Annotated in this window: 53 protein-coding genes and 4 pseudogenes (2 of these 57 only partly in view); 33 read left to right on the forward strand and 24 right to left on the reverse strand. The window is 71.0% G+C overall.

Features of this window, described 5'->3' with window-relative positions:
- On the forward strand, positions 1–258 hold the 3' portion of the coding sequence (locus OG730_RS37440) for an ATP-binding protein (RefSeq protein ID WP_327308443.1). Its footprint begins 135 nt before the window's first position; 258 of the gene's 393 nt are visible here — the last part of the coding sequence; its start codon lies beyond the left edge, outside the window; it ends in the stop codon at positions 256–258.
- 265 nt (positions 259–523) lie between these two features.
- Positions 524–1,930, forward strand: coding sequence for a mycothione reductase (locus tag OG730_RS37445; RefSeq protein WP_327308444.1), 1,407 nt, complete (start codon positions 524–526; stop codon positions 1,928–1,930).
- Positions 1,931–1,982: 52 nt separating this feature from the next.
- Here OG730_RS37445 and OG730_RS37450 read toward each other — a convergent pair whose 3' ends face one another.
- The gene (locus OG730_RS37450; protein ID WP_327308445.1) at positions 1,983–2,558 is read right to left on the reverse strand and encodes a hypothetical protein; all 576 of its coding nucleotides are present in this window, start codon (positions 2,556–2,558) and stop codon (positions 1,983–1,985) included.
- Position 2,559: 1 nt separating this feature from the next.
- Positions 2,560–3,102 carry a hypothetical protein gene (locus OG730_RS37455; RefSeq protein WP_327308446.1) on the reverse strand — a complete coding sequence of 181 codons (543 nt, stop codon included), beginning with the start codon at positions 3,100–3,102 and terminating at the stop codon, positions 2,560–2,562.
- Between the two features lie 305 nt (positions 3,103–3,407).
- On the opposite strand from OG730_RS37455, the gene OG730_RS37465 reads away from it, so the two are divergent.
- Positions 3,408–3,833, forward strand: coding sequence for a VOC family protein (locus OG730_RS37465; protein WP_327308447.1), 426 nt, complete (start codon positions 3,408–3,410; stop codon positions 3,831–3,833).
- A gap of 73 nt (positions 3,834–3,906) precedes the next feature.
- Here the strand turns inward: OG730_RS37465 and OG730_RS37470 are convergent, their stop codons facing one another.
- The 3 genes from OG730_RS37470 to OG730_RS37480 all read right to left on the reverse strand — a co-directional run bounded on the left by OG730_RS37470 (position 3,907) and on the right by OG730_RS37480 (position 6,529).
- Positions 3,907–4,266, reverse strand: a complete 360-nt coding sequence (locus OG730_RS37470) for a DUF952 domain-containing protein (RefSeq protein WP_327308448.1) — start codon at positions 4,264–4,266, stop codon at positions 3,907–3,909.
- A 338-nt stretch (positions 4,267–4,604) separates the two neighbouring features.
- Positions 4,605–5,414 carry a TauD/TfdA family dioxygenase gene (locus OG730_RS37475; protein WP_327308449.1) on the reverse strand — a complete coding sequence of 270 codons (810 nt, stop codon included), beginning with the start codon at positions 5,412–5,414 and terminating at the stop codon, positions 4,605–4,607.
- Complete coding sequence (locus tag OG730_RS37480; RefSeq protein WP_327308450.1) at positions 5,411–6,529, reverse strand: TauD/TfdA family dioxygenase; 1,119 nt, start codon at positions 6,527–6,529, stop codon at positions 5,411–5,413. Before OG730_RS37480 ends, OG730_RS37475 begins: the two co-directional genes overlap by 4 nt.
- 775 nt (positions 6,530–7,304) lie before the next feature.
- On the opposite strand from OG730_RS37480, the gene OG730_RS37485 reads away from it, so the two are divergent.
- On the forward strand, positions 7,305–11,504 hold the full coding sequence (locus OG730_RS37485; RefSeq protein ID WP_327308451.1) for an NB-ARC domain-containing protein: 4,200 nt from the start codon (positions 7,305–7,307) through the stop codon (positions 11,502–11,504).
- Between the two features lie 146 nt (positions 11,505–11,650).
- Here the strand turns inward: OG730_RS37485 and OG730_RS37490 are convergent, their stop codons facing one another.
- The 3 genes from OG730_RS37490 to OG730_RS37500 all read right to left on the reverse strand — a co-directional run bounded on the left by OG730_RS37490 (position 11,651) and on the right by OG730_RS37500 (position 14,784).
- Positions 11,651–13,075: a lamin tail domain-containing protein gene (locus OG730_RS37490; RefSeq protein WP_327308452.1), complete on the reverse strand. Its 1,425-nt coding sequence runs from the start codon at positions 13,073–13,075 to the stop codon at positions 11,651–11,653.
- Positions 13,076–13,353: 278 nt separating this feature from the next.
- Complete coding sequence (locus OG730_RS37495) at positions 13,354–14,133, reverse strand: hypothetical protein (protein ID WP_327308453.1); 780 nt, start codon at positions 14,131–14,133, stop codon at positions 13,354–13,356.
- Positions 14,134–14,313: 180 nt separating this feature from the next.
- Complete coding sequence (locus tag OG730_RS37500) at positions 14,314–14,784, reverse strand: hypothetical protein (RefSeq protein WP_327308454.1); 471 nt, start codon at positions 14,782–14,784, stop codon at positions 14,314–14,316.
- Between the two features lie 438 nt (positions 14,785–15,222).
- On the opposite strand from OG730_RS37500, the gene OG730_RS37505 reads away from it, so the two are divergent.
- From OG730_RS37505 to OG730_RS37515, 3 genes are all read left to right on the forward strand, one after another.
- On the forward strand, positions 15,223–16,260 hold the full coding sequence (locus OG730_RS37505) for a terpene synthase family protein (RefSeq protein ID WP_327308455.1): 1,038 nt from the start codon (positions 15,223–15,225) through the stop codon (positions 16,258–16,260).
- 14 nt (positions 16,261–16,274) lie between these two features.
- Positions 16,275–17,678 carry a cytochrome P450 gene (locus OG730_RS37510; RefSeq protein ID WP_327308456.1) on the forward strand — a complete coding sequence of 468 codons (1,404 nt, stop codon included), beginning with the start codon at positions 16,275–16,277 and terminating at the stop codon, positions 17,676–17,678.
- A gap of 69 nt (positions 17,679–17,747) precedes the next feature.
- A complete protein-coding gene (locus tag OG730_RS37515) occupies positions 17,748–20,660 on the forward strand; it encodes an ATP-binding protein (RefSeq protein ID WP_327308457.1) in 2,913 nt (970 codons plus the stop codon).
- Between the two features lie 33 nt (positions 20,661–20,693).
- Here the strand turns inward: OG730_RS37515 and OG730_RS37520 are convergent, their stop codons facing one another.
- A complete protein-coding gene (locus tag OG730_RS37520; protein ID WP_327308458.1) occupies positions 20,694–21,716 on the reverse strand; it encodes a DNA topoisomerase IB in 1,023 nt (340 codons plus the stop codon).
- Positions 21,717–21,724: 8 nt separating this feature from the next.
- On the reverse strand, positions 21,725–21,916 hold the full coding sequence (locus OG730_RS37525; RefSeq protein WP_327308459.1) for a hypothetical protein: 192 nt from the start codon (positions 21,914–21,916) through the stop codon (positions 21,725–21,727).
- Between the two features lie 233 nt (positions 21,917–22,149).
- Here OG730_RS37525 and OG730_RS37530 point away from each other — a divergent pair, with 233 nt between their 5' ends.
- Together OG730_RS37530 and OG730_RS37535 are read left to right on the forward strand one after the other, a co-directional pair.
- Positions 22,150–22,626, forward strand: a complete 477-nt coding sequence (locus tag OG730_RS37530) for an ATP-binding protein (protein ID WP_327308460.1) — start codon at positions 22,150–22,152, stop codon at positions 22,624–22,626.
- Between the two features lie 666 nt (positions 22,627–23,292).
- The gene (locus tag OG730_RS37535; protein WP_327308462.1) at positions 23,293–23,610 is read left to right on the forward strand and encodes an STAS domain-containing protein; all 318 of its coding nucleotides are present in this window, start codon (positions 23,293–23,295) and stop codon (positions 23,608–23,610) included.
- Between the two features lie 81 nt (positions 23,611–23,691).
- On the opposite strand, the gene OG730_RS37540 is transcribed toward OG730_RS37535, so the two are convergent.
- The 3 genes from OG730_RS37540 to OG730_RS37550 form a co-directional block, all read right to left on the reverse strand.
- Positions 23,692–24,186, reverse strand: a complete 495-nt coding sequence (locus OG730_RS37540) for a MarR family winged helix-turn-helix transcriptional regulator (RefSeq protein WP_327308463.1) — start codon at positions 24,184–24,186, stop codon at positions 23,692–23,694.
- Positions 24,183–24,713: an STAS domain-containing protein gene (locus OG730_RS37545; RefSeq protein ID WP_327308464.1), complete on the reverse strand. Its 531-nt coding sequence runs from the start codon at positions 24,711–24,713 to the stop codon at positions 24,183–24,185. Before OG730_RS37545 ends, OG730_RS37540 begins: the two co-directional genes overlap by 4 nt.
- A 71-nt stretch (positions 24,714–24,784) precedes the next feature.
- Positions 24,785–25,450 carry an HSP18 transcriptional regulator gene (locus OG730_RS37550; protein ID WP_327308465.1) on the reverse strand — a complete coding sequence of 222 codons (666 nt, stop codon included), beginning with the start codon at positions 25,448–25,450 and terminating at the stop codon, positions 24,785–24,787.
- A 155-nt stretch (positions 25,451–25,605) separates the two neighbouring features.
- Here OG730_RS37550 and OG730_RS37555 point away from each other — a divergent pair, with 155 nt between their 5' ends.
- From OG730_RS37555 to OG730_RS37590, 8 genes and pseudogenes are all read left to right on the forward strand, one after another.
- Entirely contained in the window at positions 25,606–26,040 is a 435-nt protein-coding gene (locus OG730_RS37555) for an Hsp20/alpha crystallin family protein (RefSeq protein ID WP_327308466.1), read from the forward strand.
- A 158-nt stretch (positions 26,041–26,198) separates the two neighbouring features.
- Positions 26,199–26,345, forward strand: a pseudogene (locus OG730_RS37560) (DUF2267 domain-containing protein); the annotation flags it as partial.
- Positions 26,346–26,397: 52 nt separating this feature from the next.
- Positions 26,398–26,847 carry a DUF2267 domain-containing protein gene (locus OG730_RS37565; protein WP_327308467.1) on the forward strand — a complete coding sequence of 150 codons (450 nt, stop codon included), beginning with the start codon at positions 26,398–26,400 and terminating at the stop codon, positions 26,845–26,847.
- 79 nt (positions 26,848–26,926) lie between these two features.
- Positions 26,927–27,313 carry a hypothetical protein gene (locus tag OG730_RS37570; protein WP_327308468.1) on the forward strand — a complete coding sequence of 129 codons (387 nt, stop codon included), beginning with the start codon at positions 26,927–26,929 and terminating at the stop codon, positions 27,311–27,313.
- 110 nt (positions 27,314–27,423) lie between these two features.
- Positions 27,424–28,470, forward strand: coding sequence for a YihY/virulence factor BrkB family protein (locus OG730_RS37575; protein WP_442815144.1), 1,047 nt, complete (start codon positions 27,424–27,426; stop codon positions 28,468–28,470).
- A 293-nt stretch (positions 28,471–28,763) separates the two neighbouring features.
- Positions 28,764–29,177 carry a phage holin family protein gene (locus OG730_RS37580; RefSeq protein ID WP_327308469.1) on the forward strand — a complete coding sequence of 138 codons (414 nt, stop codon included), beginning with the start codon at positions 28,764–28,766 and terminating at the stop codon, positions 29,175–29,177.
- Entirely contained in the window at positions 29,174–29,656 is a 483-nt protein-coding gene (locus OG730_RS37585) for a DUF3618 domain-containing protein (protein ID WP_327308470.1), read from the forward strand. Before OG730_RS37580 ends, OG730_RS37585 begins: the two co-directional genes overlap by 4 nt.
- Positions 29,653–29,919 carry a DUF4235 domain-containing protein gene (locus OG730_RS37590; RefSeq protein WP_327308471.1) on the forward strand — a complete coding sequence of 89 codons (267 nt, stop codon included), beginning with the start codon at positions 29,653–29,655 and terminating at the stop codon, positions 29,917–29,919. Before OG730_RS37585 ends, OG730_RS37590 begins: the two co-directional genes overlap by 4 nt.
- Positions 29,920–30,123: 204 nt before the next feature.
- Here the strand turns inward: OG730_RS37590 and OG730_RS37595 are convergent.
- The 3 genes and pseudogenes from OG730_RS37595 to OG730_RS37605 all read right to left on the reverse strand — a co-directional run.
- A pseudogene (locus OG730_RS37595) lies at positions 30,124–30,849 on the reverse strand (catalase-related domain-containing protein); the annotation flags it as partial.
- Positions 30,816–31,604 (reverse strand): annotated as a pseudogene (locus OG730_RS37600) (IS481 family transposase); the annotation flags it as partial. The pseudogenes OG730_RS37600 and OG730_RS37595, both read right to left, overlap by 34 nt.
- 105 nt (positions 31,605–31,709) lie before the next feature.
- Positions 31,710–32,324 (reverse strand): flavodoxin family protein, encoded by a 615-nt coding sequence (locus OG730_RS37605; RefSeq protein ID WP_327308472.1) that lies wholly within the window; start codon positions 32,322–32,324, stop codon positions 31,710–31,712.
- Positions 32,325–32,460: 136 nt separating this feature from the next.
- On the opposite strand from OG730_RS37605, the gene OG730_RS37610 reads away from it, so the two are divergent.
- The 4 genes from OG730_RS37610 to OG730_RS37625 all read left to right on the forward strand — a co-directional run bounded on the left by OG730_RS37610 (position 32,461) and on the right by OG730_RS37625 (position 34,412).
- A complete protein-coding gene (locus tag OG730_RS37610; RefSeq protein ID WP_327308473.1) occupies positions 32,461–32,949 on the forward strand; it encodes a hypothetical protein in 489 nt (162 codons plus the stop codon).
- A 168-nt stretch (positions 32,950–33,117) separates the two neighbouring features.
- Positions 33,118–33,300: a hydrophobic protein gene (locus tag OG730_RS37615; protein ID WP_327309577.1), complete on the forward strand. Its 183-nt coding sequence runs from the start codon at positions 33,118–33,120 to the stop codon at positions 33,298–33,300.
- 225 nt (positions 33,301–33,525) lie between these two features.
- A complete protein-coding gene (locus OG730_RS37620) occupies positions 33,526–33,879 on the forward strand; it encodes a PRC-barrel domain-containing protein (protein ID WP_327308474.1) in 354 nt (117 codons plus the stop codon).
- A 209-nt stretch (positions 33,880–34,088) separates the two neighbouring features.
- The gene (locus tag OG730_RS37625) at positions 34,089–34,412 is read left to right on the forward strand and encodes a plasmid stabilization protein (RefSeq protein WP_327308475.1); all 324 of its coding nucleotides are present in this window, start codon (positions 34,089–34,091) and stop codon (positions 34,410–34,412) included.
- A gap of 611 nt (positions 34,413–35,023) precedes the next feature.
- Here OG730_RS37625 and OG730_RS37630 read toward each other — a convergent pair.
- A complete protein-coding gene (locus OG730_RS37630; RefSeq protein ID WP_327308476.1) occupies positions 35,024–35,254 on the reverse strand; it encodes a DUF6480 family protein in 231 nt (76 codons plus the stop codon).
- Between the two features lie 419 nt (positions 35,255–35,673).
- Here OG730_RS37630 and OG730_RS37635 point away from each other — a divergent pair, with 419 nt between their 5' ends.
- Entirely contained in the window at positions 35,674–36,087 is a 414-nt protein-coding gene (locus OG730_RS37635) for a hypothetical protein (protein ID WP_327309632.1), read from the forward strand.
- A gap of 75 nt (positions 36,088–36,162) precedes the next feature.
- On the opposite strand, the pseudogene OG730_RS37640 reads toward OG730_RS37635, so the two are convergent.
- Both OG730_RS37640 and OG730_RS37645 read right to left on the reverse strand, forming a co-directional pair.
- Positions 36,163–36,471 (reverse strand): annotated as a pseudogene (locus tag OG730_RS37640) (HAD family hydrolase); the annotation flags it as partial.
- 302 nt (positions 36,472–36,773) lie between these two features.
- A complete protein-coding gene (locus tag OG730_RS37645; RefSeq protein ID WP_327308478.1) occupies positions 36,774–38,138 on the reverse strand; it encodes an NAD(P)/FAD-dependent oxidoreductase in 1,365 nt (454 codons plus the stop codon).
- 204 nt (positions 38,139–38,342) lie between these two features.
- On the opposite strand from OG730_RS37645, the gene OG730_RS37650 reads away from it, so the two are divergent.
- Positions 38,343–39,296 (forward strand): AraC family transcriptional regulator, encoded by a 954-nt coding sequence (locus OG730_RS37650; protein WP_327308479.1) that lies wholly within the window; start codon positions 38,343–38,345, stop codon positions 39,294–39,296.
- A gap of 15 nt (positions 39,297–39,311) precedes the next feature.
- Here the strand turns inward: OG730_RS37650 and OG730_RS37655 are convergent, their stop codons facing one another.
- Together OG730_RS37655 and OG730_RS37660 are read right to left on the reverse strand one after the other, a co-directional pair.
- Positions 39,312–39,689: an STAS domain-containing protein gene (locus tag OG730_RS37655; protein WP_327308480.1), complete on the reverse strand. Its 378-nt coding sequence runs from the start codon at positions 39,687–39,689 to the stop codon at positions 39,312–39,314.
- 173 nt (positions 39,690–39,862) lie between these two features.
- Positions 39,863–40,591 carry a VOC family protein gene (locus tag OG730_RS37660; RefSeq protein WP_327308481.1) on the reverse strand — a complete coding sequence of 243 codons (729 nt, stop codon included), beginning with the start codon at positions 40,589–40,591 and terminating at the stop codon, positions 39,863–39,865.
- Between the two features lie 289 nt (positions 40,592–40,880).
- Between OG730_RS37660 and OG730_RS37665 the strand changes: the two genes are divergently transcribed.
- The 4 genes from OG730_RS37665 (at position 40,881) to OG730_RS37680 (ending at position 45,356) form a co-directional block, all read left to right on the forward strand.
- Positions 40,881–41,552 carry a HemK2/MTQ2 family protein methyltransferase gene (locus tag OG730_RS37665; protein ID WP_442815236.1) on the forward strand — a complete coding sequence of 224 codons (672 nt, stop codon included), beginning with the start codon at positions 40,881–40,883 and terminating at the stop codon, positions 41,550–41,552.
- Positions 41,536–41,805, forward strand: coding sequence for a CDGSH iron-sulfur domain-containing protein (locus tag OG730_RS37670; RefSeq protein ID WP_327308483.1), 270 nt, complete (start codon positions 41,536–41,538; stop codon positions 41,803–41,805). Before OG730_RS37665 ends, OG730_RS37670 begins: the two co-directional genes overlap by 17 nt.
- Positions 41,805–42,860, forward strand: coding sequence for an iron-containing redox enzyme family protein (locus OG730_RS37675; protein ID WP_327308484.1), 1,056 nt, complete (start codon positions 41,805–41,807; stop codon positions 42,858–42,860). The genes OG730_RS37670 and OG730_RS37675 overlap by 1 nt, the downstream gene beginning before the upstream one ends.
- Before the next feature lie 90 nt (positions 42,861–42,950).
- Positions 42,951–45,356, forward strand: coding sequence for a phosphoketolase (locus OG730_RS37680; protein ID WP_327308485.1), 2,406 nt, complete (start codon positions 42,951–42,953; stop codon positions 45,354–45,356).
- A gap of 167 nt (positions 45,357–45,523) precedes the next feature.
- On the opposite strand, the gene OG730_RS37685 is transcribed toward OG730_RS37680, so the two are convergent.
- Entirely contained in the window at positions 45,524–46,618 is a 1,095-nt protein-coding gene (locus OG730_RS37685) for a carboxylate-amine ligase (protein ID WP_327308486.1), read from the reverse strand.
- A gap of 486 nt (positions 46,619–47,104) precedes the next feature.
- Here OG730_RS37685 and OG730_RS37690 point away from each other — a divergent pair, with 486 nt between their 5' ends.
- Entirely contained in the window at positions 47,105–47,458 is a 354-nt protein-coding gene (locus OG730_RS37690; protein ID WP_327308487.1) for a PRC-barrel domain-containing protein, read from the forward strand.
- Positions 47,459–47,525: 67 nt separating this feature from the next.
- Here OG730_RS37690 and OG730_RS37695 read toward each other — a convergent pair whose 3' ends face one another.
- Positions 47,526–48,665, reverse strand: coding sequence for a PucR family transcriptional regulator (locus OG730_RS37695; RefSeq protein WP_327308488.1), 1,140 nt, complete (start codon positions 48,663–48,665; stop codon positions 47,526–47,528).
- 131 nt (positions 48,666–48,796) lie between these two features.
- Between OG730_RS37695 and OG730_RS37700 the strand changes: the two genes are divergently transcribed.
- The 5 genes from OG730_RS37700 to OG730_RS37720 all read left to right on the forward strand — a co-directional run bounded on the left by OG730_RS37700 (position 48,797) and on the right by OG730_RS37720 (position 55,268).
- Positions 48,797–49,807: a ferredoxin reductase gene (locus tag OG730_RS37700; RefSeq protein ID WP_327309578.1), complete on the forward strand. Its 1,011-nt coding sequence runs from the start codon at positions 48,797–48,799 to the stop codon at positions 49,805–49,807.
- A gap of 7 nt (positions 49,808–49,814) precedes the next feature.
- Entirely contained in the window at positions 49,815–50,933 is a 1,119-nt protein-coding gene (locus OG730_RS37705; protein WP_327308489.1) for a fatty acid desaturase family protein, read from the forward strand.
- A 194-nt stretch (positions 50,934–51,127) separates the two neighbouring features.
- A complete protein-coding gene (locus tag OG730_RS37710) occupies positions 51,128–52,960 on the forward strand; it encodes a hypothetical protein (protein WP_327308490.1) in 1,833 nt (610 codons plus the stop codon).
- A gap of 351 nt (positions 52,961–53,311) precedes the next feature.
- Entirely contained in the window at positions 53,312–54,121 is an 810-nt protein-coding gene (locus tag OG730_RS37715) for a polysaccharide deacetylase family protein (RefSeq protein ID WP_327308491.1), read from the forward strand.
- Between the two features lie 421 nt (positions 54,122–54,542).
- Entirely contained in the window at positions 54,543–55,268 is a 726-nt protein-coding gene (locus tag OG730_RS37720; RefSeq protein ID WP_327308492.1) for a CAP domain-containing protein, read from the forward strand.
- Positions 55,269–55,369: 101 nt separating this feature from the next.
- On the opposite strand, the gene OG730_RS37725 is transcribed toward OG730_RS37720, so the two are convergent.
- Positions 55,370–56,196, reverse strand: the 3' portion of a protein-coding gene (locus OG730_RS37725; protein ID WP_327308493.1) for an AI-2E family transporter. Its footprint extends 277 nt past the window's final position; only the last 827 of its 1,104 coding nucleotides appear in the window; its start codon lies beyond the right edge, outside the window; it ends in the stop codon at positions 55,370–55,372.

Genomic DNA, 56,196 nt, shown 5'->3' on the forward strand with positions numbered 1-56,196 from the left:
GTCTCCGAGCTGGTCTCCAACGCGGACCGCCACGCCGACGGCGTCAGCGACTTCCGCGTCGTGCCTCTCGCGGGTTGTGTGGCTGTCGAAGTGTCGGACAGATCCTCGTCGTTCCCGCGCACGCCCGGGACACCCCTCGATGTACCGGGAGGGTTTGGCTGGCTGCTGGTCAACCGGATCGCCGATCGTACGGAGATCCGGCCCCGTGACGACGGCAAGACGATCGCGGCCTTCATCTCGCTCCCCGCCGCTCCCTGAACCACGCTCCGGCAGTCCTGGCCGGCACCGAAACGAGGTCCCCGGCGCGTCCTCGCCACGAAGGTCGCCGCTCCGCAGGGCGCGATCTTCGCCGTCGTCAGGGCGGCCCGTGCCTCGCCTTCGTGCGGAAACGGCTCCCCCTCTCCCGAGGGCGGAGCCGTTCCGCATCTCACACCCGGCGCGGCGTGCCGATCGACGTGAAATGCCGGGCGGAAACGGGCCGGCAGATGCTCACCCCGCGCCGGAGGGACCGTAGCCTGGCCCGATGCGTCAGCACGATCTTGTCGTCATCGGTGCGGGATCCGGGAACTCCGTCATCGACGATTCGTTCGCCGGTCTCGACGTGGCGATCGTCGAGGAGAAGTGGTTCGGCGGCACCTGCCTGAACGCGGGCTGCATCCCGAGCAAGATGTTCGCCTACGCCGCTCACGTGGCCCGAACCGTAGGCGAAGCCGGTACGTACGACGTGGACGCGGAGCTGCTCGGCGTGCGTTGGCGGGCGATGCGCGACCGGGTGTTCGCACGCCTTGACGACGAGCGCGAGGAGGGCCGCCGGGGGCGCCGGGAGTCGGACTTCGTCACCGTGTACGAGGGAACGGCGCGCTTCACCGGCCCCCGGACGTTGCGGGTCGACCTCGCGGACGGAGCCGTCGACATCGGCGCCCGGCAGATCGTCATCGCCGCCGGAGGCCGCCCGCTGGTACCCCCTGCGGTGCTCCATTCCTCCCTGCCGTACGAGACGTCCGACACCGTCATGCGGATCGAAGCCCCGCCCCGCCGCCTGGCCGTCATCGGCGGCGGCTACATCGCGGCCGAGCTCGCGGAGGTGTTCGCGGCGGCCGGCAGCTCCGTGGTCATCGTGGAGAAGGAGGACCGCCTGCTCGGCCCGCAGGACGAGACGGTCGCCGAACGGTTCACCGAACTCATGCGTTCCCGCTACGACCTCAGACTCGGCCGGGAAGTGACCGCGGTAGGCGGCCACCCGGGCGCCCTGAGGCTCACCCTGGACGACGCCTCGGTGATCGAGGCGGAGATGCTGCTGGTCGCCGCGGGCCGCGTGCCCAACAGCGACCGGCTGAACCTCGACGCCGCGGGCGTCGCCACCCACGACGACGGACGCATCGTCGTCGACGCGTACCAACGCACCGCGGCCGAAGGGGTCTTCGCGCTCGGTGACATCTGCACACCGGCACCCCTCAAGCACGTGGCCAATCGCGAGGCGCAGGTCGTCTCCCACAATCTCCGCCACCCGGACGCCCTGAGCACGGCCGATCACGAGCTGGTGCCGGCGGCCGTCTTCACCAGCCCCCAGATCGCCTCGATCGGCGCCACCGAGCAGGACTGCCGCGACCGGGGCATCGATCCCCTGGTGGGGGAGGCCAGGTACGCGGACATCGCCTACGGCTGGGCGATGGAGGACACCACCGGCTTCTGCAAGGTGCTCGCCGAACGCGGCACCGGCCGCCTGTTGGGCGCCCACCTCATGGGTCCCCAGGCCGCCACCCTCATCCAACCCCTCGTCCTGGCGATGACCCTCGGCATCGACGCGCCCACCCTGGCCAAGTCTCCGTACTGGATCCACCCGGCGCCCACCGAGCTCGTGGAGAAGGCCCTCCTCGATCTTGACCAAGGCCAGGAGGCCTCGCGCCGCTCCGCCCGCCCGCGGACGTGACCGGGGCCGGGCGCTCCCGCCCGGCCCCGGCCCGATGGCACGGTGCGGGTGCTCAGGTGTCGAGCAGCCGGTTGACCAGCGCGCGGTAGGCCTGCAGAGCCTGCCGGAGGTCCTCGGTGGCCACCTGCTCGCCGCTGTCCCATTGCTTCTCAAGCCCGCTCCGGTGAGCGGAAAGGGTTTCGGCGAACGCCTGCATGACCTCTGCCACCAGGGTGTCCGCCGATCGGACCGCTTCCTGCGGATCGTCCACGAACAGGCCCTGGATCTCGCCCCAACGCGCGCGATAGCCGTCGGCTTCGACGGTTCCCAGCAGCGGTTCCTCCTCGGTCCCGGCTGCGTGCACCGACTCCGTCGGATCGGGGTCCGGGGCGTCCCGCAGCACGTCCCGTTGAACGGGACCCGGCTCCTGCCCGGCTCCGTGCGTCCTTTCGAATTCCCCTCCGGGCCGGGAGCCCGGAACCTTGCCGGCATCACGGACCCGGCCCGCATCGCGCCGGCGCTGTTCGTCCACGGCCTCGTCCGGGGAGGGAAGCGCGTCCTCGTACCCGGCCGGCGCGGGGCGTGCGAGATCCTCCGCGGTCAGGACCGGGTCGGTCGCGCGCCCCGCCGTGTCGTCGTGCTTGCGCATGTCATCGGCTCCTCTGGTCGGCGAGCAGCTCCTCGAACACGGAGCGGTAATGGACCATCGCCCCGCGCAGCTCCTCTGTCGTCGCTTGTCCCGCATCGCTGCGCACCCTCGCCGCGTGCGCGGCCCGGTACTCCTCCAGCGTGCGGCCGTGCTCCACGGAGAGATCGCGCACTTGGTCCTCGTACCGCTCGGTGGGATAGCCGCGCTCACCCATCACCCGGGTGACCAGCTCGTCGGCCCCGGCCACGGATTCCTCGGGCCGGTCCACGAACCGCTGCTGCATTTCGGTCCACTCGTCCGCGTACTGCTGACGGCGGTCGGGGGAGAGCTCCTTGATGGCGAGCCGGCCGTGCCGCTGCTCACGGTCGCGCAGCTCTCGCTCGGCGGCCCGCTTGTCGCCCTGTTCCTCTACGGTGCGTTCGTACTCCGGCCCGAACCGCTCACGCAGGTGGCGTCGTCGGCCCAGCGCCCACACCAGTGTCGTGAGCGCGAGCATGACGATCACCGCCACGACGATGACGGCTATCAGCGCATTGGTTGACATCTTCTGCCTTCGTCCGGGGGCTCATCGTGTCTGTCGGCGCGGCTGCCCCGCCGGGTGGCGCGCAAACGAACTCAACGACGCCAGGGAGCCTCAACGACGCCAGGAGAACGTCCCGGACGAGCGGCGCGCCGAGCTCGGGGCGGCGTTCCTCAAGGAGCGGGAGCGGCAGCTCGCCACCGACTGCGGCAGCGTCGAGAACGTGCGTGCGACCGTACGGGGCTGAACGCGAGGCTCGGCGGCAACTCGCCTGCGGACATGGGCGGTGCGCGGCGCGTACGGGTGAGTACTCAGGGCACACGCAGGTCATGACGGTACTCAAGACCAGCGTTCTCGTCCTGGATTGCGCCGAGCCCGAACCCCTCGCCCGGTTCTACGCCGAACTGCTCGGAGCGGCCGCTGGTCCGGCGGCAGGGGACGGGGAACTGATCCTTGTCACCGGTGGCTCAGGCGTGGTTCTCGGGGTCCGGCGAGATCCGAACCACCTGCCGCCGAGCTGGCCGGCTCCGGAGGACTCCGAGCCGGCCCATCTGCGCATCCTGGTGGCGGCCGAGGACCTCGACGAAGCGGAGCGGGAGGCGGTGTCACTCGGCGCACGCCCGTTGTCCGCGGAGGAGAACGGCAGCCGGCTGGACGACCGCACGACGCTGCGGCGGTTCAGCGATCCGGCAGGGCATGCGTTCGTCCTGGCGGCCGTGCCCCGGGATTCGGTCGCCCATGGTGCCAGCCGGTGACGATACCCAGACGGGGCCCGGCGTTGCTCCCGTCGGCGTCGGGTCGACGCGTGGGCCGGATCGGCACCGGGGTTCACCAGACCGCCAGCCCCGTCGCGTCGCCCTCTTCGTTTCGCGCGATCTCCATCACTCCATCGACCGCTTCACGGTTGATGCGTCCGAACACGTGGGGAAACAGCGTGTCGGGTGCCACTCCCGGAGGCGGTGCGGGATCTGCGGCTTCCCACCTCACCAGCACGTCGAGCTTCTGCTCGTCAATGAGCAAGGCCATGAGTGGTCCTGGGGTCGCCCGATAGAAGGCGGTGGCGACGGCGAGGGTGGTGTCCTCGTCGGGGGAGCAGTGAACGAAGCCGTCGCTTGGGAGGGATGCGGGCGAGTACGCGCGATCGGGGGCGGCAAGCCAGTCATCGAGCGTGACCACGTGATAGATCATGGCTCAGTTATAGCGACGTGCGACCTGAGGTTCCGTCGGTTTGCTGCTTCCGGAGCATGAACTCGCTCATCGGCCCTGCGCAGAGCCGCACCGTCGCCGCACAGTTGAGGTGTTGGCATCAGGCGTGAGCGCTGCCCGTGGGCGCCGTGATGCTCGACCGCGTCAGTGCCGCCGGTTCCCTGACTGGTTGGGACCCGACCGATGGACTGGACACCGGCTTCCTGGTAGGGATCTTCCCCAACCGGCATCCTGCCCCGCACGATGGCTTTCCTGCGCAATCTTGTGATCGGCGTCTTCCGCCAGAAGGGCCGGACCAACATCGCCTCTGAGGCGCTCAGTTACGCAAGGGTGACGCTCCACAATTCGCGTGGGTTGTGGAACACCTCGCCTCGCGTGGTGGTCCGCCGGCCGGAGACCGGCATGCGGCCGTGGCCGAACCTGTCGTTATCGATGACTACGAGATCGCGAGACTGCAGCTGAAAGCACCGGGACGCATCACGCGCCGCGTCACACAGCGACGCAACCGATTCGGCCTCAGGTGATCCGGCATCGATGGCGCGCAAGTTTTCGAGCAGATCGTACTTAAGGCGCACGCCGAGGTCGTTCTCCGTTCGCGTCTGCTCCAGGCCATACGCGACCGGCCGCGCCGTGCCGTCCGGGAACGGCACGTCTGAGAGCAGCGTGGCACGCGTACGCTCGTATGCTTCAGGATCCCGTGCCTGGAGGAGATCGAGGGCATCGGACCAAGAGACCAGGACCGATTCGCCGTTGTTTCCGAAAGGCTGGTCCTGCCAACCGGAATCGACCATGAGCATGCAGAAATACCGGGGCCGCGGATCACGGAGGGACTGGGCCGAGTGAAGATCCAGCGGGCCGTCGACGGCGTGCAGTTCGCCGCGGCTCGACGCTTCCGGATCGTAGCGAACGCGATGAATGGCTGCATGTTCAGGGTGCGATCCCTCGGTTCCCCCATAGTAGGTCAGAGGTTTCCCGAGCTCTGAGATGAATTCGATGAATGAACCGACTTCGACGGTGAAGCCGGATACCAGGGCGAAGTGGCGGACGGCGAGCGACCGTCGAACATGGTCGAGCAGCACGCCCGCATCGCAGTGCTCCGCTGCAAGGGCATGGGATCTGATCGAACTCATTCGAACTCCTTGCCTCGGGCCGGGACTTCCTCGCAGGGAACAACTGGATTGACCTTGGTGCCTAGTACGCCCCAAGCGTGGGCCAATTCGAGGTCCGGCTGGTCGATGAAGCCCGAGCGCGGCTTCGGTCCCTGCCTCAGCATCATGCGCCGCAGCCAGCGGTCGGTACCGTCGAATCTCGCCGTGAACGACGATCGTGAGTGCGCGGCACGCCTGTTGTCGATGAGCAGGAGAGTGTCGGATTCCAGTCTCCCGTGGGCGGCGACGTCATCGGCCGATGCCTCCGTGCTGTGCAGAACCCGAGAGGCCTCGACGGTGAGTGGCGTCATCAACGCCGGCTCGAAACGGAACCGCTCGAACTGCTCCATCGTGTTGACAACGGAGATCTCGGGCCTGGGGTCTTCTCGGCCTATCTTGCGGCCTTCGTACGTGTAGGAACCGTGCAGGCCGGCCAGTTCCACGGCGAAGTCGGGCTGTCGCAGTACTTCTCGGGCAGCCGCATCGAGGCCGGCTTCAATATCGGCGAGCGACGCGATACTGGTCACAGCGCGTCGATCCGGATCCGCTCGCAGGCAGTGGAGGATGAGAAAATCCGGGGCCACCGGATGAAAGAACATCTCCGTGTGGAACCCGAGTGTCACCGTCGAGCTCTGGCTGGACAGTGCCTTGGTGTTCCGGCGCGTGGGGAACACGTCGTGGAAGATGTTCCCATCGCGTTGATCCGCATAGGATATCGGGTAGCCGAGTCCGACCGACAACACCATCATCAAGTATTCGCTGAGGGTTCCGGCGGTCGTCCTTCCTGCATGATAGGTGGACGGAGTGGGCTCCAGTGTCTCGTTGCGGGGCAGGTTGGTGATGTATAACTCCGGCCGTGTGCTGGACCCATCGGCCAGGCTGCCCACCCGAGCCCGTGTCCGGGGTGTCAGTGCATTCCACCCCTCCAGTGCGTCTTGTGTGAACGCCGGTAGGTTTCGATAAGGATCCGTCCCGGCTTTCTCGGCGAGGTGGCGCAGCGCGTCGTACTCGCTTTCGTGGAGTCGATGGGAGGCCCATGAATCCAGGCCTGCGATGTCATGGGGTTTCGAGCCTTCCGAGCCGTCGGCGATGGTCAATGATCCTCCCTGTGGTATGGGTGTTGCCACGCTCCGCCCTGTGAAGTGTGGCAGCGGATTGCGGACGACAACAGGGGTTGCGCCGAGTTCGTCTGTTCGGACCGGACGCGGCCGCGATGCCGGTCAGGGGTGTTGCAAAGTCTCGTCATTTTGTCGGTGTGCTGGTCAGGCTATGCCTAAGAGGTCAAGTGGCGAGTTAAGGGCTCTGGAATCGCAGATTTGCACCCGATTTCGAGCAAGTTGCAGACTCCCGTGCCGACTTGGTGCTGACCCCGATGGGTGGTCGGGAGTAGCCCCGCCCCGCCCCGTTTCCTCCCCCTGGGCGGAACCGGTGGCGGCGGCGGATGCCACGTAGCAGAGTGGGCGACGTGCATCGGCCGGGGACGGGGCGGAGGGCTCATGCGACAGCGGTATCCGGGGTTCGGGAGCCTCCTCCTGAGGGCTCTGCTCATCGCCGTGACGACGAACCTCGGAGGGCTCGCCGTCAACGTGGTCTCCTCCCAGGAGGGCCGGTGGTGGGGACCCCTGGAGCTGATTCACCGTCATCCGTTCCGCGCCGCGGTCCTGTTGACGTTCCTCGCCATGGTGCTCTTGCTCGTGGACTTCCTGAGGCAGCGGCGGGCCGACGTCGATCCCGTCGGGGTCCTGCCCTTACCCGCCGCGCTGCCGGGTGGTGCGCCGGGGTCCGCTCGTGGACCGCGCGGTCCGCGCACTCGCGGCGTCCGGGCGGACTGCCCGACCCGGTGGGCGGCGGCCGGCCCGCGGTCCCGTCGCGGTGCTCCACGGGGCCGGCGGCTGCGGGAAGACGACCCTGGCCGCGCTGGTATGCGCGGACCGGCGGGTGCGACGCCGCTTCCGCGGCGGCGTGTACACCATCGTCATGGGCCCGGACCTGCGAGGGCGCGCGGCGATCGCCGCGCAGGTCAACGAACTCGCCGAGCTGATCACCGGGGCCCGGCCGGGCTTCGAGGACCCGGACCTGGCCGGCCGGCACCTGGCGCGGATCCTGGGCGGCCGCCGCCGCACCCTGCTCGTCGTCGACGACGTCTGGGCCGAGGAACAGTTGGCCCCCTTCGGGCCCCTGGGCAGGGAGGCTGCCTGTCTGGTGACCAGCCGCATGCCCGCCACCGCGTTCCCCGGGGCCGTCGACCTGCCCGTGGGAAGCCTGGCGTCGAGGGACGCGGTCTCCCTGCTGACCTGGCAACTGCCTCACCTCCCGGGTGCGTTGACCCAGGACCTGTTGGACGCCGCCGCCCGCTGGGCCCTGGTGCTCCGCCTGATGAACCGGGTCCTGGACGCCCAGGTCGCCACCGGTCGCGACGTACGGGACGCCGCAACCGACCTGCTGGCGCGGCTGCGCAGCGACGGCCCCGGAGCGGTGGACCCCGTGGGCGCCCCGCCCGCGCCCGCTGACACGGCGGACCCGGTCCAGCGCCGGCGCGCCGTCTCCACGACGATCGAGGCGGCCACCGACCTGCTCCCCGCGGGCGGTCGCGACCGCCTCGTGGAACTCGGCCTCTTCGCGGAGGCGGTGCCCGTGCCCGTCGCCCTGGTCCATCGACTGTGGGCCGCCACGTCGGGCGCGGACGAGACCGCGGCCCGTGATCTGTGCGGGCGGCTCGCCCGGCTCTCGTTGGTCTCCCTGTCCCCGGCCGGCGGCGGAGCGGTGTCCCTGCATGCCGCCGTCCGCGCCTACCTGCGCGGTCAATGCGGCCCGGCCCGCCTGCGGGCCCTGAACGCCTCCTTCTTGGGCGCGGTCGCCGCCGGCCTACCCGGCCCCGGTGGCGGCCGGACCCCGCACTGGTGGCACCTGGACCCGGCCGGCTATCTCGCCGGCCATCTCGTGGAGCACTTGATCCAGGCCGGGCGCACCGCCGAGGCCGGCCGGCTGGTGACCGACCTGCGATGGGTGACGGCCAGGCTCGCCGGGCACGGTCCGGCCGCCGTGCTCACTGACCTGGCCGCCGCGGGCACCGGAACCGCCGCGGAGAGCCTCCAGGCGGAACTGGCGCGCTCCGCCCACCTGCTCGGGCCCACCGAGCCGGCCCGCGCGGTCGTGGACGTCCTGCTCGCCCGGCTCGGACGGCTGCCCGACTGGGCCGCCGCGTGCCGGGCCTTCACGGGGGACCGGGACCGGATGCGCCTCGTCCCGGCCAGGGCGCTCCCGGACACCCCCGACCCCGCCCTGCGCAGGGTCCTCACCGGGCACACCGGCGCCGTCCGCGCCGTGGTGGTGGCCCCCGACGGATCCTGGCTGGCGACCGCGGGGGCGGACGGCACCGTACGCGTCTGGGACAGCGCCACCGGAGCCGAACGCCGGTGCCTGCGCGGATGGGGCCAACAGGTCCAGGCCCTGGCCGTCAACAAGGGCGGGACCCTGCTGGCCGCCTCGGACGGACACACCGTGGTCCTCCACGACCTCGTCTCCGACACCGTGCTCGACCGTACGAACTTCCTCCTGGACGTTCACGGGCTCGCCTTCGACGAGGACGACGTCGTCGTGATCGCCGTGCTGGACGGGGTCCGGCTGTGGACCCCCGGCACCCGCAAGGTGAGGTTGCGCCCGGAGGGCGCCCGTGCCCCGCGGGCTGCCGTTCCGGTCGCCGGCGGAACGGTCCTGGTGGAAGCGGCGAACGTGAGCTTGCCACGACGCAAGAGGCACCAACCCGTGCGGCGCGAGGGGAACGTGTACGTCTGGGACCGACGGCGGCGCCGGCAGTCGGCCAAGCTCCAGGGCCACACCAAGGTGATCAACGACCTCGCGGTGGCCCCCGACGGTACGTGGGCCGCGACGGCGAGTTCGGACTGGACGGTCCGCCTCTGGTCCCTCGACACGCCGGGCGCGCTGCGCACCCTCACCGGCCACTTGGGCGGGGTCAACGCCGTGGCGATCGGTCCCGCGGGCGACTGGCTGGCCTCCGCCGGCGACGACCTCGGCGTACGGGTGTGGCGGGCGGCCGACGGCAAACTGCTCGCCGGCCTGACCGGACACCGGCACCCCGTCACCTCGTTGGCCGTGGCGCCCGACGGATCCTGGCTGGCCTCCGCCGACCGTGGTGGTGCGGTCGTCCTTTGGGACACGGCCGGCGACCGCTCGTACGTCTGGGAGGTCGTCACCACACCGCCGCTGTGGTCGCTGCCGCTCGGAGACAAGTGGGGAGGCGGGCTGGCCGTCGACCCGGCGGGAGGCTGGATCGCGGCCACGTCCTCCGGCGAGATCGTGGTCTGCGCCCTCGCGGACGGCCGGGAGCTGGCCCGGATGAAACCTCCCGGTGGCGGCGCGAGCAGCCTCGCCGTCGCGGCGAACGGCGACAGGATCGTCTCGGGGGCTCCCCACGCGGCGTTGACCTTCTGGGACACGGCCACCTGGTCGCGGACGAGCACCGTGACCACAGCACGGGGGGTGACGGCGCTGGCGGCGTCCCAGGACGGACGCTGGGTCGCCGCCGGCGGAGGCGACCGGGTGACGCTCGTCGACGTCGACGCCCCGAACGCCCGGGCCACGATCACCCTCGACCACGACGGGCTGCGGACGCTGTGGACCACACCGGACGGCAGCGGGCTGGGCGACGGGGGCGAGGACGGCAAGGTACGGATCCGCGGTCTGGGCGCCGGTTCGACGCCACGGGTCTTCGAAGGGCAAGTCGGACGGGTCAACGCGCTCGCCGGCGCCCCCGACGGCTCGTGGCTCGCCTCGGCCGGCGACGGCGGCACCGTCCTGGTCCGGGACACGGGAACGGGACGACTGCGCGCCACCCTCACCGGGGCGGCCGGTTGGCTCACCGTCCTCGCCGTCGCGCCGGACGGCACCTGGATCGCTTCGGCCGGCGTAGAGGGCATCGTGCGCGTCCACGACGTGCTCACCGGACGGCTGTGCGCCGCTCTGCCCGGAACCGGCGGCGGGGTCCACGCCCTGGTCGTCTCGGCGGACGGAACCCGGCTGGCGTGCGCGGGCAACGGGCGCGTGCTGCTGTGGGACACCACCGAACTCCGTGCCCAGGTGCGGGCGGCCCGCACCGCGGGCGACACCGCGGGCGGGGAGGTCCACTCCGCGGTGTTCTCCCCGGACGGCACCTGGACCGCCGCGATCCGCGCGGAGCACACCGTACGGACCACCGAGGTCGCCACGGGCACCGAGCGGGTGCTCGTACGGCACACCGGGCCGCTGCGAGACCTGGCGGTCGCCCCGGACGGCTCCTGGATCGTCACCGCCTGCAAGGACGGGTCGGCGCGGACCTGGGATGCCGCCGCCGGCACCGCCCTGCGCGTCTTCCGGGCGCGGCCGACCGACCACCAAGGGCCGATGCCGCTCGTGGACCGGCTCGCGCGCGTACTGCGGCATGTGCGGGACTCGGTCCGCGTCGATCCCCGGCCGGTGGACGCCGTGGCGGTGGCCCCCGACGACCGATGGGCGGCATGGGTGGGCGGCGACGGCCTCCTACGCGTCTGGGACCGCGGTACGGACGAGGTCCGCGCCCACCTGACGGGCACGCGGCGCGCCCTGTACGCACTGGCGGCCACCCCCGACGGGCACTGGCTCGCGTACGGGGGCCGCGACCGAGCGGTGCGCGTGTGGGACGTCGGGACCGGCCGGGTGGTGCACAGGCTGCGCGGGCACCGCGGCGCCGTCCGGGCCGTCGCCGCGTCACCCGACGGCCGGCTCCTGGCCTCCGCCGGGGACGACCTGCCCGTACGGGTCTGGGATCGCGAACACGGCCGCGCGGCGGGTTCCTTCACCGGCCACACGGCCCCCGCGGGCGCCGTGGCCTTCTCTCCCGACGGCTGCTGGGTGGCATCGGCGGGCGCCGACGGCTGCCTGCACGTGTGGGACGCGGCAACCGGCCGCCCGGCGGCCGTGATGCGTGTCGACGGAGGGCTCGCCGGCTGCGCCTGGTCCCCCGACGGCACCCTCCTGGAGGCCGGCGGATCCCGGGGCACCTACCTCTTCGAGTGCCGGGTCCCCCCGGGCCTCTGAAGGCCGCCGCGATCGCCGCGGGGGCGGCAGCCCGCGGCGATCACGGCGGCCCGCTCCTCAGGCAGTCGGCCCCACCAGAACCGGCTCGCGAACTCCTCGCGGTGTGCCTTGCCGCCGAGCACGGCTGCGACCAGACCCCGGGCCGGTCAGCAGGTGAGGGTGCCCCTGCGGAGGGCGTGGCTGCCGGTGTTGCCGTCGTCGGACCAGGTGACCGGCTTGGTGCCGCCCACGCACTGGTCGGCGCCGGCCACCGCGAAGCCCTCGTTGTTGAGGTCGGACATCCCGCCGGGCCGGTTGTAGACGGCGGCGGTGGCGAAGGCTCCGCCGGCGTCGACCTTCAGGGTGCGGTGCTGGCCCGTGCAGGTGTCGTCGCAGACCGCCCACAGGCGGGCGGCCTGCGGTTCCCACTGGAGTTCCATGACGCCGGACATGCCGCTGGAGACGGTGGCCACCTTGGTGAAGGCGCCGGAGTCCAGCAGGACGTAGCCGTAGACCGTGCCGCTGCCCTCGACGCCGACGAAGAACACCCCGCCGGTGTGGGCCGCGTAGCGGGCCGGATCGTAAGCGGCGCCGGTCGAGGCGTCCTTGAAGCCGACGGCGGTCAGGGAGCTGTCGGGCACCCAGGTGACCGCCTCCAGACCCTCGTTGGAGCCGGTCGCCGGCAGGTCGGCGGTGAGGTTCCACTCCTTGGCGGCGGTCAGCGTGGTGGAGCTGCCGCTCACGTCGTAGCGCAGGACGGAGAGCCGGCTGGTGCCGGACGAACCGCTGCTCCGTTCGCTGGCGACGAAGACGCCGCCCGCGGCGCCACTGCCGGTCACGGTGACGCCCTCGGAGTCGGGGCTGGCGGAGCCGCCGCCGGGGAAGCGCAGGGACTTGCCGGAGGACCAGCCGTTGGCGGTGTCGGGGGTCCAGCCGGAGCCGTTGGGCAGCAGCCGCCACAGCTTGCCGGAGTTCTGGGCGGCCCACAGCACCCCGCCCTCCTGGTACAGGCCGCTGAGGTCCTGGCCGAAGACGTTGGTTCCGTCGGCGGTGGACACCGAACTGCCGCCGGGCCAGGCGACGGGCGTCGTGCCGCCCCCCCCGCCGCCGGAGCCGCAGGCGTTGGCCGCGCCCAGGGTCAGCGCGGCCTTCTTGAACGCGCCGGTGCCGTCGGCGCAGCGGGACCACGAGGGGTCGGAATGGTCGCTCCAGGTGAAGCTGTCGACCAGGGTGCTGCCGTCCGCCAGGTAGAGGCGGGCCTTGTCCCCTGAGCCCAGGCCGAAGGAGCCGTGCACGTCGAAGGCCCGGAACCCGCCGGGGGCCAGGGTGGTCCCCGAGGAGATCTTGTACGTGGAGCTGTTGCTCTCGTCCTTCAGGATCCAGCCGGACAGGTCGACCGCCGAAGTGCCCTTGTTGTACAGCTCGATCGAGTCGGAGACGTCCCCGGTGGTCACCACCTCGTTGATGCGGATGTCGTCGGCCGGCGCGGCCTGCGCCGGGGCGGCGACGAGCGTGCCCGCGGCGAGCGCCGGCACGGCGGCGAGGACGAGGGCGAGACGGTGGCGCCGGCGGGGGGCGCGCGATGCGGTCACGGGGTACATCCCTGGGGTCGTTGCGGTGCGAAGAGGCACGAGGCTCGCGGCCCGCAACGAACCGCCACCCTCCGAGAGGGGGTCCTTCCCTGAACGGCGGCCGAATGCTGTGCGACGTACCGGTCACAGGTCCGGACATGCCCGACAGGCATCTCCGACGACCTCACCCATCCCGGCTCCTGGAATCGCACGCAGGTTTCGCACCCGTCGTACCCGTCGCACCTGTCGCAGGGGCCGACGTCGCGCGGACGCCGCGGAGCCGGTGCGGACGGCTGCCCTTACCGGCCCAGGGCGCCGCGCAGGGTGATCCCGTACCGGGTGCGCAACCGACTCAGCTCCCAGAAGGACAGTGCGGTCACCGACAGGGGTGCGCCCGCCAGGAAGAGGAGCCAAACGCTCTGCGGGGCGTTGACCGGCGGCCCGTCGAGGGCCTGGAGGGCCGACATCACCGTGACGACGACCGGGGACAGGAGGGGCGGCAGCACTTCGTGGACATCGGCGGTCCGGAAGGAATGGTGCACCGACAGCACGGACGACGCCAGGACGAACGGGAGCAGGAACAGTGAAGCCATTCCGGTGAGCAGGCTCAGGAGGGAGCCTGCGACACCGCCTCCCGCGATGAACGGTCCGTTCAGGCTGCCCCGGAAGGAGAAGACCAGCAGTGCCGCCGCACCGAAGAGGACACCGAACGCGGTCAGCGGGCCGGGCAGCCGCCGGCGGTACCGGCTGCGCAGCGGCGGCCGTGCCGAGCACACGAAGGCACCGACCACGAGCGGCCCCACGGCCATCAGCACGGCGGCGGCGATCAGCATCTCGACGAGCTTGTCGTTGATCACGCCCCCCGCCTCCCGGCGCAAGGTGTACGCGAAGAACAGCCAGACCGTCGCCCCCAGGCCGATGCAGGTACGGGCCACCTGCGCTCCGGAGATGGCCGGGTCGGTCAGGCGGTCCTGCCGTCCCGGCCGCTGGAAGCGGGCAGCGGCGACGAACGGCGCCAGCAGCGCCGTCGCACAACCGTGACGCCGGCGCCTCGGTGGCTGGTTCGTCGAGGTCGTCACGTAGGCTCCGGCGTCGCCCCACCCTGCTGGTGACGAGCCGTCCGGCTGCCATCCGTACCCGTTCCGACCTGCCATGCAGCGCCCCCGCACCCCGAATCTTCAAGATCGAAAGGGGACTGTACCGGTGGTGTGGCGCCCTTCGGACACCGGGTCCGTCCGGCCCGGTTTCCGGCGGTCCCGTCAGGGAGTTGGGGAGTCGGTCGCACGGGCGATGCGGTCGGGGCGGCCGTCGATCCACGCGTGTCGTGCCGCGTCGCGAGCGGCCGGGGGTGCGCCGGGGTGTCGGTGGGGGGTGCGGGCGTTCTCCACGACCGCCCAGCCCTTGTCGCCGTCGAAGGTCCTGAACTCGACCAAGTGGTGGTCGAGGTGTCCAGTGATCATCACTGCCATGAGGGACAGGTACTCTCCCCGGAGGTCGGGGGTGAGCGAGCCCTCTTGCGGCCCTCCCAGGAGGACCTGCTGTTCCTCGGCCAGGAGCGTGCAAGTGGTCTGGACGGCTCGGACGAGTGCCTCGAACCGCTCCCCTCCCAACCGCGTGCGCAGGAACTCCAGATGGGATCCGAGGACGTCGGCATCCTGGTCGTCTCCCGGCCCGCCGGCATCCACCTGCGCTTCAGGCCCTCCAGGGCCCGGCGGATGATGCTCGGTCATGCTTCCGCCCTTCCCCCAACGGCCGCTGCCCTGCGCAGTGTAGGCGGGGGCCCGCGCTCCAACGGCGCTCTTCGGCCACCCGGCCGGCCCCGGTCGCCTTCTCTGCGGCGCCTCTGGCCCCAGGCGCCCCGAACGCAATCGACTATGCCAATTGCATACTCAAAAAGAATTGCGATTTCGGCAATTCCGGGATGGATTACCCGAGTTCACTCGCCCAACGTTGACAGCGTGCTGCGTCTTGAGGGTAAATGAGTTCACAGGTGGCCTGATGTGGTCGCAGGTAGGCTGGATCAGGCCACTCCGTGACCGGTTCATTCCGCCCCGCCACCTGGCGTGGCCGTGGCGATGTCGTAGTAGAGGGGTGTTTGGGTCGCGGGTGTACAGCGTGGTCGTGTAGTGAGCGGGTATTGACGAATCAGATTCTTCCGTGGGGGATCAATGACCCAGCTCAGTTCATTTTCCGTCCCCGATTTCCACCTTCCGTTCGGAAACGCCAAGCATCCCGGCGCCGCCCGGGCGAACGCCGAGGCGACCTCGTGGGTGCTGGAGCACGAGCTCGTGACCGCCGCGGCCGAGCAGTTCTCGGGCATCGGCGTGGGCCACCTGGCCGGCCGGGTGAGCGGTGACGTCCCCTACGAGCGGGTCCTCCTGCTCGCCGAGTGGATGGCCTGGTCGTTCGTCCTGGACGACCAGCACGACCACCTCATCAGAGCGGGAGAGGTCGCGGCCTGGCGGCCCGTCACCGATGCGATCACCGGCTATCTGCGAACGGGGCGGATGGAGAGGTCGGCAGCGGGCCGAAATCCGTTGGTGACGGGATTCGTCGACCTGTGCGACCGGATCCTGGCCGGCATGTCCGAGGGGACCGCGGCCCGGTACCGCGCCCATGTCCCCCTCATGCTCCACTCCTTGGACCAGGAGGCGGGCAACCGCGCCGCCGCGACGGGACCGGGGGTCCAGGAGTACGTCCTCATGCGCCGCCACAGCTCCCAGATCCTTCCGATGATGGACATGGTGGAGGCCGGGCTCGGGATCGACCTCCCGCAGAACGTCCACGACCTCCCCGAGTTCCAGGCTCTCGTCGCGAGCGTGCTCGACGTCATCTCCTGGGGCAACGACGTGTTCTCCCTGCCGAAGGAGCACGCCTGTGGGGACACCAACAACCTCGTCTCCCTCATCTCCTTCTGGGAGAGGTGCTCCCTCGCCGACGCCGTCCAGGCGGTCGAGGGACGCATTCAGGAGCGCATCGAGCAGTATCTGACCGAGGAAGCACGTCTGATTCAGGCCGTCAACGCGCTCCCCGGGACGGAACCGTCGCTGGTCGACGCGGTCACCCGCTGCGTGCGCAGTTACGAGGACTGGATGATCGGCGCCGATCTGTGGCAGCGTTACGAGTGCACGCGGTACAGCGACGAACGGTTCGCGGCCGGACTGGAGTCTGCGTACACCCGCCCGGATCTTGTCTCCGCGGCGTGACGGAAAGTCAGTTCATGGCAACTGAAGCGCATTCCGGTCCCGAGGTCCATGCCCCGGTCGCCCCAGGGCGGTTACCGCTCCTGGGCCACGCGCTGCAACTGTGGCGCCGGCCGATCGCGTTCCTGGAGTCGCTCCGGGAACACGGCGACATCGTACGGCTCGACATTGGCACCTGGCCCGTCCACGTGCTGACGAGCCCGGAGCACGTCCACTCCGTACTGGTCCAGCAGGCACAGCAGTTCGGCCGGGGAAGGATCTTCGACAGGCTCCGCCCGGTGTTCGGCAACGGGATCGTGACCACCGACGGCGACTTCCATCGCAAGCAGCGCCGGATGATGCAACCCGCCTTCCACCGCAACCACATCGCCGAGTACGCCGAGGCGATGTGCCGGCAGGCGGAGGTGATGTCCGCGTCGTGGACGGCCGGCCGTGAGATCTCCATGGTCACGGAGGCGCGCGGGTACGCGATGGCTTCGGTCGCCGAGATGATCTTCTCGGGAGACCTGAGCCGGCCCGCCGTCGAGGAGGTGCACCGCTCGCTGCCCATCGTCCTGGAGGGCATGCTCGTGCGGGCGGTCATGCCCAAGTCGCTGGACCGGCTGCCCATTCCGTACAACCGGCGGTTCGACGGCGCGGCCGCCCGGCTGCGCCGGACCATCGACGAGGTGATCCAGCAGTACCGCGCCGAGGAGTCGGCCGCGCGGGGCGACCGCCACGACCTTCTCTCCCTGCTGCTGGCGAGCGTGGACTCCGAGACGGGCTCGACGATGGATGCCGAGCAGGTGCGGGACGAGGTCATCGCCATCATGCTCGCCGGCACCGAGACCTCTGCGACCACCCTGTCCTGGATCTTCCACGAGATCGGCCGGAACCCCGAGGTGGAGGCGCGCGTCCACGCCGAAGTCGACTCGGTGGTGGGGTCCCGGCCCGTGCGGCCCGAAGACATACCCGCGCTCACCTACACGCACGACGTCTTCCAGGAAGCCCTGCGCCTGCATTCCCCCCTGCTCTTCACCCGCAGGGCCCTGGTACCCCTTACCCTCGGCGGAATCTCGATCCCGGCCGGCGCGGAACTGGCCTACAGTCCGTACGCGTTGCACCGGGACCCCGGGCTCTTCCCCGACCCCGGCGTCTTCGACCCGGACCGCTGGCAGAAGGGGGCGAAGGAGCGCTCCCGTACCCACAGTTACGTCCCGTTCGGGGCCGGCCAGCACAAGTGCATCGGCGATTCCTTCGCCGTGGCGGAGATCCTGACCGCGGTGGCGACCGTCGCTTCGCGATGGCACCTGGAGCCCGCCCCGGGCAGCACCGTGCGCGAACTTCCCGCAGGGATCCCGCAGCCCAGCGAACTGCCGATGATTCCTGTGGCGCGGAAGGTACAGCACTCTTCTCATACGAGTGATGAGATACCGCAATAGTGTGCTGAAACAGCATCAACTCCTCCTCCGGCCCGTACACTCTGCCGCACGTGCTGGAGGGGGCAAAGGATGTCGCAGGTCACGGAACCGAGAAGCTGGAACACTCAGCCCCTGCTGGAGCGGGAGGCGGAAGTCCTCGCGATCCAACGCGCGGTGGACGTGCTCTGCGGCATCTCGGGCAATGGTTCGGGCAACGGCTCGGCCGTCCGCAGCGGGAGCGTCCTGACCTTCGCCGGATCGGCCGGCATAGGCAAGACCACCCTGCTGAACGAGGCCCGCCGCCACGCCGCCGACCGCTCCTGCACCGTGCTTTTCGCACGCGGCGGCGAGCAGGAGCGGCAGGTCCCGTTCCACGTGATGCGCCAGCTCATCCAGCCGGCCCTCGCCGCCATGAGCGAGGACGAACGGCGCGACGCGCTCGGCAACTGGTACGGCATCATCGCCCCCGCGCTCGGGCTGACCGCCGCCCCGAAGGGTCCGACGGGTCCCGACCCGCAGGGCGTGCGCGACGGACTCGACTGGGTGGTCACGCATTTAGCGGTGCGCAACGCCCCCGTCGTGCTGATCGTCGACGACGCGCACTGGGCGGACGCGGAGTCCCTGAGCTGGCTCACCTCCTTCGCGGCGCGCGCCGAGGAACTGGCCATGCTGATGATGGTGGCCTGCCGCCCCGACGAGATCCCCGCCGACGCCGGGGCGCTGCGCGCCCTCATGGGACGCCAGGGGACGCGCCCGCACGAACTGGCTCCCCTGACCACGAGCGCCGTCGCGCGCATCGTGCGCGACGCCCTCGGTGAGAACGCGGACAACGTGTTCTGCCGCGAATGCTGGGCGATCACCGGCGGAAACCCCTTCGAGGTGGTCGAGCTGGTCATGAAGGGCCGCGACCGGGGGTTGAAGCCGTACCAGGGCAACATCCCCCAACTGCGCGACCTGGCTTCCGCGGTCAAGGGCAGCGGACTGATCGACCGGCTCGAACAGCTCGGCCCGTCCACCGTCCGGCTCGCGTGGGCCGCCGCCGTGCTCGGCACCGCGGTCCCCCTCGGCATCGTCGGTGGGGTGGCCGCCCTCGGTGAGGCGCAGGCCGCCGAGGCCATCGACCGGCTGCGGGCCGCACGCATCCTGACCGTCCTCACGAGCGTACGGCGCAAGGAAGTCGTGGAGTTCTTCCACCCGCTCATCGCCACCGCCGTGTACCGCTCGATTCCGCCCGGTGTGCGCGTGGCCATGCACGGGATGGCAGCCCAGGCCGTGATCGACGACGGCCAGGGTTCCGCGGCCGCCGCCCGCCACCTGCTGGAGATGCACCCCGAGGGCGATCCGTGGGTCGTACAGCAGCTGCGCCAGGCCGCGCGCGAGAGCTTCTCCGCGGGCGCTCCCGATGCCGCGCGCCGCTACCTGGCACGTGCCCTGCGCGAGCCCCCGGAGGTGGAGGACCGCGCCGAGGTCCTGTTCGAACTCGGATCCGCCAACCTCCTGCACGACCCCGCGACGACGATCAACCAGCTCAGGGCCGCGCTGGAGGAGCCCAAGACCGACCAGGCCCTGCGCGAGGCGATCACGTACCGGCTCGCCCAGGCGCTCGGCCACACGGGTCAGCTGGGTCTGGCGGCAGGGCTCCTCGCGGACGAGGCCCGGCGCGCCACGAGCTCCCGTACGCGGCTGCGCATGCAGGCCGAGCAGTTCAAATGGAACGCCGTCCGGTTCGACGAGGAGAACTCGCCCGCCCGCTCCCGGCTCCTCGCCCAGTTCGCCAAGCGGCTCACCGGCCGGGGTCTGCCCGAGCGGCACATCCTCGGTCTGCGGGCCTGGGACGCGGCGATGCGCGGCGAGTCCGCCTCCACCGCCCTGGAGTACGCGGAACAGGCGCTCGACGGGGGCATGAGCTGGACCGACCAGGACTTCGGCTTCGAGGTGCCCGCCGTCCTCGCGGTCACGCTCATGTACTGCGACCAGCCCGGCCGGGCCGAGGACCTCTTCAACACCGCGATCGTCGAGTTCGAGGGGAAGGGCTGGCGCGGCGCGCACCTGTCGTTCGTCTACACCCTGCTCGGCTACGTCCGCTACCGGCGCGGGCAGCTCGCCGAGGCCGAGGACTTCGTACGCAACGGCCTGCAGATCGCCGACCGCGTCGGCACCGGGATCCCGGCGCAGTGGTACGCGATCGGTACCCTCATCGAGACCCTGCTCGCCCGGGGGAACACCGCCGAGGCCCAGCGCATCGCCAAGGCCTACAAGCTGGCGGAGGGCTTCCCCCAGGCCGTGGTCTACCCCGATCCGCAGGCCGTGTGGGGCAAACTGCTCCTGGCTCAGGGCAGGATCGAGGAGGCGGAGCACCACCTCACCGCGGCCGGCCGGCGCCTGGATCTGCGCGGAACGCGCAATCCCTCGTGGAGCCCCTGGCAGCTGGACCTGGCGCTCGCGCAGGCAACGCACGCGCCCGAACAGGCACGGGCCACGGCGGCCGAAGCGGTCGCACGGGCCCGCGCGTTCGGGACGTCCAGCGTGATCGGACACGCCCTGCGCGTCGCGGCCGCGGCCACGGACCCGTCCCAGGCGGCGGGCCTGCTGCAGGAGGCGGTGGAGCACCTCGAACAGTCTCCGGCCGCCTACGAACTCGCGCACGCGCTCATCGACCACGGCACGGCCCTGCACGCCATCGGCGACCCGCACCAGGCGGCACAACAGACTTATCGGGGAATGGAGTTGGCCGCGGACTGCGGAGCCGACGGCCTCGTGAGCCGGGCCAGGACCCAGCTGGCCTCGACAGGTCTGCGGCCTCGCCGACTGCACACCTCCGAGCAGGACACCTTGACCGTCGCCGAGCTCACGGTTGCCCGCCACGCCGCGGAGGGGATGGACAACAGGGCGATCGCCGCGGCGATGCACACCAACGCCCAAGCGGTGACCGAGCTGTTGTCCGCGGTCTTCACGAAACTGGGCACCGACCGGCTCGGACTGCACCGGGCGCTCGGATCCTGATCGGACGGACGGCCGGCCCCAAGGAGAGCCCGGCTAGGCCGCGTCGGACTGCAGCAGTCGCAGAACCGCGCGCTCGACGGCACCGTGAGTGGCGGGTCGGCCGAAGGTGCCGTCCTTGCCCAGGTTTCCGAGGGACTCCGCGATGGTCCGGCCGTCCTCGTAGAGTTCGAAGAGGCGGGGATGGATGTACGAGGCCCGGCACACGGCGGGTGTGTTGCCGAGGTAGTCGCTGACTTCGCGCACCGCGCGGGCCACGACCCTGCCCCGGCGGGCGCTGGACTTGTCGGCGGTGCTTTCGGAGACGGCCAGGGCGACCGCCGCCAGCACGGTGGCGTACCAGGTCCTGAAGTCCTTCGCCGTCACGTCCTGCCCCGAGCACTCCCGCAGGTAGGCGTTGAGGTCCTCGGCGTGGACCTCGTGCCAGGTCCCGTGCTCCCAGTAGGCGAACAGCTTCGGGCTCGCGTCCTTGCGCCGCAGGAGTGCCCGGACCACTGCGCGGGCCGGCGCGTCCACCATCGCGCGGGTGACCTCCTTGCCCGACTTCGCGGGGAAGTGCAGCCTGATCTCGCCCTTCCCGCAGGTGGCGTGTTCCCGAAGGAGCGTGGTGAGTCCGAAGCTGCCGTGGTCGCGGGCGTAGCGCTCCCCACCGATGCGGAGGAATCCCAGGTCGAGGAGGCGGGTGACGCAGGCGAGCACACGGACGCGGGTCAGGCCGCGGCCGCCGAGGTCCCGCGCGACCTGCTTCCGCAGGCGTGGCAGCGAGCGGGCCACGTCCTGGACGTGCTCGTGTTTCGCGGCCTCCTGCTGTTCCCGGAACGCGGGGTGGTACAGGTATTGGCGTCGCCCGGCGTCGTCCGTGCCCAAGGCCTGGATGTGGCCGTTCGGCCAGGGGCAGATCCACACGTCCTGCCAGGCCGGCGGGATCACAAGGGCACGGACCCGTTCCCGGTCCGTCGGGGACAGGGGATTCCCGGCCGTGTCCAGGTAGCGGAAACCGCGGCCGTGGCGCACGCGGCGCCACCCTGGTGCGCGGGGGTCGCTCGTCCGCAGGCGCACGACAGTCGTCAATCCGCGTCGGGATGGGCCTGGGTGCGCAGCGTCCACGCCTGCCCGTGGCAGTCGTAGGGCAGCGGGGGGAACCGGTGCCCGCGGACGTCGGTGCTCTTGCTCCAGAGGTGCTCCTTGCCGCAGTCACAGGCGTAGATGCCACTCTGGGGAACTATTTCACCGGGTTTCCAGCTGTTTGTCTCATTCATGCAGGACGTATACCCCGGCTGCGGTGCCACACCTCATCAGCATCCGCCTGCGGTCCACGGGTGCGGCTGTTCCGCGCTGTCGTGACCGGGGAGTCGGGTACGGGACGGTGGCCCGCTCGGCGGTCCGCGTCATCCGGGCGCTCGGATCTTCGTTCTGTGTTCGCGTGTAGGGCTGCTGTTCCGGGGTATTCGGGTGGAAGCCACCGGGTGGCTCGCTCAAGATGGGGGTGCGTATGGCCGGTGTGGTGGTGCCCCAAGACGAGTGTGAGTTGCTGTTCGGCCGTCGGATCGCGTCGGCTGTGGCCTTGGACGGCAGTGAGCCGATCGCTGGGGCCAGGCGTGCTGCCCGCGGTTTCATGGCCGATGTGCAGGCCGTTCACGGGCTTCCGGTGTCGGACCGTGCGATGGGCATGGTGGAGCTGGTGGTCAGCGAGTTGGTGACCAATGCCTACAAGTACGCGCCCGGGCCGTGTCTGCTGGAGCTGGAGGTGGGTGCCGGCGTCGTGGAGATCAGCGTGTGGGACACCGCGGCGCGGCTGCCCGCGGTGAGCTCGGCTGATCCGGGCCGGGTCGGGCAGCACGGCCTGGAGATCGCGATGGCGGTGTGCCGAAGTTTCGAGGTACGGCGCGAGCCCGTGGGCAAGCGGGTGAAGGTCACCATAGGGCTGGCCGACGACCCCGACGGGGACCCGGCCGGACGCCTCCTGTGATCATGCCGGCCAGGCTCTTGCCGCACGGGTGGGGCGGCGCCACAGCCGGCCGTGCGCTGCTTCCGACGTGAGATCTACAGCCCTCAAGAGCGGTCGCGGAGGGCCGCGCCGACGGCCGGGTGGAGGCGCATCCGGCACTCCTCGGCACATGTGAACCGGGCCGCCGCGGGGCGGGCCCGAGCCGGTGACCGTGCATCTGCCTGAGCTCTCGGCCGAGGTCTGCACGCAGGAAAAGCCTGATGGCTCGAGTCGGGTGGATGGCCCTCTTGCTACCGGCCAACCCTGCTGCCATCGATTTCCTCCTTGCCGGGCACTCGGATTCCTCATTGAGGCGCGCAGGGAAATCTATGCTGGCCGGAGTAGACATTGACCTGCCGTCTGGCTATGGTTTCTCTCGTAGCCCAGAGAGACCGAGGGCTTGGCAGAGACGAACCAAGTGGTCCCAGAGGGGGTCGCGGGCGCGGATCGCCGGCGCGGTATCAGGGCCGGACGATGGTGTAGTCAGTTCCTTCGGGGCCCTGGTGCCACAGGCATCGGGGCCCCTCGGTATGCAGACGAGTCGTTCGGTCGTCTCGATGACGAAGATCAAGCCTGTCTGCGTGATGGGCCGTATTCCTCGGCCTCCCCGACAAGCCGGTAAGAGGAGGCCCCCCCTTGGAACCGTGTGTGAGGGTCCGACCGGACATCGATGGTGTCCGCGTGATCACCTGCTCGGGCGAGTTCGACCAGGACACCCTCGAACCTCTTCGTCAGGCGGTCGCGGGTGCCCTCGCCGATCCGGTGCGCACGATCGTGCTGGACGTCAGCGGGATCACGTTCGCTGACTCCTCCATGCTCAACGAGTTGATCCGCCTGTGGCGCACCGGCCGTCCCATGGTTCTGGCAGGCCCCCTCAACCCACAGATGGCCCGGCTCTTGGAGCTCACCTCGGCGGATCAGCTCTTCACCGTCGTCGGCAGCGTCGAGGTGGCGCTCACCTTGTAGTCGACCTCGCCGAGACGGGGCGGCGGAAGGCCGGGCGGGCTATGTGGCCGGGACGGTGGGGCAGGTCGCGGGGACGGGTGCTCAGGCGGTGGGGTCGTCCTGCTGGGGGGAGCGTGTGGTCGCGGTGATGCCGAGCTGGAGTGCTGCGAGTCCGGTGGCGAGTGCTTGGCGGGTATCGGCGCTCATGGTGTCGAGGGCTTGGGCGAGTGTCTGCTGGCGCTTTTCCCGTATCTGGGCGAGGTGTCGTTCCCCGGCGGGGGTGAGCCGGGGGGTGAGCTCGCGGCCGTCGCCGGGGCCGGGGTGGCGGCGTAGGAATCCGGTGGCCTCCAGCCGGTCGCAGAGCCGGGTTACGGAGGGAGCGGCGGCGCCGAGGAGCTGGGCCAGGGCGCTCATGCGGATGCCGGGTCGGCGGTCGAGGAGGAACATCAGGCGCAGCTGCGTGGTGGAGACCGGTGCCGCGGGTGCTGATTGGCGGGTGTTCTCGTAGACGACGTCGAGGAGTTCGGCGATGTCGCTGACCGAGCGCGCGGCGTCCGGGTCGATGCCGCGGGGCCCGAAGGCCGGTCTCTTCGTCACCGGTCACGGTCGGGTGGTGGTGGTAGTGGTGGTGGAGCGGGCGGGTGCGGCCGGTGTGGGGGCGGGGTATGACAGGGCCCGGCCGGTGCGCGGCACGTCCACCCGCTACTGGGGCCGGCCGTCCGGGTGTGCGTGGGGGATAGGCCGTTGGTGGGCGGGTGCGGGCCGATGGGGAAGAGGGACAGGGTGCCGGTCATCTCCAGGAGGCGCGTCAGCTGATCGTTGGGATCTGCCAGGTGGATGACGGCGCTCACCTTCTGTGCTGTGAGTCGCGCGGTGAGAAGTGCGTTGAGTCCACTCGAGTCGCAGAAGGTGAGGCGGCTGCAGTCGACCACGACGGGCCGGGCCGGTGAGGCGTGGGTGAGGGCTCTGCTGAGCGCGATCCGCAGTGCGGATGCGGTGTCGATGTCGATTTCACCGACGGGGTGGAGGGTGACCGCGCGGTCCAGGATCTCCACCGTGATGCCGGTGCCGGTGCCGGTGCCGGTGCCGGTGCCGTCGGCCTCGAGGGGAGAGCGCTCGGTCATGGTGATCACTCCTTGGATCGACGGGCCTGGTCCCCGATACCCGTGGCCCTGGTGCTGATCAGGGGTGGACGTCAGGTGTTGCGCCGGTCGTGGGTGTCACGGCGGAGCTGGTCGGTGTGCCGGGTCAGGGCGTCGATGCGGTCGGCGAGCTCGGAGTCCTCGGGCCGCAAGTGTTCGCGGCTGTCGGCCAGGGGACCTACGAGGCGTGCGACGTCGCTTTCGCCCAGTGCCGCGTTCAGGTCCCCGACCGTGCGTTCGGCGCCGGCCGGGAGGCCGGTGAGGGAGGTGACCTGGCCGGCGAGGCGCCGCAGGTCGGCCGCGTTGTCGCGGGCCCACGCGCTCACGGTGCGGTCGGCCGCGCGGGTGGCACGAGTGGCCTCGACGCGCTCGTCACCCGTGCTTCCGGCCGTGCCGGGGCGTAGGCGCAGGTAGCGGCGCTCGGCGGCCTGGCGACTGGCCACTCCCAGAGGCCCGGCCAGGTCGGCCCAGCTCGCACCGGCGTCGCGAGCGGTCTCGACCAGCCGGCTCTCCCAGGTGGCGAGCTCCTCCCGGACCTCGCGCAGCGTCACCAGCGCGGCCAGAGCCGGGTGCGGCCCCCCGTCCGGACCGGGCGCTGTTGTGGCCGTCTCCGGTCGGCCGGCTGGCTGCCGGGCGTCACGTACGGCTCGGCTGATGGTTTCCAGGGCTGCCGCGGCAGCGAGGAAGTCGATCCGCGGGGGTGGGGTGGCTTCTGCCATGGCACTCTCCGTTTCCATGTCACTCTCACGGTGACATTTTGGCCGTCACCCTTCCAGTGACTCCTTGCTTGTCATCGTTTGGATGACATGTTACAACGGGAGCACGTTGAAGCGCATTGGCAGTTTCTGCCTGAACCAACTGGAGGTGTTTCGCGATGTTGATGCGCACTGACCCGTTCCGCGAGATGGACCGGATCGTCCAGCAGCTGTCCGGCAGCTCGGGTACCTGGTCGAAGCCGTCCGTCATGCCGATGGACGCCTACCGCCAGGGCGACGCGTACGTGATCGCCTTCGACCTCCCCGGAGTGAGCACGGAGGCGATCGACATCGACGTCGAGCGGAACATGCTGACCGTCAGGGCCGAGCGCCGGCCGGCGGACAACTCGGACGCCGTCCAGATGGAGCTTTCCGAGCGGCCCCTCGGCGTGTTCTCCCGCCAGGTGATGCTGGCCGACACCCTCGACACCGAGCGCATCGAAGCCGACTACGACGCGGGTGTCCTGACCCTGCGGATCCCCATCGCCGAGCGTGCCAAGCCCCGCAAGATCAGCATCGGCCGCGCCGACGGACACCAGCAGATCTCCGGCTGAACAGCCCGGCACCAGCCGCGGAGGGCGGATGCCACCACCCCTCCGGCACCCGTCCTCCGCGCCCTCCACGCCCTTCGCTTCAATCCTCCTCGGAGGTGACGTGATGCCGATGCGCCCGGAGGCATTCCTGAACCACGTCCAGGAAAACGGCGAGTACCGGCGCCACCGAGAAGACGGCCCTGTGGGACATCGGCGCGGTCCTGTCCGCCGCCGCGGCCGCCACCGGCGACGACCTGACACGCGAGGTCCTGCTCCAGCTCCCGCCCGGCTACGACCTCCTCTTCGGCCACCCCCGGCCCACCTGACCGACGCCCCCCGTCCACGACACGGATCTTGACGAGAAAGGCATCCGCAGCCATGCACGACCAGCTTCGAGCGAATCCGCACCAGGCGGTCATGACGTTCGACCAGATGCTGGAACGCGTCCGCTACGAAGGCGTCTACCCCACCCGCGAACGCGCCGAGGAGGTCATCCGGACAGTCCTCGCCGCGCTCGGCCGGCAGGTAACCGGCGACGAACGCGTCGACCTCGCACACTGCCTGCCCGTCGAGGCCGCGTCGGCCTTGACCGCGCAGATCCCCGACTCGCAGCAGCTGACCGGCTGGGGCTTCGTCAAGGACCTGGCCGCCCGCACCGGCAGCACCCCGGCAACCGCCCGCTGGAACGTCGGCGCCGTACTCACCGTCGTCGCCCGCCTCGCCGGACCCGACCTCCTCGCCCGCATCCTGCGTCGGCTCCCCGGCGGCTACGCGCTCCTCTTCGGCCAGGCAGAACTACGCCGCCAAGCAAGGATGCCCATGCCCTGAACGCCGGGCGTCCCTCCGGCGACCCCGTCGTGCCCCGACCACCATGTCTGGGAGGGAGCGTGCGGGGCAGGCGGGGGGCATGAACGAATCCACTGCGAACACCGCTAGCAGCTACTACGTCACCGTCCGCGGGGAGCGGTTCACCTGTGGCGGAGTCACCGGCCTGGGCCCTCAGGGAGACCTCGGCCTGCCCGGCCAGGAGCTTACGGTCGTCCTCGACGACTGCGTGCTCACCGACGTCCCCGGGGCGCAGGACTGGGCCCTGTCCTGCGCCCCGGCCGAGCCGAGCCACGTCAAGATCGAGGAGATCCGGCTCGGCTCGGAGGCCCCGCTCACCACGTGGTACCTGATCGATGCCAGGCCGGACGCGATCACTGACGACAGCACGACGGCGACCAGCCACGAAACGCGGATCGGGCGGCTCACCATGCACGCCGCGAAGATCTCCCCGGACATGCCGCAGTGACCTGATGGGGCGGGAGACCGACCGGGACACCGTGAGGCGTCGAAGGCTGAAGCCCGCGACTCGCACGCCTTCGCTGACATGAGCGGCGCAAAGCTGGAAAGCCGCCGGGTATGACACGCACATCGATGCCAGGCCCCGGTGAAGACGATCAGGGCGGGGAAGCAGGCCGCGCGAGCACGGCAGGGCCGGATCCGCGGGTGGAGGAGCGGGCGCCCGACCGGCCGATCGAGCTGTCGAAGCGGTCGTGGAAGGCGGTGCTGCGCGGCACCGTGAAGGAGTTCAAGGACGACGAGTTGGCTGACCGGGCCGCGGCCCTCACCTACTACGGCGTCCTGGCGCTCTTCCCTGCACTGCTGGTGCTGGTGTCCTTGCTGGGCATCGCGGGGGAGTCGACGACGAATCAGGTCCTGGACAACCTGCGGAAACTCGCGCCCGGCTCGGCCCGGGAGGTAGTCAGCGACGCGGTCGAGCAGATCCAGGGCCACTCCGGCGTCGGATCGCTGCTGGCGATCGTCGGGCTCGTCGTCGCCGTGTGGTCGGCGTCCGGTTACATCGCGGCGTTCATCCGTGCGTCGAACGCCGTCTACGACGTGCCAGAGGGCCGCCCGGCCTGGAAGATCCTTCCGCTGCGCCTGGCCCTCACCGTCACGCTGATGGTCCTGGCCTGTGCCGGCGCGCTCATCGTGGTCTTCTCCGGCTCCCTGGCCCGGCAAGCCGGTGCCGCCCTGGGGATCGGGGACACGGCCCTGACCGTTTGGTCGATCGCGAAGTGGCCGGTCCTGGTCCTCCTCGTCACGATCATGATCGCGATCCTTTACTGGGCCGCCCCGAACGCGAAGGGCCGCGGCTTCACGTGGGTGACGCCGGGCAGTTTCCTGGCGCTGGTCATCTGGATGGCCGCCTCGGCCGGCTTTGCGCTCTACGTCGCGAACTTCGGCTCCTACAACAAGACCTATGGCACCCTCGCGGGCGTCATCATCTTCTTGGTGTGGTTGTGGATCACCAACGTGGCGAGCCTCCTCGGGCTGGAGTTCGACGCGGAAATGAGCAGGCAGCGGGCGATCGCCGGCGGACTTCCTGAGGACGAGGAACCGTACGTAGAGCCCCGCGACACCCGCGCCTGGAGCGACGGCGACCACCGCCGGATGGAGCACTGACCCGGTGGCCGACCCGGGTTCGGCTACGGCCGCCCGAGGGGACCGGAACCTTCGCGGCCGTACCGGCCGCGCCCTTGGCAGATGCCGACACGGTTCTTCGTGACGTCCGCTGCCGTGTGGGTGGCGGGGCCGTTGCGGGGTAGTCGCGCCATGGCGAAGACACGGACATCGCAGCAAGGAGGTCCCGCCATGGCGGCGCACCACGCGGGTTGGGCACCAACCCTGCCCGAACGGCATCGAGTCGGTGAACACGACTTCGGCGTCCGAATCCAGGAAGGCAAGGTGCCCTCATCATGAGCACGGCAGACCGAGAGACCCGCGCCTCCGATGACTCGGTGGCCGTCCTGGTCTCACGCGCATCGCAGCAGATTTCCGCACTGGTGCGCGAAGAGATGCGGCTGGCCCGTTCGGAGATGTCCCACAAGAGCAAGCGTTACGGGAAGGGCGGCGGCCTCTTCGGCGCCGCAGGGCTCCTCGGCATCCTGGCACTACAGGCCCTGGCAGCGACCGGCATCGCCGCGCTCGCGCTGGTCCTCCCGGTGTGGGCGTCCGCCCTCGTCATCGCCGCGGTCCTGGGCTTGGCGGCAGCGGCGGCCGCGCTGGCGGGCAAGAAACAGATCGCGCAGGCCGGGCCGCCGGCTCCCGAGCAAACCATCGAGAGCGTCAAGTCCGACTTGGCCGAGATCAAGGAGAAGGCACACCGATGAATGACGATGCTCGAACCAACATCGGCATCCCTGTACCAGGCGCCAGCGACTCCGCGGAACTGCGCGAGCAGGTCGAGCGCACCCGCGACGAGCTCGGCCGGACCGTCGAGGCCCTCGCCGCGAAGACCGACATCAAGGCGCAGGCGAAGGAGAAGACGGCAGCCATCAAGGACCAGGCCGCCGACACGGCAGCCCTGGTCACCGACCAGATCCGCGAAAAGGCGGGTCAGGCCGCCCAGCTGGTGAGGGACACCACGCCCGATCCCGTCCTGGAGAAGACCGCGCGGGCCGCGAGCCAGGTACGGGAGAGCGCGGCCAAGGCGGGCCAGTACGCGGCGGACAAGACCCCCGACCCGCTCCTGGAGAAGGCTCGACAAGCGGCGACCGTCGCACGCGTCAACCGGACGTCGCTCCTCGCGGTGGGAGCCGCAGCGGTCATCCTCCTGTTGGTGCGCCGGAGTCGAGGACGCCGCCGATGAAGGCATCCAAGATCGCCTACAAGCCGGTCGGGATGGCCCTGGGCGCCGTGAGCGGCATGATCGCGGGCGCAGCGTTCAAGCAGGCGTGGAAGGTCATCGAAGGCGAGGGCGACGCTCCCAACGCGACCGATGAGGAGCGGTCCTGGAAGCAGATCCTGCTCGCCGCGGCCGTCCAAGGCGCGATCTTCGCCGTGGTCAAGGCCTCGGTGGACCGGTCGGGAGCTGTGGCCGTACGGCGCCTGACGGGGACCTGGCCGGGCTGACCCGCTGCGGTGCCGGCCACCTTCCCGAGGGGGCCGGCACCGCGGCGCCCGCAGGGCGCAGCTCCCGGTGGCCCCGACTCGTACGACGCGAAGCCCACCGCCAGGCCGGGCTGGGGCATGGGAGCCGCTGTGGAGGGCCATTCGTCTCCGTGCCCGTCCATCGCCGCGCGCCGACCGTCCGTGACCCCGCCCCGCCGGTTGGCTTCAGAGCGAGGTGGGGAACCTGTCCCAGGCACGGTGTTCCCTCAGCCCCTGGGTGATGCCCTTGAGGGCGGCGGCGGGGCTGCTCGCGAACGCGGTTCCGGCATCATCCTCCTGGATGCCGGCGGCTTGCAGGACGCGGGCCGAGTCGTTCCAGCCGCCGATGGCCTTGCCGTGCCGGTGGGCCTCCGCGAGCAGCAGAAGGACTCGGGGGTCGGGGCCACCCGGGTCCGGGTCTGCGGCCTTGGAGTCGCGGGCGCCGCGGGCATCCGCCGCGGCGCCGGGCCCGCCGGCGAGGAGCAGGGCATCGAACTCGGTGGAACGGGTGGCGGCGAACGTCCGCTGGACCGTCACCGGATTCCTCCCGGTTCCGAGGGTGCCGCCGGTGGGGGCGATCACGAGGGGGACCATCCCGGCCTTCAGGACGGCGTCCCGAACGGCACGGACACCCTTCAGATCGGAATCGGCGTCGGCGACGATGCCGATGACGCCTCCGTCGAGCGGCCAGGTGCCACCGAGCTGGGACAAGGCCGGGCTCGGGGCCGGGTCGGTGCGGGACCGGCTGGGCGCGGGCGCGGGCGCGGGAAGTCCGAGCCCGGTGGCCACCTCCTCGCACAGGTGCGGGTCGATGTTCGCGAGGACGGTCAGGGCGCGTTCCTTGACGGCCTGTTCCGAGCACTTGGTGAGTTCGAAGGTGTACGCGGCGATGATGTGCTCGCGCTCGACCGGGCGATGCCGGCCGTGGTGAGGGTCCGGGTGAAGAGCTTGGATTTGTAGCAAGCACCGTTGTCGGTCAGGACGCGTTCGACGGTGATGCCGTGGGCGGCGAAGAAGGCGTTGGCCCGCTCCCAGAACCCTGTGGCGGTCTCCTGCCGTTCGTTGGCCAGGACTTCGCTGTAGGCGAGGCGGGAGTGGTCGTCGACGGCGGAGTGGATGTAGGCGTAGCCGATCACCGGCGTGCTGCTCTTGCGCTGGTTGGTGGTGGCCTGCCGGTTTCGGTCGCCGGCCGTGCGGCCCACGACGCGCCAGCCTCCGCCGTCGGGGATGTTGCCGAGTTTCTTGATGTCGACGTGGACGAGTTCGCCGGGCCGGTCGCGTTCGTAGCGGCGGATCGGCTGGCCGGTGGGACGGTCCAGCCAGGCCAGGCGGTTCAGGCCGTGGCGGGTCAGGATCCGGTGCACGGTCGAGGCGGGCAGGCCCAGGATCGGGCCGATCCGGGCAGGGCCGAGCTTGCGGCTGGTGCGCAGGTCACAGACCCGGGCTTCGACCGCGGGGCGAGTGCGGTGTGGTGTCGTGTGCGGGCGGCTGGAACGGTCGTGGAGTCCGGCTTGGCCTTCAGTGCGCCAGCGGCGGATCCATTTGTGGGCCGTGGGCCTCGATATGCCCATCTCCGCGGCGACATGCGCGACCGGCCGACCGGCCAGGACACGTTCGACCAGGATCCGCCTGCCGTGAACGGTCAGCCGGGCATTACGGTGGGACACGAAGACCTCCGTTGTGCAATGGGTTCCTAGACAGCTCCCACCACACCGGAGGTCTTCGCCATGGTCAAGACCCGGCCCTGTTAGCAACGCTCGTGATCCATACACCTAGGCCGGCGGGTAGGGGCTGGCCTTGAGCCGGCGGGCGAGGTGGGCGGTGTTGGCGGCCAGGGTCTTGGTGGTCGTGGCGGTCTTCTCGGGGGTCTTGTCGAGGTCTTGGTAGTCGGTGTGCTGCATGGCCTCGCCGACCCAGTAGGTGACGGCGTTGGGGGCGAGGGAGAAACCGGCGTCGTTGAGGCCCTGGTAGAGGTCGGCGCTGACCTTGTGGGCGCCGTCCTCGTTGCCGACGACGCAGACCGCGGCGACCTTCCCGTAGGTGAGCATGCGGCCTTCCTCGTCCGTTTCGGAGATCTCGGCGTTGAGCCGCTCCATGACCTTCTGGGCGATGCTGGAGGGGTGTCCGAGCCAGATCGGTGTCGACAGGACGATGATGTCGGCGCCCAGGATCGTGTCGCGGATCTCGGGCCAGGCGTCGCCGTCGCCGAGGTCGGTGCTGATTCCGGTCTTCACGTCGTGGTCGGCGATCCGGATGGTCTTTCCGGTGACTCCGTGGTCGGCGAGGGCGGCCATCGTCTGCTCGGCCAGCAGTTGAGAGCTGGACGGCTTCGGGGACGGGGACAGGGTGCAGACGAGGGCGACAGCCCGCAGGGGTGTGTTGTTCATGTACGCCCGGCTACCCCGTCCCCCGAGGCTGATATCAGCCCCGAGTGGCGTGGCGGGGAGCATGACGAGCTCGTCGTGAGGGCGGGCCGTGCCGGACAGGGGGCATGTGCCGTCGGTGCGGGGGTACGCGTGCGGCATGCACGGACATCATGCGCGTCCCACGAGCACCTTGTTCCGTACGACTTCATCCTGCGAGGAGTCCGCGGCGGGCGCGGGCCGGCACGCGGGCGGGGGAGGGATACTCCGTCGGCTGCGCCGCCGGATCCTCGCCTACCAGCACGTCGAGCTGCTGTCCTCGCGCATTCCCGGGGACACCGGCACCGGCGACGAGGTCTTGCTCCTCGTCCACGTCCGCAAGGTCGTCGGGGAGGTCCACTACCGGATGTGCCTCACGTGCGCCGAGGCCGTGATCACGGGAGTCGACATCGACCCGCGCTTCCTCGGCACGGGCCTGGACACCCGAGCCTTGTCCCACCTGCGGGCACGTCATCCGGGACTCGCCTGGCACAGCACGCTGAACCTGCGCGGCACCCGCGACCTCCTGCGCCGATCGCGCATCCTCGACGGCAATGAGGCGTGCCACCACCTACGCCTCCAGACGGTCCAGACTCAACCGGCCTCCTGACCGTCGCCGGGCTGGAGGGCACGCACCCATCAGGTGGTCCCTCGGTATGGGGCGGGCTTTCGCGTGGGCTGATCGCCGGCTGGTCCTCGACATGTCCCGGTGCTCACATCATCGATGGACGTGCCGGTTCGAGTTCGTACGCATGGTCAGGCAATGGGCGGGCATGCGATGTCTCGGAGGTTGATAAACATGGTTCCCCTGCTTCTTGTTTTTCTTTTGATTCTGATTCTTTTCGGTGCGGGATTCGCGATCAAGATTCTCTGGTGGGTTGCGATCGCGGTACTCGTACTGTGGCTGATCGGATTCGTCGCTCGCCCGAAGAGCGGTAGCGGCCGATGGTATCGCTGGTAGCCGCTGTGTAGCGGCGCAGTTCAGATGTGGAGTGCCCGCTCACCTCCAAAAGTCGACGTCCGTCCCGGCCCGAATGCGGCCGGGGTGTGTGGGGGTGAGAAACCGGGGCATGCGATGGCCTGGAACGGAACGGGAGTTCCGTCGTGTACGCAATGAAAAATAGGGAGGATCGGTGGGGAAAGCACTTTCCTCGCCCCTTCCTGCAGACCTGAGGAGTTGTTTCGTATGACTGAGAGTGTTTGGGGTTACCGTGAGGCCTCCGGCCGTCTGGCCGGCGCCGATCTGACCGGATACAAGGTCGAGGCGACGGACGGTTCCATCGGCAAGGTCGATAAGCACTCCGACGAGGTCGGGTCCGCTTACATCGTGGTCGACACCGGCCCGTGGATCTTCGGCAAGGAAGTCCTGCTGCCCGCGGGCACGATCAGCCGGATCGACGCGAGCGACGAGAAGATCTTCGTGGACCGGACGAAGGAGCAGATCAAGAACGCTCCCGAGTTCGACCAGGACAAGCACCTCGGCGACGCCGACTACCACCGCCAGGTTGGCGGCTACTACGAGGGGCCGCACCGGCTGTGACCCGAGTGGAGACGGACGCGCGAGGCGGGGGCGGCAACCAGTCGGTTGCCGCCCCCGCCTCTGTCGCATCCGAGGCCCAAGCATCTCTGCGTCCTTTTCCCCGGCGAGTCGAGCACGGGTCCGGGTGTGAGCCGCGTTCGTGTGGGCAGGCGCAGTGCGGGTCCGGGGGATCCCCGCCGGGCCGGCACGTGACGATTCGAGGAGTGGCCATGCCTCGTGGCTCCAGTCCCAAGCGTGAGCGGCAGTACGAGCACATCAAGGAGAGCGCCGAGGAGCGCGGTGAGAGCACGAAGCGCGCGAAGGAGATCGCGGCCCGCACGGTCAACAAGGAGCGCGCGCGTGCCGGAGAGTCGAAGACCGCCAGCCGGTCCTCGATACAGGACATGTCGTCCTCGAAGCGGGGTGGACAGCGCTCGCACAGCGGCGCGCAGGGCCCCACGAAGGAGCAGTTGTACAACGAGGCGAAGCAGCGCAACATCGAGGGCCGCTCCAAGATGGACAAGGCCGAACTCAAGCGCGCCCTCGGCCACTGACGACGAGGACGGGAGAGCACCATGAGCGCGAAGGACCACGGCCGCAAGCCGACCCCTCCGTCACAGGCGCCCGGGGAGAGCGGCGATCCGGAAGCCCGGAGAGAAGCCGGAGAAGCCGTGCTGCCCCGTTCGAAGCGCGGCGAGGCCGGCGACGCACCGACGCCGAACACCGACGCACAGCGCCGCGCCGCCGGGAAGACGGAGGAGGGACGGGGGAGCGGGAGAACCGGTGGCCGTTCGGCCTGAGGCGCCTCGTTACGAGGAGGACATCCGCAACGTAGCCGCGGCCGATGCCTCCTTCCTGTAACCCCGGCCTACCCGCAACCCTCCAACCAGGGTCCACCTCTGGGCTGTTCAGGGTGTCGCCCTGCATGCGAAGCAGGGCCTGACGCCCGTACACCTCCGGTCCGCGGGCCTCTCGGGCCAACGGGGGCTACTGCCCGCGCAGCGCCGAGACGCACGGCTTGTGCTCCTCTACTTCGAGCTGCTGCCGGGTCCGCGGCGCCAGCTCGGCGCACGCACGCGGGTAGTCCCCAAGTCCCCACCGGGCAGGGCCCGCTCGAAGTCCTGTGCCGCCTGCGTCGCGTCCCACCCGGACCAGCGCCCCCGCCTTACAGGTTCAGCATGACGGCGTAGGCGAGGAAGAACAGGGCCACCACGACAGCCAGCAGGCAGATCAGTACGAGCGGCCCCTTTCCCCAGCCGCGGGTGAGGGGGCGATAGGGACCTGCCCCGGACCCGGTGCTCGACTCGCCGGGCGGTGTCTCCTCGGGGCGTACGCCGCCCTCCGAGCCCTGGCTCGTGTCGTCGCGTGCCGGCTCCGGCTGTGGGAATTCGGTCATCGCGCTGCCACCTCGATTCCTGTGCCGGCCCCGGCCCGGCGGCCCACCGACGTCAGTGCCGGGTGCCGATGACGAGCCGGTGCCATCGAGCGCCTACCCGTAGTCGACGGCCGCAGTCGCATGGGCCGCGGGGAGGGCGGACGCGAGTCGGGCCCGGGGCCGTGTGCCGGGCGCCCGAACGGGAAGGCGCCCACCGGGTCGGCCCCTGTGCCCGGCCAAGCCGTTTCGCGATCCGTGCAGCAGGACCGAGAGGAGACGCTCCCATTAAGCGCCACGCCACTGACCCACACCGTCTGCTCGGCATCTACCTCAATGACCACCTCGCCGGAGCGGGGGCGGGGGTAGCCCTCCTCAAGCGGACCACGCGGGCCCACGAAGGCACCGATGCCGGGCCGCGCCTGGCAGCCCTGGCCAAGGAAGTGACCGAGGACCGCGACAGCCTGCGCGAGGTCATGCTGGCTCTCGATGTCCCGGCGAACAACCTCCGCGGACTCCTGGGCGCCGCCGTGACGCAGGCGGGGCGGCTGAAGCCCAACGGCAGGGTGTTCTCACGCTCGCCCCTGAGCGACGTCCTCGAACTGGAGGCCGTCAGGGTCGGCGTCGAAGGCAAGAAGGAACTCTGGCGGACCTTGCACACACTGGCCCCCTCGAACCCGTACCTGGACGCGGAGGCCATGCGCCGGCTGCTGGCACGTGCCGAGCGCCAGGCCGACATCCTGGAGACACTGCGCCTCGCTGCCGTGAACCGCGCCTTGCGCGGTGCACCCCGGGCGGCGCCGACCGATCCGCGTCACGGCGCCGGGCGGGTGACGAAGGCACGGTGGGCGGCGTAGAGAGTGGTGTCGCGGGTCCTCCAGCCCTCGCAGACGGCTGTGGGGTTCACGCGGACGGCACCGCGGCGAAGGGGCCCAGCCCGCCCCGGACAGGGTCCGCAGGAGGTCGGCCGCCGAGTCCAGGGCGGGAAGCCGGTCGAAGTACGTGGCGTACAGGGTGTCGTGGGCGGCGCTCATCAGCTCGTCCTCGCCACGCTCCCGGTCGCCTTCGAGGAGATGATCGAGGAGGTCTTCGCCCGGCAGGCCGATGGCGCGGTGGATGGCGTGCATCGGTACGTGGTGCCCGTGCCGGCGCAGGGCTTCCCACCAGGAGACGACGTGGAGGTGATTGGTGTCCGCGAGGGTGCCGTCGACGTCGAAGAAAGCGGCGCGGTTGCGGCTCATGGCGGCGGTCTCCTCACAGGTCGCGGATCCGTTGTCCCACAGCCCCCCGGACGCCGGCTTGTACGGCGCGCCTGCCCGGTGTGCCCCGCTTCATTCCGGCGCTCGGCCCGGTCAGCTTCCCTCGCCGTCCTCCGGTGTCCCCCACGACCCCGCACGCCCGCGCCCCGCGGGGTTCTGCTCGGCCGCCGGATTGATGGGGCCGCGCACCGGGCGGGTGACGGCGGCCCGTCCTGGGGCTTCTCGCGGACGCGGCGAAGCAACGGCATCCTGGGTACGCCCGTACCGGCTGCCTGCCGGAGCCGTCAGGCTCCGCCGGCCGCCGTGCGGGCCCGTACCTCCTCCGGGGCGAGGTACTGATCGGTGTGCTCGAAGTCGCGCAGCGTTCCCGGCTTGTACGTCTGGAAGCCGGTCCGGACGAAGTCGTCACCGGCCACGGCGTTCAGGAGCCAGTTCGTCATCACCCGGGTCTTCGCGGCGCCGGTGCGCAGCGCCGCCCAGTGGTAGCCGCGGGCCACGGCCTGGGCGGGCATGCCGCGCAGGTCGATGCCGAGCGGGCGGGAGACGCCGTCGCGGCCGCCGAGGTCCACGACGAGGCCGAGGTCCTTGTGGACGTACGGGCGCGGCGGCGTGCCCCGCAGCGTGGCGACGAGGTTGTCGGCGGCGACCCTGCCCTGGCGCTCCGCGTGCTGTGCGGTGGGCGGGCACACCGCGCCGTCCCCGCCGCCGGCCAGGTCGGGCACGGCGGCGGCGTCACCGAGCGCGAACGCGCCCTCCGCCCCCGGCACCCGCAGGTCCGGGGCGACGACGAGCCGGCCGCTCTTGGCGGTCTCGGCGCCCAGCGTGGCGATGAGCGGGCTCGCGGCGACCCCGGCCGTCCAGACGAGGGTGCGGCAGGGCAGTACACGCCCGTCGGTGAGCGTGACGTCCTCGGGGCCCGCCTTCGCGACGGAGACGCCGAGCGAGACCTCGATGCCGCGGCCGCGCAGCACGTCGAGGGCGGCCCGGCCCAGCCGGTCGCCGAGCTCCGGCATCAGCTTCGGGGCCACGTCCACGAGGTGCCAGGTGATCTCGCGCCGCTCCAGGCGGGGGTAGCGGCTGACGGCGTTCTTGGTGAGCCGCTCCAGGGCGGCGGCCGTCTCCGTGCCCGCGTAGCCGCCTCCCACCACGACGAAGCCGAGCCGCGAGGCCCGCTCCGCCGAGCCCGGTGCGGCGGCGTCGGCCAGGTCGAGCTGGGCGATGACGTGGTCGCGCAAGTGGGCCGCCTCGGCCAGCGTCTTCATGCCGCGGCCGTGCTCCGCCAGGCCCGGGATGTCGAAGGTGCGGGTCACGCTCCCCGGGGCGAGCACCAGGTGGTCGTACGGCTGGTCCACCAGCTCCCCGGTGATCTTCCGGATGACGCAGACCTTGGCCCGGGTGTCGACGCCCACGGCCCCGCCGGGCACGATGCGGGTCCGGTGGCGGCGGCTGCGGCGCAGTGACACCGCCACGGACTGGGGTGTGAGCACCCCGGAGGCCACCTGCGGGAGCAGGGGCAGGTAGAGCTGGTAGGAGAACGGAGTGACCAGCAGGATCTCCGCCTCCCCGGGTGACAGCGTCCGCTCCAGGCGGCGTACGCAGGCGACGCCGGCGAAGCCCGCGCCGACGACCACGATCCTCGGTCGTGTCATGGTGTCCGTCCCTTCTCAGGTGTACGGGTCCCCGGTACGCCTGCCCCGGAAGGCCGTTCATCCACGCGGGAGGCGAGGCCGACGGCCGGTGCGAGAACGGAATGAGTGGCCGCAAACCCTGTCACCGGCTCCGGGGGGACGGCGTCATACTGGGTGCGACATCCCGGAGGAGGGCGCCGAGTCGTCGGGGAGAGGGAGTAGACGGTGGAGAGCCTGCTTTTCGACAGCGGAGACCTGGAGGCCACGCAGGAGTTCCTGTCCTCGGCCTACACCCCCATGCGGATCGGCGGCCGCCCCGCGGACACGCGTGCGCGGATCTTCCGTAGAGCGGTGGGCGGGCTGAGCGTGGACCAGCTGGCGCTCGGATACACCATGGCCTACGACGCGGACTGTCTCGGCAAGGTGTGCCTGGTGACGATGCACGCCGGGACGATCGTGGACACCACCGGCGGCCGGGAGGAGGTGTTCGGCCCGGGCGAGACCTTCCTCCTGGCCCCCCACGACCGGCCGTACGCGGGACAGGTCCGGGAGGCCCGGTACACGATCACGATGTTCGATCCCCGGCTCCTGGGCCGGGTCTCCTCCCTGCCGGCGGGCCGAGGGGTGCGGATCACCGGAGCCCGGCCGACCGCACCGGCCGCGAACCGGCAGCTGGGCGCGGCCGTCGCCTATCTGCGCGACCACGTGCTGGACGAGGCCGCCGCGTCCGGCGACGGCAACCGACTGGTGGTCTCCACGGCTGCCCAGCACCTGGCGGCGACGGTCCTGGCGACACTGCCGAACACCACGTACGCCGAGCGGCGGGACCCGAGGGACGGCCGCGACGCCGGCAGCGGCACCTGGCGCCGCGCCGTCGAGTTCATCGAGGCCAACGCACATCGCGACATCGCCCTCGCCGACATCGCGGCGTCGATCCCCGTCACGCCGCGTGCGGTCCAGTACGCCTTCACCCGCCACGCCGGCACCACGCCGCTCGGTCATCTGCGCCGCGTCCGGCTGGCCCGTGCGCATGCGGAACTCCTCGCGGCGGACCCGGCGTCCGGGGCGACCGTTTCCGGTGTGGCCGCCCGCTGGGGCTTCGCCCATCAGGGCCGTTTCGCCGCCGCGTACCGGCAGGTGTACGAGGTGGCACCGTCGGTCACCCTCGGTACGAGGTGATCCCGACGGGCCGTGTCAGAACGCGGTCGCGGACCGGTCCGTGCCGTCGCCCACCGACTCGGTGATGTCGAAGACGGTGTCGGCGCCCGTGATGCTCAACAGGCGCGAGAGCTGCGGGCTCGGCCCCGCTAGGGTCAGCGTGCGCCCGCTCTCCGTACACATCAGGCGTGCCTGCAGCAGCGCGTTGAGCCCGGTGGAGTCGCAGAAGGTGAGCCCGGCGAGGTGGATGACGACGCGGGCGGGGGCGTTGACGCCGGTGCAGGCAGCCGACAGCACGGCGCGGAAGGCGTCGACGTGGTCGAGGTCCATGACACCGGTGAGCGTGATGAGGGTGGCATCGGGGCGAGTGCGGACCGTGACGTTCTGGGGACTTGGGGGGTCGGTCGGGGTCACACCACTCCTTACTCCGGATTCGGTCACGCAACCGTCCGCGGCAGCGGGTGCGACCGGTCCGGCTTCGCTCGTCTGCGTGGTTCGACCGTAGCCGCGGCAGATGGAATCGACAGCCCCGTGAACGACGAGAACACCTTCTTCGTTTAACGGACCGCCGACCGGGCGGAAGGCCCTCACCCCTGCGGTGCCAGGATGGTGAACAGGCCCCCCTCGGGGTCTCGGAGGGTGATCCACCGGTCGGCCGCGGAGGTTTCCACGGGGGAGACGGGCCGCCCGCCCGCGCTGGTCGCGGCCGTGACGGCGGCCTCCAGGTCGGGCACCCGGAAATGGACGTGCCACCGGGGCCGCACGTGCGGGTCGGGGTCCTCGTCCACCGCTCCGCCGCTGATCCGTGCGACCGTGTCATTGCCGTGGCGCAGGACGACGTGGTCGTGTTCGAAGGCCGCGGCGCAGGCCCCGGGTCCCTCGCCGGCCCAGTCCAGGACCTCCCCGTAGAAGATGGCGGCCGCGAAGGCGTCACGCGTACGGAGCTCCAGCCAGGCCGGAGCAGGGCCGCGGCCCACACGCCAGTCCCGCAGGACCGCGCCCTGCCAGAGCCCGAACACCGCCCCGGCGGGGTCGGCGGCCAGTACGGCCCGGCCCGCGCCGAAGGCCAGGGGGCCGACGGCCACGGTCGCACCGCGCTCGCGGATGCGGGCGGCGGCGAGGTCGGCGTCGTCGGCGGCGAAATACGGTGTCCAAGCGGCGGGCAGTGACAGATCGTCGGCGAGCATCCCGAAGCCGGCGACCGGAGCGCCGTCACGGTGGGCGAGCGCGAACCGCTCACCGAAATGGGTGCCGCGGAAGGTCCACCCCAGTACCGAGCCGTAGAACCGCCGGGCGGAATCGAGATCCCGGGTCATCAGGCTCACCCAGCAGGGAGCGCCGCGGACCTCATGACTTGCCGTGGTCACAGCTCCGGGCCGCATCATGGCGCTCACCTCGCAGGGGGATGCCTCCACCGTAGCCTCCGGCGTCCGCCGCCCGGGCGCGCGCCGGCCCGTGTCGCGCGTGCCCTTTCCGTCTGAACCTCCGAAGATCGACGCCGCCCCGGATGACGTGCTCCGGACGGGGCAGGCGCAGTACCCGATCACGTTCCGGCGGCCGCTCCGAGGCCACGGCGAAACCGGAGGTACGGTGTCCGATACCGCTCTGACCTCGGCTGCGTTGCCCGGCCGCCTCTTGGCCCCGCAGGGCGTCTACCAGCCGCAGGCCGATACCCGGCTCCTTGCCGATGCCCTCGCGCGCGAGGACATCGGCCCCCGGACCGACCTCCTGGAGATCGGAACGGGTACGGGCGCACTGGCCCTGCACGCCGCGAAGAGGGGCGCCCGCGTCACGGCGGTCGACGTGTCCTGGCGGGCGGTGGCCACGGCCCGGTGGAACGCCCGGAAGCTCAGGCTTCCCCTCAGGGTGCTCCACGGAGACTTCGAGGCACGCACGGTGGGACGCCGATTCGACGTGGTCGTCTCGAACCCCCCGTACGTCCCGGCTCCGGGGAGCCGGCTGCCGACCCACGGACCTGCGCGCGCTTGGGACGCGGGACTCGACGGACGGGCGGTCATCGACCGCATCTGTGCGGGCGCCCCGGCCCTCCTGCGGCCCGGCGGGGTCCTGCTCATGGTCCACTCGGGCATGTGCGGGGCGGGAAAGACCCTCGCCCGGCTCACCGGCGCGGGGATGACCGCGGAGGTCACCGCGAAGGCCGAGGTGCCCTGGGGGCCCGTCCTGCGCTCACGCCGGGCCTGGCTGGAGCAGAGGGGTCTGGCGGACGCGGCGGAGCAATGGGAAGAGTTGGTGGTCATCCGTGCCCGAATCCGCTGACGACACCGGCGCCGACCGCCCTCGCCGCGCCGCGTTCAGTGAGGCGGGCGCACGTCGGGTGTCGGTCGAGCCCGGTGGCCCGGTCATGGTGGAGGGCCCCGTGGAGATCGCCCTCGAAGACGGGACGGTGGCCCGGTCCGACCGGTTCGTCGTCGCGGTGTGCACGTGCCGCCGCAGCCGCACCTACCCCTGGTGCGACACCAGCCACCGTCGCCGTGAACGACCGGCGCCGCCCGACGACAGGAGCCCTTGATGACCCTGACGCCCACGACCACGCCCGGCACCAGTGCCCCGCCCCCCGCCCCCGGTCCCCGCCTCGCGGACGGGCGGGGCGAACTCTCCGACTCCGTGATCGCGGCCCTGACATCGGGGGCCCCACCGGTGTACGCCCCCGGCACGGTGCTGAAGGCGGATCCGTGGGGCGAGGACCTGCAGCTCGCCCTCTACCTGCTGTACGAACCGCACTACCGGGGCTTCGAGGGAGTGGACGACGCCCGGGAATGGGACCCTGACCTGCTGCGGCTGCGCCGGACTCTGGAAGACCGGTTCCTGCACGCCCTGCACGCGGAACTCTCCGACGGGCCCAGATCGGTGGAGGACGCCCTCGCCCCGCTCCTGGTAGAACCCGTGGACCTCTCCGACAGCCTCAGCCACCACCTCGAAACCGAGGGCGAGCTCTGGCAACTGCGCGAGTACGCGGCCCTCCGCTCCCTCTACCACCTCAAGGAGGCCGACCCGCACGTGTGGGTGATCCCCCGGCTGACCGGCCGGGCGAAGGCCGCGATGGTGGCCATCGAGTACGACGAGTTCGGAGCCGGGCATGCCGACCGCATCCACGCGCGGCTCTTCGCGGACCTCATGACCGACCTCGACCTCGATCCCGCGTACGGCCGCTACGTGGAACAGGCCCCGGCGTCCCTGCTCGCGACCGTGAACCTGATGTCCCTCTTCGGTCTGCACCGGGCCCTTCGCGGCGCGCTCGTCGGGCACTTCGCGTGCGTCGAGGTCACCTCTTCCCCCGGCTCCAGGCGCCTGGCCAACGCCATGCGGCGCTGCGGGGCCGGGCCGGCCGCCGAGCACTTCTACGCCGAGCACGTCGAGGCCGACGCGGTGCACGAGCAGGTCGTGCGCCACGAGGTCATCGGAGGACTGCTGGCCGACGAGCCGGGGCTGGAACCCGATGTCGCCTTCGGCTGCGCGGCGACCGTCCTCCTGGAGGACCGCCTCGCGACCCACATCCGTACGGCGTGGACGCGGGGAGCCAGCGCCCTGCGCACGCCTCTGCCCGGCCACGTCACCACCGCATAGGGCGGATGCGGGTGTGCGCCCGGTTCAGGAGGACGCGACGGGGCAGGCGCGAGGGTGTCCCGTACGTACCCGACGATTCGGAGCCGTGTCGTGACCCCCTCCGAACAGCCCCTCCAGCAGAACGACCGGAGCCCTGCCACCCGAGGTCCTGCCACCCGAGGTCCTGACACCCGGAGTCCTTACGCGAGGGCAGCCGACTACGTGGCGGCAGCCCTGATCTTCCTCCAGGACAACGTCCTTCTGGAGGAGCCGCTGCGGCCGGAACACGTCAAACCGCGGCTGCTCGGGCACTGGGGCACCTGCCCGGGCATCACCGCCGTGTACCGCGCCCTCAACGTCCTGATCCGGGAGCGCGGCGCCGACGTCCTCCTGATCACCGGGCCGGGCCACGGGGCGCCCGCCGTGCACGCCAACCTGTGGCTCGAAGGCACCCACGGGGACCGGGACCCGGAGCTGGCCAGGACAGGGCCCGGCCTGCGCGAACTGGCGCGGCGCTACTGCGCCCCGGACGGCTTTCCGAGCCACCTCTCCCCGGCGGTACCGGGCACGCTCCACGAGGGCGGCGAACTCGGCTACGCCCTGGCGACGGCCTTCGGTGCCGCCCTGGACGCCCCTGACCGGATCGTCGCCTGCATCGTGGGCGACGGCGAGGCGGAGACCGGTCCCACCGCCGGGGCCTGGCACTCCACCAAGTACCTCGACCCGGTGACCGGGGGAGCGGTCCTGCCCTTCCTGCACCTCAACGGGTTCAAGATCTCCTCGCCGACGGTCTTCGCGACGATGTCGGACGGGGAACTGGACGCGCTCTTCCGCGGCTACGGCTGGGACCCGCGGATCGTGGACGTCACCGGCGACCCGCCGGGAGAGCCCCTGACGGCCGCCGTCCTCGACGCGTACGGCGCCATCCGCGAGCTCCAGCGCCGTGCCCGAAACGGTGACCGGCCGTCCCTCCCCGCCTGGCCCATGATCGTGCTGCGCAGCCTCAAGGGCCGGGGCGCCCCCGAGGAGGTCGAGGGGACGGCGATCGAGGGGACCTTCCACGCCCACCAGGTGCCCCTGCCCGAGGCCCGAGAGGACCCCGTACAGCTACGAGCACTCGAAGACTGGCTGCGTTCCTACCGGCCCCGCGAACTGTTCGACGCACAGGGGCGGCCCACGGCCGGGGTGCTCGCCGCGATCCCCGAGGGGGACGCTCGCATCGGTGCCCAGCCCGCGGCGAACGGCGGCACCCTGCGCCGCCCCCTCGATCTGCCGCCGCTCGAACCGCACGCCGTCCACACCGGCGAGGGCCCCGGGAAGATGACGGCGAGCCCCACCCGGGTCCTGGGCGGCTGGCTGGCCGACCTCATGCGGAACACGGCAGTGAGCCGGGACTTCCGCATCGTCTCGCCGGACGAACTGGCCTCCAACAAACTCGACGCGGTACTCGCCACCAGCGGGCGCGCGTACCAATGGCCGGCCGAGGAGTACTCCGAGGACCTGACCCGGTCGGGAAGGGTGATGGAGGTACTGTCCGAACACAACTGCCAGGGCTGGCTCCAGGGCTATCTGCTCACCGGCCGGCACGGCCTCTTCCCCACCTACGAAGCCTTCGCGGCCATCGTCGACAGCATGGCCAACCAGCACGCGAAGTGGCTGAAGATGTCCCGGGAGGTCCCCTGGCGCGCGCCGGTCAGCAGCCTCACCTATCTCCTCAGCAGTGAGGGCTGGCGCCAGGAACACAACGGATACAGCCACCAGGGACCGGGATTCATCAGCAACCTGCTGAACCGGAAGAGCACCGTCACCGGCGTCTACCTGCCGCCCGACGCCAACACCCTGCTCGTCACCATGGAACGTCTCCTGGACGAGACGGGAAAGATCAACGCCGTGGTGGCGGGAAAGCACGAGGCCGCCCAGTGGCTCGACCTCGACGCCGCCCGCGCCCACTGCCGGGCCGGCGCGTCGGCCTGGGCATGGGCGGGTACTTACGGGGGCCGGGACCCGGAGGTCGTCCTCGCCTGCGCCGGAGGCATTCCCACCGTCGAATCGCTGGCCGCCGCCGAACTCCTGCGGCGCGACCTCCCCGATGCCCGGATCCGCTTCGTCAACGTCGTCGACCTGTGCGGCCTGGCACCGCCGGACCAGCACCCCCAGGGCATGCCTGACGAGGAGTTCCAGAGGCTGTTCGGCGGCACGACCCCCGTCGTCTTCGACTTCCACGGCTACCCGTCCGCCGTCCACCAACTGCTGCACGGGCGGCCGAACCCCGACCGCTTCCACGTCCGCGGATACGTCGAGGAGGGCACCACGACCACCCCGTACGACCTGCTCGCGCTCAACGGGACGACCCGTCAGGACATCGCCGCCGCCGTCCTGGAGCACCTGCCCGCCCACGCGGGCAGGGCCCGCCGACTCGCCGCGCGGTACGGGGAGCACCGCGACCGGCTCCGGAAGGAACTGCGCGGCACCGGTGTGGACCCGGCGGAGATCACCGAATGGAAGTGGGGGGCGTGACCGGCCCCGGCCCCGTCCTCGTGCTCGGCGCCGGCTCCGCCAGCTTCCACCTCGCCGTCCTGGACGACCACGACGAGGTCAGCCTCAGCGGCAGCGTCGACCCCTGGCACGCTCCTCTGGCTGGTGAGTGGGCCCATGGGGGGCTGGGGGACGGATGGGCGAGGGAGTCAGGCCACGGAAGTCGCACTGGTGATCAGGGCGAGCAGTCCGGGCAGTCCCCCTTCGGCCCAGGCGCGGCGTTGGCGGTCGGCGGGGGTGCCCTCCCGCAGGAGCCGGTGGACCAGGGCGCTGACCTCCCGGAGATCACCGGCTTCCTCCAGCGCCGGGGTGATGTGGCGCAGGAGGGAGCAGAGCACGTCTCCGCTGCTGTGCGGGTGGCCGTACGGATCCAGCAGGGTCCGGTTCAGTCCGTGCCGGGCCGCGTGCCAGTTTCCGGCTTGCAGGAGTTCCTGGTCGCCCATGCTCAGGGGTGCGCCCGCCTTCTCCTCCGCGATCGCCGTCGCGACCAGCGCCCGTACGATGCCGGCGAGCATGACGGCGTCATCGGGCCGGAGCTGGACGTCCAGGCAGCGCACCTCGATGGTGGGGTAGCGGTCGGAGAGACGGGCCTGCCAGTACACCTGACCGCGGTCGGCGATCATTCCGGACTCCACCAGGGCTTCCAGGCGCCGTTCGTAGTCGGTGAAGCCGTCGAAGACGGGCGGCGGGCCGCTCACCGGCCAGCGTCCGAAGATGATGGTTCGCCAGCTGGCGAAACCGGTGTCCCGCCCATCCCACAGAGGTGAGTTGCCGGACATGGCGAGCAGTGCGGGCAGCCAGCCACGGATCCGGTTCATGACCGCGATGCCTGTTTCGGCGTCGGGGATGGCCACGTGGACGTGCATGCCGCAGATCAGATGCTCGTCGACCAGCTGCCGCGCTTCCCCCTCCATGCGCAGGTAGCGCCGGGTCGGGGTCACGGGTACGGGCAGCGCCCCCCGGAAGGGTGCCGTACCCGTGGCGGCGATCCGGCAGCCGTTCGCCTCCGCGGCGGAGGCCACCGCATGGCGCAAGCGCAACAGGTGGCCGCCCACCTCGTCCAGGCTCGAACAGACGGGAGTGGCCACCTCGATCTGGGCCTGGAGCAGCTCGTCCTGGACCTCGGCCCGGTCGGCGAGCGGACCGAGCCCCGCTGTGCGGCGGACATCCTCCACCCGGGACGCCGGCAGCCCGGTCACCGGGTCCACCAGTACGTACTCTTCTTCGACGCCGACCGTGATCACGTCCCGCGACTACCCCGCAACGCCTTGATCACGCCCCCGGGGCACCGAGGTCAGGGTGTGAAGAGGACCTTGACGGCGCCGTCCCGCTCAGTGGCGGGCTTGCAACCGCCGGAGGTGTGGCGGGACCAAGACCCGCATTCGGTTTGGGATCCGAAGAACGGGCCACAAGCGTGGACAGGGGAGTCCGCGGCGGTGAGCGCGCAGGGCTCCCGGGCGGCCCGAGCCGCGTAGTGGCCTCCCCCCCCGCCGCTAGGCGGCCGGGACGGCCCAATCCGCCACCCGAGCGGACCTCTGACGCCGGGAACGCGGTTCCGATGCCGTGGCCGTAGATGCCGTCCGCCGAAGTGCGCACCCGGTTCGGCAGTCAGGCGCAGCCGCCGCGCGAGGCGCCCCGTCCCGGGGTCGCCGAGTCGCCGGGCGACATCTCCGGTCATATGTTCAGTAACGGACTGCGCACCGTGCGACAGCCAGGCGAAAGGGGCAGCCGTGAGTGAGTTCGACATCTGGGGCTACCGTCCGGAGACCGGCCATCAGGAGGGCGCCGAAATCATCGGCTACAAGGTCGAGGCCAAGGACGGCAGCATCGGTAAGGTCAGCAAGCACTCCGAGGCGGTCGGTGCCTCCTACCTCGTCGTCGACACCGGAGTGTGGATCTTCGGCAAGCACGTGCTGCTGCCCGCCGGAACGATCGGCATGATCGACCTCGTGGAGGAGAAGGTCTACGTCGACCGGACGAAGGAGCAGATCAAGGACGCCCCCGAATTCGACGACGCCAAGCACGGAGGCGACCCCTCCTACCTGGAGCGGTTCGCCCGCTACTACGGCATGCCGCACATGTAGCCCACGCGTGGGCGAGTTCGCCCGCCGTCACGCGTTCGGGGTCCGGCGTGGACGGGCGACGTACGCGTCAGCTGACCCGGAGACCGACCGCCAGCGTCAGTTCGAGGACGCGCTGTGGCGATGCGAGATCCGGAAACAGCTCCCGCAGCTGCGACATCCGGTACCGGACCGTCTGGGGGTGGACGAACAACGCCGCCGCCACCTCGTCCCGCCGGCCCTGGTGCAGCAGCCACGCCCGCAACGTCTCCTCCAGCCGGCGTGCGGTCGTGCCGGGCAAGGTTCGCAGCGGTGCGAGGGCTCGGGCCCGCAGGTCGGCGAACGCGTCCGCGTCGGCGCTCAGCACCAGCTCGGGCAGGTGGTCCTCGGTATCGCGAATGTCAGAGGAGAGGGAGCGCGCGCGTACGGCTCGTGCGTACGAGGCGGACGCACGGGTCCACGGCCGGGCAGGGCCGACCACCACGGTGCGGTCGGTCAGCTGCCGCAAGAGATGTGACCGGTCGGCATCGGGGACGAGCAGCACACCGGCAGCATCCGGCAGATCGTCGAGGACGAGGGTGCTCGAATCGAGCGCGCGGTAGGCGGGCCGGGCCTGGGCCGCGGGCAGCAGGACGACGGTCAGCGAAACCGGAGGCTGCCACCCGGCCCGTTGGGCGGAGGCGAGCAGCACGTCCGTGCTCGCGCCGGCGAGGAGATCGCGGGCCAGGTGTTCCAGGTGGCGCTCGTGAGCCCTGCCCCGGGCGGCCAGTTCGTCGGCGTGGCCCGCGGCGCTCGCGGCCGAGAGCTCGTCGATGTAGGCGAAGGTCAGCTCGGCGAATTTGGCGACCTCGGCGGCGGGCAGACCTGCCGGTACGGCGCCCGCCGCCAGGCACCGCCAGGCCACGCGGGCGCCGACGCGGTAGGCGCTGAGCAGGGCGTCCATCGAACGGCCGTCGCGCACCTCGCCGCGGCCCAGCTCGTAGGCCGCGTCGCCGGCGTCGCCGCCCGTGACGTTCCCGGTGGCGAGGTCCAGGTAGTGCCCCAGGGCGGTGCGGACGGACCGGCGGATGGTGGCGCCCATGCGGCCCGACAGGGCGTTGGCGTAGGGCGGGACCTCGTCGATGATCGCCTGGACGACCTCGTCGGCCGTGCTCTTCAGCGCGGCCCGAAGTGCTGTGACCGTCGTCTCATCCAGAGCCAGCTCACTGGCTCTGCGGACCGCATGCCCCATGTTTTGTTCCCTACGGACAATTCAGCCGATCAGATTCACGTCCTGCGGACAGGACTTTACGCCCTGAAGCGCAGCAAGCTGGAGCCATGACGAGCACAGCCCTCCGCAGCAGGGCCTGGAAACTGCTGGAGATGGTCACGACGCCGCTGCTGCCGTCGGACTACCTCGACCTGGTCAGCCCGCTGCGTGCGGGCGCCGACCTGCGGGGGCGCATCGAGGCCGTGCACCCCGAGACGGGGGACGCCGCGACCATCGTGATCAGGCCGGGACGCGGCTGGCGCGGCCACACGGCCGGTCAGTACGTGCGGATCGGGGTCGACGTCGACGGGGTGCGCCTGTGGCGTGCCTACTCGCTCACCTCGCCGACGGACCGCCGGGACGGCCGCGTCACGATCACCGTGAAGGCGATCCCGGACGGCAAGGTCAGCAACCACCTGGTCCGCAAGGCGCAGCCGGGCACGCTGATCCAGCTCGACCAGGCGACCGGTGACTTCGTGCTGCCGCGGGCCAAGCCCGCCAAGGTGCTCTACCTGACGGCCGGCAGCGGCATCACGCCCGTGATGGGCATGCTGCGCGACTCCGAGCTCGACGACGTCGTCATGGTCCACTCCGCGCCACAGCCGCACGACGTGATCTTCCGCAGCGAGCTGCACGACCTGGTGGCCGCGAAGAAGCTGCGTCTCACCGAGCTGCACACCGACACGGACGGCATGCTCGACATCGCCCGCCTCGCCGAACTCGTGCCCGACTGGGCCGAGCGCGAGACCTGGGCCTGCGGACCCGCCGGCCTGCTCGACGCCGCCGAAGCGCACTGGACCGAGCACGGCGTACAAGAGCGTCTGCACACCGAACGCTTCCGCGCCGGCATCGTCGTCACCGGTGACGGCGGCGAAGTCACGTTCAGCGCCACCGGCAAGACCGTCGAGGCGGACGGCGCCACACCGCTGCTGGACGTCGGCGAGGAGGCCGGCGTGCTCATGCCCTCCGGGTGCCGCATGGGCATCTGCTTCGGCTGCGTCACGCCGCTCAAGGCGGGCGCCGTCCGCGACCTTCGTACCGGCGAGATCACCGAGGCCGAGCCGGGCGTCCTCATCCAGACCTGCGTGTCCGCCGCGGCGGGCCCTTGCGACATCGAACGGTAGGAGCACCTTGACCGCCATCGACCCCACCGCCCACCTGACCGCGGAGCAGATCGAGGAGCTGGGCCGCGAGCTGGACGCGATCCGCGACGAGGTGATCGCCGACCGTGGCGAGAAGGACGCCGCCTACATCCGCAAGGTCATCTCGGCGCAGCGCAAGCTCGAGCTGGTCAGCCGGGGTGTCCTGCTGTTCTCGATCTTCCCGCCCGCGTGGCTGATCGGCACCGCCGGTCTGTCCGTGGCGAAGATCATGGACAACATGGAGATCGGCCACAACATCCTGCACGGCCAGTGGGACTGGATGCGGGACCCGAAGATCCACTCCACCACCTGGGAGTGGGACCACGTGTCCCCGTCCGAGCAGTGGAAGCACTCGCACAACGAGCTGCACCACACGTACACCAACGTGATCGGCAAGGACAACGACCTCGGCTACGGCATCATGCGCGTCGACGAGGACCAGAGGTGGCACCCGTTCCACCTCGGCCAGCCGCTGTGGAACTTCCTCAACGCCTGCTTCTTCGAGTACGGCATCGCGGCGTACGACCTGGAACTCGGCAAGAACCTGCACAAGCGCCGCCGCAAGAACCCGGAGTTCCGCGCGCGGGCCAAGGCCGTGGGCCGCAAGATCCGCAAGCAGGTGCTCAAGGACTACGTGATCCACCCGCTGCTGTCGGGCCCGTCGTTCCTCCCCACGCTCGCCGCCACGTTCACCGCGAACCTGGTCCGCAACATCTGGACCCACTCGGTGATCATGTGCGGGCACTTCCCCGAGGGCGTACAGGTCTTCGAGCGCCGGTCGATCAAGAACGAGACGCGCGGCCAGTGGTATCTGCGCCAGATGATGGGCTCGGCGAACATCAGCGGCAGCAAGGCCATGCACTTCATGAGCGGCAACCTGTCGCACCAGATCGAGCACCACCTGTTCCCGGACCTGCCGAGCAACCGCTACGCCGAGGTCGCGGTGAAGGTGCGCGCGCTGTTCGAGAAGTACGAGCTGGAGTACGTCACCGGCCCGCTGCCCAAGCAGGTGTTCTCCGCCTGGCACAAGGTCTTCCGGCTCTCGCTGCCGAACAAGAAGCCCAAGGTCAAAACGCCGGCCCGCGAGCAGGAGCTCGTCGCGGCCTGATCCCCGGTACCGGTCCCCCTTCTCCGGCCCCTGAATGCTTACGCCGTCCGGGTGGGGGACCGCCGGGCACTCCCTGTGGTCGCGGCACGCGATGCCATGCTGTGCCGATGCTGCGGCCCTTCCGTGCCGCACGGCTTCGGAAAGGCACGGCATTGATCATTCCGGTGGCCAGGATCCTCGCACCCTTGATGGCCGTGACCGTAGTGGGGGGAGCGGCGCCCTCTTCCGTCGCCGCCACGTCGTACGACGGGCAGTCGCTGCACGGCACCGCACTGTTCAGCGTCAAAGCGACGAACAACGCGGCGGCGCAGGCCTTCACCACGGGGAACAGCCGCATCACTCGGGTGAGCGCGTACGTGGCCAGCGGCGCCGCCACCGGCCAGATCACGGCACAGATCCGCAGCGACAGGGTGGACGGGGCCTCCTCCATCGCGAGCAGGACCATCAGCCTGTCCACCCTGGGCGGAGCCGGCGCGGGGTGGCTGGAGTTCCCCGTGAACGCGGCCGTCACCCCGGGCGCCACCTACTACCTCCACTTGCAGGCGACCACGACGGAGAACAAGCCGATCGCCTGGTACGGAACCGTTTCCTCGGTGCCCGGCTCCCTGACCAGCTGGAACTACGACAAGGCGTACTGGGGCGGCTGGCACGCCTACGACTCCCGGCTCGCGTTCCACGTCGAGCCCACCGGCAGCGAGCGGTGTGGCGAGACGCAGCAGTGCTACGTCCCCACCACGGCACTCGCGGCCCGTACCTCGGGGCTGCTCGGCAACCTCAGCACCACCGAAGCCGTGCTCCCCGCCTTCTCCGTCGGGCCCTCCTACGCGGGTAACAGCAACGTGCTGCGCCTGCCGTCCGGCCGCTGGCGATACCTCCCTGCCGGAGCACGGACCTCGGTCGTGGTCCCTGCCAACGACCCGGGCGCGCTCTCCCAGATCGCCGAGAGCGAGCGCTGGCTGGCCTCGGGCACGGTCCCCGGCAACACGGACGACCAGCGGGCCGCCGCACGCCGTGCGCTGCTGTCGATGCGCGCCCTGCTCAAGCCCAACGGGGCCTCGGCAGCGGCCTGGTCTCCGCCGTGGGAGTACTCCTGGCCGCGTGACGGTGCCTTCGTAGCGGCGGCCTTCGCGGCCACCGGCCACGACGAAGAGGCGTACCGCATCCTCCAGTACGACGACCGCACCCAACGGGCCGACGGGACATGGGAGGCCCGGACGAAACTGGACGGCAGCGGTCCGCCGGACGCGCGCCCCTGGCAGCTCGACGCCAACGGCTGGGTGCCCTGGGCCACATGGCAGTGGTACCAGGCGGCACCCGCCGGGGACCGGAACGCGCGGCTGGGCGCCCTCTACCCGATGGTGCGCAAGGCAGCGGACCGGGCCACTGCCTCGCTCGGCTCCAACGGACTCCCGCCGGCCTCCCCCGACTACTGGGAACTGCCGACCGGCACCACCAACATCGGTACCGCGGCGCCGCTCCTCGCCGGACTCAACGCGGCGGGCGACCTCGCGGGACAGCTCGGGCAGGACGCCGACCGGGCGAAGTGGACCACCGCGGCCCGCAAGCTCTCGGCAGCGATCGCCAGGTACTTCGCGCCGCTGGGCTACCAGCGCACCGTCGACGGCGAACACGGCCGGGACAGCGCGGCGACGTTCATGGCTCCGCCCTTCAACCGGGCCCCGGCCGATCTGCCCGCCGCCCTGGTATCCACCTACCGCGCCCTGCTCCTGCCGAACGGGGGACTGCTCCCGGGCAATGACCCCGACGCGCCCTGGGGTTCGTACGCCTGGACCGCGAGCACTGGTTTCTTCGCGCTGGCGTGGGCGCAACTGGCCGACACGAACCGGGCGGACGAGGTGCTGAACTGGCTCCTCGCCAAGCGCAACGGTCTCGGCGAGTTTCCCGAGACGGTCAACGGCGCGGGGAACCCCTCATCCGTCGCGCCGCTCGGCTGGACGGACGCCCTGGTGGTCCTGGCCTTGAAGGCCAGGCAGGGTGCGCCGCTGCCCACTCCCGCGCTGCGGTAGCGCGCTGGAGCGCGCTGGGCGCGGCCTCCAAGCGGACGCGGGCGGCGCTACGCCGGCCAGCGGCAGCACGTCCAGCGCCTGCGCGAGATGCCGGCCCCCGGCCCCGCCCGCGGCGGGGGCCGCCAGCCCTCCGGCCCCCGCCGCACCGGAGCTGCCGGAAGCCGGTGGCGCCGCTTTGGTTCGGTGCGGACGGCGGCGGTCGTCACCTCACGTGGGGCGGGGCCGGACGTCCCGTCCGCGCCGGGTCTGCGGATGGGCCGATCGGGGGAGGACGGCGCCGGGGCGTACGGCCTAGCCTGGACCGACAGCAGGGGGAGACCGGGGGGCCGAGTCCGAAGGAAGAGCGCCTCCATGGGCATTGCCAGCAGTTCTGTCAGCCGTCTTCGGGCGGGATCCGCCGTGGCGGCCGCTGCCGCCCTCGTCCTGTTGGCGGCCGCCGGCGCACCGGCCTTCGCGGCCCAGGGCGGCCGGGCCGCCCCGGCCGACGGGCCGGCCGGCCCCTCGGTGTCGGGCCTGTCATCCGCTGTGAGCGCCTACGGCCCTGCTCTGGTGCCGCTGGGCATCTCCCGGGTGGCGCAGGGCCCGGGTCGCGACATCGCCATCACCATCGACGACGGTCCGGACCCGCGCTGGACGCCCCAGGTCCTGGAGGTGCTGCGGGAGAACCACGTCAAGGCCACCTTCTGCATGATCGGTACCCGCGCCCAGCAGTATCCGGACCTGGTGCGCTCGGTCGCCGCCGAGGGGCACGCCCTCTGCGACCACTCGGTCGACCACGACGTGACCATGGACCACAAGCCCGTCGCGTACCAACGGCAGCAGATCCTCGACGGCAAATCCATGATCGAGCGGGCCGTGCCGGGGGTCGCCGTGCGGTACTACCGGGCTCCCGGTGGCGCCTTCACCCCCGACAGCCGGGCGATAGCCGCCGCGAGCGGGATGCGGCCGCTGGGCTGGAGCGTGGACCCCAAGGACTGGAGCAGGCCCGGCCTGCCGGCGATCGTCGCCGCGGTGGAGGTAAGCCTGCCCGCGCAGCCGACGGTCCTCTTCCACGACGGGGGCGGCGACCGCGGCGAGACGGTCGCGGCGCTGAAGGAGTACCTGCCGTGGCTCAAGGCGCAGGGCTACACCTTCACCTTTCCGAAGCTCGCCACCCCGTAGCCCCGCGGCGTACGAAGGCGGAACGCCGTCCGGTTCCCTCCGTGAGTCGTGACATGCGTCACTGCCCGCGTGTCGCCAGGGCGCCGCGCGCTGTGATCGTTTGACGTGGACATTTCGCTATATGTGCCTTTTTGGCGGTGACATGCCGTACTCCGCTGGAAACGGAAGCCAGCATTCCTGTTTTTTCGTCTCCAACACGGCTGACGGGAGTGGGTTCTGTCGGTGGGCCAGGCGGCCGCGGCGCCGGCCGCGACGGGGGGATGCACGATCTTGCGGCCGTTTCAATACGCCTCCCGAACGCCCTGCTCGGCTGAACGGCGGCGGCTTGCCAGGCGGTCGGCGGGCTTCTAAGAATGGCGATTCCTCCGGCGCCTTCGCGGTCCGGCGCCGGGAGCTTCGCGATCACCGAGTGAGGTCCCGCATGAAGAAGCACCGTAGGAAGACGCACCACAGGAAGATATCCGTCGCCATTGGGGTACTGGCACTCGTGGCCGTACCCACCACGGCCATGGCCTGCCTCGACCCGCAGGGGAGCGGCCCGACGCGGTCCATCGCCGCCGAGCAGGAGAGCGGTCCCTGGTACGCCGACTCCCAGGGCGATCCCTACGGCGACCCCTACGGTGATTCCGGCGCGCAGCAGCCGGCGGAGGTCCCGGTTCAGGTGGGCGGCCCCGCCGAGATCGTCGAGCCACCAGTCGTCGAGCCGCCAGTCGTCCAGCCGCCCGCCGAGCCGGCCGGGACGCCCGCGCCCTCGGACTCCGCGGCGCCCTCCGGTGCTCCGGCCGAGGTCCTCGCGCTCGTCAACACGGAGCGCGCCGCGGTGGGGTGCCCCGCGCTGACCGTCAACGCGAAGCTGACGAAGGCCGCGCAGGACCACAGCGAGGACATGGCGGCCCACTCCAACATGTCCCACACCGGCTCCGACGGATCCGATCCGGGTCAGCGGATCACCCGTGCCGGGTACCAGTGGAGCACCTACGCGGAGAACGTCGCGTACGGATACGACACCGCCGCCAAGGTCATGGAGGGCTGGATGAACAGCCCGGGCCACAAGCGGAACATCCTCGACTGCGGGGTCAAGGAGATCGGCATCGGCCTCGCGCAGCCCGGTCAGTACTGGACGCAGGACTTCGGCGCCACCCGCTGATCCGGCCGCTTCCGCGGCCGACGTACGACGAGTGGGGGCGGCCGGTGCGGCCGCCCCCACGGGAAGCGCCGGCACCTTCGGCCGGATCCACGGGGCCGTGTTCAGTCCGTGCCGGGTCGCGTGCCGGGTACCGGGTCGGTCGCCGGCTCGACGAGCTGCTCGCGCAGGTACCTCCACACGACCCCGATCAGCGCCGCGGCCGGAACCGCCAGCAGGCTGCCGACCACTCCCGCCAGGCTGCCCCCCAGCGTCACCGCCAGCAGGACCACCGCCGCGTGGAGCCCGAGGCCGCGACTCTGGATCATCGGCTGGAAGACGTTGCCCTCCAGCTGCTGCACCACGACGATGATCACCAGCACGATCAGCGCGTCCGTCAGACCGTTCGAGACCAGCGCGATGAGCACCGCGACCAGGCCGGCGAACAGGGCCCCCACGATCGGGACGAACGCGGACACGAAGGTCAGTACGGCCAGGGGCAGCACCAGGGGAACGCCGACGATCCACAGGCCGAGCCCGATGAAGACGGCGTCGAGCAGACCGACGAACGCCTGGGAGCGCACGAACGAACCGAGGGTCTCCCAGCCGCGCTCGGCGACGACGGGGACGTCGGTGGCGAGCCGGCCGGGGAGTTGGCGAGTGAGCCACGGCAGGAACCGCGGGCCGTCCTTGAGGAAGAAGAACATCAGGAAGAGCGCCAGGACGGCGGTGACCAGACCGCTGAAGATGGTGCTCACGCCGGTGACGACCGTCGAAACCGTGGTGCCGACGCTGTGCTGGACCCGGTCGACCGCGCTGTCGAACGCCGCTGTGATCTGGGCGTCGCCGATGTTCAGCGGCGGCCCGGCAGCCCACCCGCGCAGCTGCTGGATCCCCTTGACCACGCCGTCGCCCAGCTCGCCGGCCTGCGAGGCCACCGGCACGGCGATCA

The sequence above is a fragment of the Streptomyces sp. NBC_01298 genome, assembly GCF_035978755.1.
GTDB lineage: Bacteria > Actinomycetota > Actinomycetes > Streptomycetales > Streptomycetaceae > Streptomyces.

What these genes read in the sequence shown, in the direction of transcription:
- OG730_RS37445 (WP_327308444.1), top strand. Translation starts at nt 524, where the DNA reads ATGCGTCAGCACGATCTTGTCGTCATCGGTGCGGGATCCGGGAACTCC.
- OG730_RS37450 (WP_327308445.1), bottom strand. Translation starts at nt 2,558, where the DNA reads ATGCGCAAGCACGACGACACGGCGGGGCGCGCGACCGACCCGGTCCTG.
- OG730_RS37455 (WP_327308446.1), bottom strand. Translation starts at nt 3,102, where the DNA reads ATGTCAACCAATGCGCTGATAGCCGTCATCGTCGTGGCGGTGATCGTC.
- OG730_RS37465 (WP_327308447.1), top strand. Translation starts at nt 3,408, where the DNA reads ATGACGGTACTCAAGACCAGCGTTCTCGTCCTGGATTGCGCCGAGCCC.
- OG730_RS37470 (WP_327308448.1), bottom strand. Translation starts at nt 4,266, where the DNA reads ATGATCTATCACGTGGTCACGCTCGATGACTGGCTTGCCGCCCCCGAT.
- OG730_RS37475 (WP_327308449.1), bottom strand. Translation starts at nt 5,414, where the DNA reads ATGAGTTCGATCAGATCCCATGCCCTTGCAGCGGAGCACTGCGATGCG.
- OG730_RS37500 (WP_327308454.1), bottom strand. Translation starts at nt 14,784, where the DNA reads ATGACCGAGCATCATCCGCCGGGCCCTGGAGGGCCTGAAGCGCAGGTG.
- OG730_RS37505 (WP_327308455.1), top strand. Translation starts at nt 15,223, where the DNA reads ATGACCCAGCTCAGTTCATTTTCCGTCCCCGATTTCCACCTTCCGTTC.
- OG730_RS37510 (WP_327308456.1), top strand. Translation starts at nt 16,275, where the DNA reads ATGGCAACTGAAGCGCATTCCGGTCCCGAGGTCCATGCCCCGGTCGCC.
- OG730_RS37515 (WP_327308457.1), top strand. Translation starts at nt 17,748, where the DNA reads ATGTCGCAGGTCACGGAACCGAGAAGCTGGAACACTCAGCCCCTGCTG.
- OG730_RS37525 (WP_327308459.1), bottom strand. Translation starts at nt 21,916, where the DNA reads ATGAATGAGACAAACAGCTGGAAACCCGGTGAAATAGTTCCCCAGAGT.
- OG730_RS37530 (WP_327308460.1), top strand. Translation starts at nt 22,150, where the DNA reads ATGGCCGGTGTGGTGGTGCCCCAAGACGAGTGTGAGTTGCTGTTCGGC.
- OG730_RS37545 (WP_327308464.1), bottom strand. Translation starts at nt 24,713, where the DNA reads ATGACCGAGCGCTCTCCCCTCGAGGCCGACGGCACCGGCACCGGCACC.
- OG730_RS37550 (WP_327308465.1), bottom strand. Translation starts at nt 25,450, where the DNA reads ATGGCAGAAGCCACCCCACCCCCGCGGATCGACTTCCTCGCTGCCGCG.
- OG730_RS37555 (WP_327308466.1), top strand. Translation starts at nt 25,606, where the DNA reads ATGTTGATGCGCACTGACCCGTTCCGCGAGATGGACCGGATCGTCCAG.
- OG730_RS37565 (WP_327308467.1), top strand. Translation starts at nt 26,398, where the DNA reads ATGCACGACCAGCTTCGAGCGAATCCGCACCAGGCGGTCATGACGTTC.
- OG730_RS37570 (WP_327308468.1), top strand. Translation starts at nt 26,927, where the DNA reads ATGAACGAATCCACTGCGAACACCGCTAGCAGCTACTACGTCACCGTC.
- OG730_RS37575 (WP_442815144.1), top strand. Translation starts at nt 27,424, where the DNA reads ATGACACGCACATCGATGCCAGGCCCCGGTGAAGACGATCAGGGCGGG.
- OG730_RS37580 (WP_327308469.1), top strand. Translation starts at nt 28,764, where the DNA reads ATGAGCACGGCAGACCGAGAGACCCGCGCCTCCGATGACTCGGTGGCC.
- OG730_RS37585 (WP_327308470.1), top strand. Translation starts at nt 29,174, where the DNA reads ATGAATGACGATGCTCGAACCAACATCGGCATCCCTGTACCAGGCGCC.
- OG730_RS37590 (WP_327308471.1), top strand. Translation starts at nt 29,653, where the DNA reads ATGAAGGCATCCAAGATCGCCTACAAGCCGGTCGGGATGGCCCTGGGC.
- OG730_RS37605 (WP_327308472.1), bottom strand. Translation starts at nt 32,324, where the DNA reads ATGAACAACACACCCCTGCGGGCTGTCGCCCTCGTCTGCACCCTGTCC.
- OG730_RS37610 (WP_327308473.1), top strand. Translation starts at nt 32,461, where the DNA reads ATGCACGGACATCATGCGCGTCCCACGAGCACCTTGTTCCGTACGACT.
- OG730_RS37615 (WP_327309577.1), top strand. Translation starts at nt 33,118, where the DNA reads ATGTCTCGGAGGTTGATAAACATGGTTCCCCTGCTTCTTGTTTTTCTT.
- OG730_RS37620 (WP_327308474.1), top strand. Translation starts at nt 33,526, where the DNA reads ATGACTGAGAGTGTTTGGGGTTACCGTGAGGCCTCCGGCCGTCTGGCC.
- OG730_RS37625 (WP_327308475.1), top strand. Translation starts at nt 34,089, where the DNA reads ATGCCTCGTGGCTCCAGTCCCAAGCGTGAGCGGCAGTACGAGCACATC.
- OG730_RS37630 (WP_327308476.1), bottom strand. Translation starts at nt 35,254, where the DNA reads ATGACCGAATTCCCACAGCCGGAGCCGGCACGCGACGACACGAGCCAG.
- OG730_RS37645 (WP_327308478.1), bottom strand. Translation starts at nt 38,138, where the DNA reads ATGACACGACCGAGGATCGTGGTCGTCGGCGCGGGCTTCGCCGGCGTC.
- OG730_RS37660 (WP_327308481.1), bottom strand. Translation starts at nt 40,591, where the DNA reads ATGACCCGGGATCTCGATTCCGCCCGGCGGTTCTACGGCTCGGTACTG.
- OG730_RS37675 (WP_327308484.1), top strand. Translation starts at nt 41,805, where the DNA reads ATGACCCTGACGCCCACGACCACGCCCGGCACCAGTGCCCCGCCCCCC.
- OG730_RS37695 (WP_327308488.1), bottom strand. Translation starts at nt 48,665, where the DNA reads ATGGGGCATGCGGTCCGCAGAGCCAGTGAGCTGGCTCTGGATGAGACG.
- OG730_RS37700 (WP_327309578.1), top strand. Translation starts at nt 48,797, where the DNA reads ATGGTCACGACGCCGCTGCTGCCGTCGGACTACCTCGACCTGGTCAGC.
- OG730_RS37715 (WP_327308491.1), top strand. Translation starts at nt 53,312, where the DNA reads ATGGGCATTGCCAGCAGTTCTGTCAGCCGTCTTCGGGCGGGATCCGCC.
- OG730_RS37720 (WP_327308492.1), top strand. Translation starts at nt 54,543, where the DNA reads ATGAAGAAGCACCGTAGGAAGACGCACCACAGGAAGATATCCGTCGCC.